General features: G+C 31.8%; 50 protein-coding genes (1 of these 50 running past the window's edge). 12 read left to right on the forward strand and 38 right to left on the reverse strand.

Translation table 11 applies throughout. The features are described 5' to 3' along the window. Positions 1–77 precede the first annotated feature (77 nt). Entirely contained in the window at positions 78–2,264 is a 2,187-nt protein-coding gene (gene recQ / locus K8M07_RS05450) for a DNA helicase RecQ (RefSeq protein WP_223376890.1), read from the reverse strand. Between the two features lie 262 nt (positions 2,265–2,526). Between recQ and K8M07_RS05455 the strand changes: the two genes are divergently transcribed. The 3 genes from K8M07_RS05455 to K8M07_RS05465 all read left to right on the forward strand — a co-directional run bounded on the left by K8M07_RS05455 (position 2,527) and on the right by K8M07_RS05465 (position 8,720). Further along, positions 2,527–5,448 (forward strand): insulinase family protein, encoded by a 2,922-nt coding sequence (locus K8M07_RS05455; protein ID WP_223376891.1) that lies wholly within the window; start codon positions 2,527–2,529, stop codon positions 5,446–5,448. Positions 5,449–5,714: 266 nt separating this feature from the next. Continuing rightward, entirely contained in the window at positions 5,715–7,235 is a 1,521-nt protein-coding gene (locus K8M07_RS05460) for a YfcC family protein (protein ID WP_223376892.1), read from the forward strand. A 36-nt stretch (positions 7,236–7,271) separates the two neighbouring features. Beyond that, positions 7,272–8,720, forward strand: coding sequence for an aminoacyl-histidine dipeptidase (locus tag K8M07_RS05465; protein WP_223376893.1), 1,449 nt, complete (start codon positions 7,272–7,274; stop codon positions 8,718–8,720). Positions 8,721–8,762: 42 nt separating this feature from the next. Here K8M07_RS05465 and K8M07_RS05470 read toward each other — a convergent pair whose 3' ends face one another. Continuing rightward, entirely contained in the window at positions 8,763–9,992 is a 1,230-nt protein-coding gene (locus K8M07_RS05470; RefSeq protein WP_223376894.1) for a S1C family serine protease, read from the reverse strand. Between the two features lie 212 nt (positions 9,993–10,204). On the opposite strand from K8M07_RS05470, the gene K8M07_RS05475 reads away from it, so the two are divergent. After that, complete coding sequence (locus K8M07_RS05475; RefSeq protein WP_223376895.1) at positions 10,205–10,867, forward strand: response regulator transcription factor; 663 nt, start codon at positions 10,205–10,207, stop codon at positions 10,865–10,867. Continuing rightward, positions 10,864–12,231, forward strand: a complete 1,368-nt coding sequence (locus tag K8M07_RS05480) for a sensor histidine kinase (RefSeq protein ID WP_223376896.1) — start codon at positions 10,864–10,866, stop codon at positions 12,229–12,231. Before K8M07_RS05475 ends, K8M07_RS05480 begins: the two co-directional genes overlap by 4 nt. Before the next feature lie 70 nt (positions 12,232–12,301). Here K8M07_RS05480 and K8M07_RS05485 read toward each other — a convergent pair whose 3' ends face one another. The 4 genes from K8M07_RS05485 to trkA form a co-directional block, all read right to left on the reverse strand. After that, positions 12,302–14,488 (reverse strand): DNA topoisomerase III, encoded by a 2,187-nt coding sequence (locus K8M07_RS05485; RefSeq protein ID WP_223376897.1) that lies wholly within the window; start codon positions 14,486–14,488, stop codon positions 12,302–12,304. Between the two features lie 139 nt (positions 14,489–14,627). Then, the gene (locus tag K8M07_RS05490; RefSeq protein ID WP_223376898.1) at positions 14,628–15,380 is read right to left on the reverse strand and encodes an exodeoxyribonuclease III; all 753 of its coding nucleotides are present in this window, start codon (positions 15,378–15,380) and stop codon (positions 14,628–14,630) included. A gap of 30 nt (positions 15,381–15,410) precedes the next feature. Further along, complete coding sequence (locus tag K8M07_RS05495) at positions 15,411–16,874, reverse strand: TrkH family potassium uptake protein (RefSeq protein WP_223376899.1); 1,464 nt, start codon at positions 16,872–16,874, stop codon at positions 15,411–15,413. Beyond that, entirely contained in the window at positions 16,852–18,234 is a 1,383-nt protein-coding gene (gene trkA / locus K8M07_RS05500) for a Trk system potassium transporter TrkA (protein ID WP_223376900.1), read from the reverse strand. Before trkA ends, K8M07_RS05495 begins: the two co-directional genes overlap by 23 nt. A gap of 314 nt (positions 18,235–18,548) precedes the next feature. On the opposite strand from trkA, the gene K8M07_RS05505 reads away from it, so the two are divergent. The 4 genes from K8M07_RS05505 (at position 18,549) to K8M07_RS05520 (ending at position 23,994) form a co-directional block, all read left to right on the forward strand. Continuing rightward, positions 18,549–19,907, forward strand: coding sequence for a metallophosphoesterase (locus K8M07_RS05505; protein WP_223376901.1), 1,359 nt, complete (start codon positions 18,549–18,551; stop codon positions 19,905–19,907). 597 nt (positions 19,908–20,504) lie between these two features. Then, positions 20,505–21,917 (forward strand): APC family permease, encoded by a 1,413-nt coding sequence (locus K8M07_RS05510; protein ID WP_223376902.1) that lies wholly within the window; start codon positions 20,505–20,507, stop codon positions 21,915–21,917. A gap of 216 nt (positions 21,918–22,133) precedes the next feature. Further along, entirely contained in the window at positions 22,134–23,159 is a 1,026-nt protein-coding gene (gene namA, locus K8M07_RS05515) for an NADPH dehydrogenase NamA (protein WP_223376903.1), read from the forward strand. A 91-nt stretch (positions 23,160–23,250) separates the two neighbouring features. Next, positions 23,251–23,994: an endonuclease/exonuclease/phosphatase family protein gene (locus tag K8M07_RS05520; RefSeq protein WP_223376904.1), complete on the forward strand. Its 744-nt coding sequence runs from the start codon at positions 23,251–23,253 to the stop codon at positions 23,992–23,994. Positions 23,995–24,072: 78 nt separating this feature from the next. Here the strand turns inward: K8M07_RS05520 and K8M07_RS05525 are convergent, their stop codons facing one another. From K8M07_RS05525 to K8M07_RS05575, 11 genes are all read right to left on the reverse strand, one after another. Beyond that, positions 24,073–24,975 carry an ABC transporter substrate-binding protein gene (locus K8M07_RS05525; RefSeq protein ID WP_223376905.1) on the reverse strand — a complete coding sequence of 301 codons (903 nt, stop codon included), beginning with the start codon at positions 24,973–24,975 and terminating at the stop codon, positions 24,073–24,075. 1,604 nt (positions 24,976–26,579) lie between these two features. Then, complete coding sequence (locus K8M07_RS05530; RefSeq protein ID WP_223376906.1) at positions 26,580–26,801, reverse strand: hypothetical protein; 222 nt, start codon at positions 26,799–26,801, stop codon at positions 26,580–26,582. Positions 26,802–26,824: 23 nt separating this feature from the next. Next, positions 26,825–27,688, reverse strand: a complete 864-nt coding sequence (locus tag K8M07_RS05535) for a uroporphyrinogen decarboxylase family protein (RefSeq protein WP_223376907.1) — start codon at positions 27,686–27,688, stop codon at positions 26,825–26,827. Positions 27,689–27,700: 12 nt separating this feature from the next. Then, positions 27,701–29,425: an ASKHA domain-containing protein gene (locus K8M07_RS05540; RefSeq protein ID WP_223376908.1), complete on the reverse strand. Its 1,725-nt coding sequence runs from the start codon at positions 29,423–29,425 to the stop codon at positions 27,701–27,703. Between the two features lie 40 nt (positions 29,426–29,465). Beyond that, positions 29,466–30,320 carry a uroporphyrinogen decarboxylase family protein gene (locus tag K8M07_RS05545; RefSeq protein ID WP_223376909.1) on the reverse strand — a complete coding sequence of 285 codons (855 nt, stop codon included), beginning with the start codon at positions 30,318–30,320 and terminating at the stop codon, positions 29,466–29,468. Positions 30,321–30,341: 21 nt separating this feature from the next. After that, positions 30,342–31,280 (reverse strand): CobW family GTP-binding protein, encoded by a 939-nt coding sequence (locus K8M07_RS05550; RefSeq protein WP_223376910.1) that lies wholly within the window; start codon positions 31,278–31,280, stop codon positions 30,342–30,344. A gap of 15 nt (positions 31,281–31,295) precedes the next feature. Continuing rightward, positions 31,296–32,315, reverse strand: coding sequence for an MtaA/CmuA family methyltransferase (locus K8M07_RS05555; protein WP_223376911.1), 1,020 nt, complete (start codon positions 32,313–32,315; stop codon positions 31,296–31,298). A gap of 18 nt (positions 32,316–32,333) precedes the next feature. Further along, positions 32,334–33,002, reverse strand: coding sequence for a corrinoid protein (locus K8M07_RS05560; protein ID WP_223376912.1), 669 nt, complete (start codon positions 33,000–33,002; stop codon positions 32,334–32,336). A 31-nt stretch (positions 33,003–33,033) separates the two neighbouring features. Further along, positions 33,034–34,113, reverse strand: a complete 1,080-nt coding sequence (locus tag K8M07_RS05565; RefSeq protein ID WP_223376913.1) for a uroporphyrinogen decarboxylase family protein — start codon at positions 34,111–34,113, stop codon at positions 33,034–33,036. A gap of 216 nt (positions 34,114–34,329) precedes the next feature. After that, the gene (locus K8M07_RS05570; RefSeq protein WP_223376914.1) at positions 34,330–34,707 is read right to left on the reverse strand and encodes a uroporphyrinogen decarboxylase family protein; all 378 of its coding nucleotides are present in this window, start codon (positions 34,705–34,707) and stop codon (positions 34,330–34,332) included. Positions 34,708–34,741: 34 nt separating this feature from the next. Then, entirely contained in the window at positions 34,742–35,860 is a 1,119-nt protein-coding gene (locus K8M07_RS05575) for a uroporphyrinogen decarboxylase family protein (protein ID WP_223376915.1), read from the reverse strand. A gap of 179 nt (positions 35,861–36,039) precedes the next feature. Here K8M07_RS05575 and K8M07_RS05580 point away from each other — a divergent pair, with 179 nt between their 5' ends. Then, complete coding sequence (locus tag K8M07_RS05580) at positions 36,040–36,786, forward strand: hypothetical protein (RefSeq protein WP_223376916.1); 747 nt, start codon at positions 36,040–36,042, stop codon at positions 36,784–36,786. 30 nt (positions 36,787–36,816) lie between these two features. Continuing rightward, positions 36,817–37,473, forward strand: coding sequence for a transposase (locus K8M07_RS05585; RefSeq protein ID WP_223376917.1), 657 nt, complete (start codon positions 36,817–36,819; stop codon positions 37,471–37,473). Positions 37,474–37,743: 270 nt separating this feature from the next. On the opposite strand, the gene K8M07_RS05590 is transcribed toward K8M07_RS05585, so the two are convergent. The 9 genes from K8M07_RS05590 to K8M07_RS05625 form a co-directional block, all read right to left on the reverse strand. After that, a complete protein-coding gene (locus tag K8M07_RS05590; RefSeq protein ID WP_317845477.1) occupies positions 37,744–38,316 on the reverse strand; it encodes an ABC transporter ATP-binding protein in 573 nt (190 codons plus the stop codon). After that, positions 38,303–38,509, reverse strand: a complete 207-nt coding sequence (locus K8M07_RS12630; protein ID WP_263282463.1) for an ATP-binding cassette domain-containing protein — start codon at positions 38,507–38,509, stop codon at positions 38,303–38,305. The genes K8M07_RS05590 and K8M07_RS12630 overlap by 14 nt, the downstream gene beginning before the upstream one ends. Then, entirely contained in the window at positions 38,509–39,510 is a 1,002-nt protein-coding gene (locus tag K8M07_RS05595; RefSeq protein ID WP_223376918.1) for an ABC transporter permease, read from the reverse strand. The genes K8M07_RS12630 and K8M07_RS05595 overlap by 1 nt, the downstream gene beginning before the upstream one ends. 395 nt (positions 39,511–39,905) lie before the next feature. After that, positions 39,906–41,564, reverse strand: coding sequence for a hydroxylamine reductase (gene hcp / locus K8M07_RS05600; protein WP_223376919.1), 1,659 nt, complete (start codon positions 41,562–41,564; stop codon positions 39,906–39,908). Between the two features lie 165 nt (positions 41,565–41,729). Continuing rightward, the gene (locus K8M07_RS05605; RefSeq protein ID WP_223376920.1) at positions 41,730–41,972 is read right to left on the reverse strand and encodes a hypothetical protein; all 243 of its coding nucleotides are present in this window, start codon (positions 41,970–41,972) and stop codon (positions 41,730–41,732) included. A 36-nt stretch (positions 41,973–42,008) separates the two neighbouring features. Further along, positions 42,009–43,046, reverse strand: a complete 1,038-nt coding sequence (locus tag K8M07_RS05610) for an ATP-binding cassette domain-containing protein (protein ID WP_223376921.1) — start codon at positions 43,044–43,046, stop codon at positions 42,009–42,011. Next, positions 43,039–43,740, reverse strand: a complete 702-nt coding sequence (locus K8M07_RS05615) for a GTP-binding protein (protein ID WP_223376922.1) — start codon at positions 43,738–43,740, stop codon at positions 43,039–43,041. Before K8M07_RS05615 ends, K8M07_RS05610 begins: the two co-directional genes overlap by 8 nt. 12 nt (positions 43,741–43,752) lie before the next feature. Beyond that, on the reverse strand, positions 43,753–44,979 hold the full coding sequence (locus tag K8M07_RS05620; RefSeq protein WP_223376923.1) for an ABC transporter substrate-binding protein: 1,227 nt from the start codon (positions 44,977–44,979) through the stop codon (positions 43,753–43,755). Positions 44,980–45,080: 101 nt separating this feature from the next. Next, positions 45,081–45,893 carry a RimK family alpha-L-glutamate ligase gene (locus tag K8M07_RS05625; RefSeq protein WP_223376924.1) on the reverse strand — a complete coding sequence of 271 codons (813 nt, stop codon included), beginning with the start codon at positions 45,891–45,893 and terminating at the stop codon, positions 45,081–45,083. A 159-nt stretch (positions 45,894–46,052) separates the two neighbouring features. Here K8M07_RS05625 and K8M07_RS05630 point away from each other — a divergent pair, with 159 nt between their 5' ends. Then, positions 46,053–46,895, forward strand: a complete 843-nt coding sequence (locus tag K8M07_RS05630; RefSeq protein ID WP_223376925.1) for a D-alanyl-D-alanine carboxypeptidase family protein — start codon at positions 46,053–46,055, stop codon at positions 46,893–46,895. Positions 46,896–46,907: 12 nt separating this feature from the next. Here K8M07_RS05630 and K8M07_RS05635 read toward each other — a convergent pair whose 3' ends face one another. The 12 genes from K8M07_RS05635 to K8M07_RS05690 form a co-directional block, all read right to left on the reverse strand. Further along, entirely contained in the window at positions 46,908–47,378 is a 471-nt protein-coding gene (locus K8M07_RS05635; protein WP_223376926.1) for an HAD family hydrolase, read from the reverse strand. Between the two features lie 79 nt (positions 47,379–47,457). Then, a complete protein-coding gene (locus K8M07_RS05640; RefSeq protein WP_223376927.1) occupies positions 47,458–47,685 on the reverse strand; it encodes a MoaD/ThiS family protein in 228 nt (75 codons plus the stop codon). Between the two features lie 38 nt (positions 47,686–47,723). Then, complete coding sequence (locus K8M07_RS05645) at positions 47,724–48,173, reverse strand: MOSC domain-containing protein (RefSeq protein ID WP_223376928.1); 450 nt, start codon at positions 48,171–48,173, stop codon at positions 47,724–47,726. 3 nt (positions 48,174–48,176) lie between these two features. Further along, positions 48,177–48,641 (reverse strand): MOSC domain-containing protein, encoded by a 465-nt coding sequence (locus K8M07_RS05650; RefSeq protein WP_411741956.1) that lies wholly within the window; start codon positions 48,639–48,641, stop codon positions 48,177–48,179. After that, positions 48,634–49,107, reverse strand: coding sequence for a cyclic pyranopterin monophosphate synthase MoaC (gene moaC / locus K8M07_RS05655; protein ID WP_263282464.1), 474 nt, complete (start codon positions 49,105–49,107; stop codon positions 48,634–48,636). Before moaC ends, K8M07_RS05650 begins: the two co-directional genes overlap by 8 nt. Before the next feature lie 5 nt (positions 49,108–49,112). Next, positions 49,113–50,069, reverse strand: coding sequence for a GTP 3',8-cyclase MoaA (gene moaA / locus K8M07_RS05660; RefSeq protein WP_223376930.1), 957 nt, complete (start codon positions 50,067–50,069; stop codon positions 49,113–49,115). Positions 50,070–50,245: 176 nt separating this feature from the next. Next, positions 50,246–51,625, reverse strand: coding sequence for a dihydrolipoyl dehydrogenase (lpdA, locus tag K8M07_RS05665; protein WP_223376931.1), 1,380 nt, complete (start codon positions 51,623–51,625; stop codon positions 50,246–50,248). A 20-nt stretch (positions 51,626–51,645) separates the two neighbouring features. Beyond that, the gene (locus K8M07_RS05670) at positions 51,646–52,938 is read right to left on the reverse strand and encodes a dihydrolipoamide acetyltransferase family protein (protein ID WP_223376932.1); all 1,293 of its coding nucleotides are present in this window, start codon (positions 52,936–52,938) and stop codon (positions 51,646–51,648) included. 15 nt (positions 52,939–52,953) lie between these two features. Then, positions 52,954–53,934, reverse strand: coding sequence for an alpha-ketoacid dehydrogenase subunit beta (locus K8M07_RS05675; RefSeq protein WP_223376933.1), 981 nt, complete (start codon positions 53,932–53,934; stop codon positions 52,954–52,956). Between the two features lies 1 nt (position 53,935). Beyond that, on the reverse strand, positions 53,936–55,018 hold the full coding sequence (pdhA, locus tag K8M07_RS05680; protein WP_223376934.1) for a pyruvate dehydrogenase (acetyl-transferring) E1 component subunit alpha: 1,083 nt from the start codon (positions 55,016–55,018) through the stop codon (positions 53,936–53,938). A 349-nt stretch (positions 55,019–55,367) separates the two neighbouring features. Continuing rightward, complete coding sequence (locus K8M07_RS05685) at positions 55,368–55,673, reverse strand: hypothetical protein (protein ID WP_223376935.1); 306 nt, start codon at positions 55,671–55,673, stop codon at positions 55,368–55,370. Between the two features lie 304 nt (positions 55,674–55,977). Further along, a protein-coding gene (locus tag K8M07_RS05690) for a molybdopterin biosynthesis protein (RefSeq protein WP_223376936.1) crosses the window boundary here: on the reverse strand, positions 55,978–57,671 show its 3' portion. It continues 202 nt past the right edge of the window; the window shows 1,694 of its 1,896 coding nt (coding positions 203–1,896); the start codon falls outside the window, past its right edge; it ends in the stop codon at positions 55,978–55,980.

Genomic DNA, 57,671 nt, shown 5'->3' on the forward strand with positions numbered 1-57,671 from the left:
TTCATAGTATTAAATTATACTAAAAAACAGGTCTTAGCGCTAGCGCTCTAAGACCTGTTTTACTTTTTTGGGCTTTTCTATTTTGAAACAGCCCCTTTATTTAATCTATTCTTTATAATTGTTATTCTTATATCTTCATAAGATATATCATCAGGTAACATATCCTTTATTAGCCTAAGTCTTTGTAATCCCACTTCTTCTATGACCTTTAGTATTCTTTCTTCCTTCGTTGAATCATCTATAAAGCTAGACCAATCTATCATCTGCCCTCTTTCTATGCATTTTTCTAAATGTCTAATTATTGTACTTACAGTATACCCTCTTTTATCTGCAATTTCCTGCAACGCTAATCCTTCCAAATAGCATTCATATGTTAATTGATATCTATCTATATCATTATCTTTTATTGGATCTTTCTTCTCTATCACTTCAATATTTGAAGTATCTATTTCCTTTTCCTCACAATAGTTTCTAATAATTTCAATAAATCGTTTCCCATAGCTTTCATACTTTCTTAACCCTATACCTTTTATATTCATAAAGGATTCTTTGTCCTGTGGAAAATATGTTGCCATTTCTTTTAAGGATGAATCATGAAATATCATGAACGGAGCTAAATTCTTTTCTCGAGCCAATTCATATCTTAATTCTCTCAGTTTCTCAAATAAATCACTATTATAATTAATCTCTATATAATCTGCACTTACCTTTCTTGTTTTGGTTTTAGATTTTGATTCCAATAAATCCTTTTTATGATATACTTTTACTTCTCCTTTTAATACTCGGCCAGAAAGCGAAGTCAATTTTAAAACTGGATACTTATCTGCCGTCATATGTATATAGTCCATAGATATTAAAGTCATAATTATTTCCTTCAATACATCCTCCTTATATTCCTTCATAATGCCATAGGTAGAAATCTTGGTCAGATCCGACTGTAGAATCCTTTTATTTCTGGAACCCCTTAATACTTGAACCACTACGGTGACTCCAAATCTCTCTTTAACTCTATATATACAAGATAATATCTTCTGAGCTTCTATTGTAATATCAACCATTTCCGATTCGCTTAAACAATTGCCACAATTATTACATCTATTATCTTGTATTTCTTCACCAAAATAAGATAATATGCTGTTTCTCAGACAATCATTAGTGTTACAATAGTCTATTAAATATTGAAGATTTTCATATAACATTTTTTCTCGCTTGGACGAATAAGTACTTTTTTGAATTAGAAGTTTTTGTTTTACAATATCTCCAGGAGAATAAAAGAGTATACACTCACTGGGTTGTCCATCCCTCCCAGCTCTACCTGCCTCTTGATAATAAGCTTCCATGTTTTGTGGCATATTATAATGTATTACAAATCTAACATCTGGTTTATCTATGCCTAATCCAAAAGCATTAGTTGCAACGATTACTTGAACTCTATTATGTATAAAATTATCCTGATTTTTTTGTCTTGTATCAGCATCCATTCCGCCATGGTATCCTATAGCAGATATTCCTTTCTCTATTAGTCTTTTAGTTAAGGACTCTACTGTCTTACGTGTAGAACAATATATTATTCCTGGCTTTCCCTGAAAGTTATTGTCAAGGTAATCTCTCAAATATTTAAATCTATCATTTACTTTTACAACTTGATAAAATAGATTGGGCCTATCAAAGCCTATGACAGATACAATTGGATCCTTCAATCCTATTAAAGTCTTTATTTCTTCTACTATGACCTTGGTTGCTGTTGCCGTATATGCAGAAACTGCAGGTTCTCTATCTAAAGAATTGATAAACTTTGGAATTTCTAAATAGCTTGGCCTAAAGTCGTGTCCCCATTGGCTTATACAATGAGCTTCATCAATCGCAACCATAGAAATTTTAATATTCCTTGCTAAATTTAAAAATATATATGTATTTAACCTTTCTGGTGCTACATATATTATTTTATATTTATATTTCTTTATATTATCTAATCTAATATTTAGTTCTTTTTGACTAAGTGTACTATTTATATAGGTAGCTGGTATACCCATTTCAATGAGTGAATCTACTTGATCTTTCATAAGAGATATCAAAGGTGAAATAACTATAGTTATACCTTCCATTAAAATTGCAGGTAATTGATAGCAAAGTGACTTTCCCCCACCAGTTGGCATCACCCCTAATACATCCTTTCCATTAAGGGTACCTTTGATTAACCTTTCTTGCCCTTTTTTAAACTGATCATAGCCAAAATATTTCTTCAACGCTTTATGTACTTCCATTTTTATCTCCTTTTAATAATACTACTGCACCTATTATAACATAAATCCAATAATTAAATCATACGCACTTTGATAGACTTAATGCTTCATAACTGTTATAATTTAACTAATGGAAAACGTGATATCTTACTATATAACTAAAATTAACTTAAAGGAGGTTAAATCAATACATAAAAATAATAATTTTTTCACATAATATAATGCATATGTCTTTTTTATTTATGCTATTTTTGATATTACAATATTTTTAGGAGGTAATTTCATGGATTTCGAGATCAATAAAACTTACCATGGGTTTAATCTTGTGGATGAACGTGAAATCAAGGAAATACAATCAACAGCTAGAATTTTTCATCATGAAAAAACTGGTGCGAAACTATTGAGTTTAGAAAATGATGATAATAATAAGGTATTTTCTATAGGTTTTAGAACTCCACCATCGGATAATACAGGGGTACCTCATATAATAGAGCATTGCGTTCTATCTGGTTCTAGAAAGTATACAACTAAAGAACCCTTTATGGACATGGCAAAAGGCTCACTGCAAACATTCTTGAACGCTATGACCTTTAGTGATAAGACTTTGTTTCCCGTAGCAAGCAGAAATGAAAAGGATTTTTTTAATCTAATGGATGTATATTTAGACGCAGTACTTTATCCAAAGATTTATGAAAAACCTGAAATATTTATGCAAGAAGGTTGGCATCATGAAATATTTGATGAAAATGAGAAAATTAGATATAAAGGTGTTGTCTATAATGAAATGCAAGGCGCCTACTCATCTCCAGAAAGAATCTTAAGTGAGAATATAGATAAATCACTTTATCCAGACACCTGTTATAGATATTCTTCTGGAGGTAATCCAGATATAATACCAGAACTTACATATGAAGCATTTTTGAATTTTCACAAAAAACATTATCATCCATCCAATAGCTATATATATCTTTATGGAAACGGAGATATTAAAAAACAGCTTAAACATATAGATGAAAATTACTTGTCAAACTTCGATAAAACAGAAGTAGATTCGAATATCAAAATGCAGAAACCTTTTACATCAAAAAAGGAAGTAGTTGCCTATTATCCTATTTCTGCAGATGAATCTGAACAAAATCGTTCGTATTTAAGCCTTAACTTTGTATTGGGGAAGAACACTGACTCAGAAACTTATCTAATGACAAATATATTAGGCCAACTATTAATAGAATCTGCAGCAGCTCCCCTAAAAAAAGCATTAATAGATAATGAAATAGGTCAGGATATATTTTCAATAACCACAGGTGGATTACAGCCTGGTTTTGGAATAGTTGCAAAAAATGTATCACAAGATAAAAAAGAAGAATTTCAACAAGTAGTATTCGACACATTAAATAAAATAACAAAAGAAGGAATTGATAAGGAATTAATCAAAGCTTGTATTAATATAATTGAATATGATTTAAGAGAAGCATCAGGATTTGCTTCCAAAGGTATTACATATAATATCTTGTCCTTGGATAGCTGGCTTTATGATGGAGACCCTGTAACTCATATTCAATACGAAGACTCAATAAGTAAACTCAAATCAAAGGTTGATACTGATTACTTTGAAAAATTTATACAAGAACATATTATCAACAATCCTCATAGCTCCTTAGTTATAATAAATCCAAAAAAAGGATTAGGGGAAGAAAAAGAAAGACTTGTGGAAGAAAAATTAAATAAATATAAGAAATCTTTATCCGAAGAAGAAATTCATAGTTTAATTGATAATAATAATAAATTAAGAGAAATGCAAGTAACAGATGATTCACCAGAAGATAAATCTACAATACCAAAGCTGTCTATATCAGATGTGAATCCTAAAGCTGAAGTTATTCCTCAGGAAGTAATTAAAGAAAAAACTTTTACATTATTAAATCATGATATCTTTACAAGCAAAATTGCTTATGTAGATTTTTATTTTGACACTAGTATAATAGATAAAGAATTAATCCCATATATCAATCTATTATCAAGAATTCTTGGCGAAATAGACACAAAGAATAAACCATATTCTCAGCTATCTAATGATATCTATGTAAATACTGGCGGCATCAACTTTCAAGCCAATGCTTATGTAGAAAAAGATAATGCTGATATATATTACCCTAAGTTTATAGTTAAAGGTAAAGCCATAAGAGATAATATACCTAAATTGATGGAACTTATCTCTGAACTAATTACAGAATCAAAAATTGAAGATAAAAAAAGAATCAAAGAATTATTTCAGCAAATGAAATCAAGAATCGAAATGTCTATATTTAATAATGGCCATTCTGTAGCTGCAAGAAGGGTAGGATCATATTATACATCTTCTAGTAAATATTCTGAGCAACTACAAGGATTAGATTTCTATTGGTTTTTAAGTGATATAATTAATAACTTTGATAGCAATAGTAAAGAAATTTTATCAAACCTAAATAAGGTATATAACACAATATTTAATGTTAATAATTTGATAGTTAGTTTTACAGGAGATGCGGATGATTTCAAACTCATGAGAGATAATTTACCAGTAGTAATAGATAAACTCAATATCGATAGATTTGAACCTAAAGAATACAGTTTCACGAAAGAAAAATTAAATGAAGGTATTTTATCATCGGCCAACGTCCAATATGTATCTAAAGGATATAATTTTAAAAAGCTAGGATACAGTTATAATGGTAGTTTAGCAGTGTTATCTACTTTATTAAGTAGAGAATACCTTCACAACAAGATAAGAGCTCAAGGAGGAGCGTATGGAGCAGGTATAAATATCGATAGAACAGGTCACGTAACCACTTACTCTTATAGGGATCCTAATCTTAAGGATACTGTTAATGCATACGATAATATGGTAAATTATATAGAAAATCTGAATATGAATGATTCTGAACTTACCACTTTTATAATTGGTACAATAAGCCGTCTAGAACCAGCTATGACTCCTCACGCTAAAGGGCAAACAGCTACAAATAGATATATTTCAAATGTAACCCAAGAGGATATTCAAACGAACAGAGAAGAGGTATTAAATACTCAACTTAAGGATATTAAAAAATTTGCAACACTTCTTAAAGACACTATGGAAAAAAATTATCTATGTGTATTAGGAAATGAAAACAAGTTAAGGCAAAATAAACACTTATTCACCAATCTAGTAAAATTGAAAAAATAATTCAAACAAAAGACACTTGAAAAAAGTTCAAGTGTCTTTTGTTGTCCTAAAAATAGTTAATACATTTGATATATATGGGTAATATATGATTATAGAATTCTTAGATATCAATATTGATACATCAAACTCATAATGTTAAAATGTAAATATTACTTTCAATTTAACAATGGTATTTATCACTTCCAAATCATAGAGTTCTTTTTATATAAGGTACTGGATAAATATTTAAATTATTGCAAAAATTTACAATAAGGAGAGGATAGTATATGAACCAAAAGAAGAAAAAGGGTCTTCAGTTTCCTACAGCATTTACAGTTCTGTTTATTATTTTGATTTTAGCTGCAATATTAACTTATATTGTACCTGCAGGACTTTATACTAAATTAGAATATGATGCAGAACAAAATGCTTTCTTAATTGAAGATGATAATGGAGAAATCAGTACCCTCCCTGCTACCCAAGAAACATTAGACAGCTTAAATATTAGAATGAACGTTGAAAGTTTTTTAGATGGCAGTATTAAAAAACCTATCGCTGTCCCAGATACCTATCAACAAATAGAACAATCACCACAAGGGCTAGTTGATGTTATAATGGCTCCAATACAAGGAGTCATGGACTCAGTAGACATTATGATCTTTGTGCTTATACTTGGAGGAATAATTGGTTTAATAAATAAAACTGGTACTTTTGATGCAGCAATTGCAACTCTATCTAGAAAAACTAAAGGAAAGGAATTTTTACTAATAGTAGCAGTCTATGCATTGATTACACTAGGCGGTACCACATTTGGATTAGCTGAAGAAACTATAGCATTATATCCTGTATTGATGCCGATATTTTTAGCAACTGGATATGATCCAATAGTTTGTATAGCAGCAATATATATGGGTTCGTCTGTTGGTACCATGTTTTCAACTGTGAATCCCTTTTCAGTAGTTATAGCATCTAATGCTGCTGGAATTTCTTTTAGCGAGGGACTTACATTTCGTATTATAGGTTTAGTGTTAGCATCATTAATAACAATTGTTTACATCTATAGATATGCTAAAAAGATTAAAAGTGATTCAAAGAACTCTCTGGTATATGACGATATGAAAAGAATTGAAAATAGGTTCTTAAAAGATTATGATGCTGAAAAAGTAGTACCATTTAATTGGAGAAGAATTCTAATACTATTGGTATTCCTAGGAGCATTCCCAATAATGGTTTGGGGAGTATCTTCAGGAGACTGGTGGTTTGCAGAAATGTCAGCACTATTCTTAGCAGTGGCCTTGATAATTATGTTTTTATCGGGATTTTCAGAGAAAAATTCTGTTAATACATTTATAGAAGGTGCTGCAGATTTAGTAGGAGTAGCTCTTATCATCGGTGTTGCAAGAGGAATTAACATAGTGATGGACAATGGAATGATTTCTGATACATTACTCAACTATACATCATCAGCTGTTGAAGGTATGAGTGGTGGCCTTTTCTCCGCAGTACAAATGTTATTGTTTAGTATATTAGGATTCTTTATACCATCTTCATCAGGGCTAGCTGTATTGTCAATGCCTATAATGGCACCTTTAGCGGATACAGTTGGATTATCCAGAGAAATTGTAGTAACTGCATATAACTGGGGTCAAGGCTGGATGTCATTCATCACTCCAACAGGGTTAATTTTAGCAACTCTGGAACTAGTAGATGTAACCTATGATAAGTGGTTGAAGTTTATACTTCCATTAATGGGAATTATAGGAGCTTTTGCAATTCTAATGCTTGTATTGCAAACAGTAATAATATAAACATTATCAAAATTTAAAAATATGATGGAGGTTACTATGAACATATTAGAAGGATTAGAAGCAAAGAGAGTATTTTACTACTTTGAACAGATATCACAAATTCCTAGATGCTCCAATCACGAGAAAAAAATCAGTAACTATATTAAAAGTGTTGGAGAAAAACTAGGACTTGAAACAATTCAAGATGAATTTCTTAATGTAATAATTAGAAAACCCGCTACTACAGGATATGAAAATTCCGAAGGAATAATTATACAGGGACATATGGATATGGTATGTGAAAAGGAAGACGATATTCAGCATGATTTCACTAAGGATCCGATAGAATTGCAAATAGACGGAGACTATGTCTATGCAAATAGAACAACCTTAGGGGCAGATAACGGAATCGCTATAGCCATGGGTTTAGCCATCCTCGAAGATACTACTTTAGAACATCCTAGTATAGAATTACTAGTCACTACAGCCGAGGAAACTGAAATGGATGGAGCTTTAGGACTATCAGAAAATATATTAAGAGGAACTAAGCTTCTAAATATAGATTCAGAAGAAGAAGGGATCCTTGTAACTGGATCTGCTGGAGGAGAATTAATCGAAATAAAAATTCCTGCAGAATATGAAAAGGTATCCGACTCCATTAAAATCAACATAGAAGTTCGTGGTTTAATAGGCGGACACTCTGGTATGGAAATTGATAAACCAAGAGGTAATTCCAATAAGATTCTAAACGATATATTAAAAGCAATAAAAGACAACATGGATATTAAACTGATATCAATAATAGGAGGAACTAAAGACAATGCAATTCCAAGGCAAACCGTAGCTACAATCGCAGTAAAATCTGAAGACATTTCTAATTTTAATGAAGAATTTCAAAAAATAAAAAAGAAAACTATAGATACTTATAAAACTAAAGAACCAAAAATAGAAATTATCGCGACAAAAGATAGCTCTGCTTCACAGGTTCTAAGTAAAAATATTTTCGACTCCATTATTTTACTCATTAATAATATTCCAACAGGAGTATACACAAAAATACCTCAAAACGAGGTAGTAGTAGAAAGTTCAAGTAATTTGGCTATAATTAAAACAGAAGAAAATAATATAATCATTCAAGTATCAACTAGAAGTTCCTCTAATAGCGTATTGATTAAATTGCGTGAAAATATTTTAAAGGAAATAAATAAGACAAACGCTGAATATAGTATCGGAGGTAAATACCCAGAATGGGAACATAATCCTGAATCAAAATTAAGGGATACAGCATTAACTCTTTACAAAGAAATGTTTGGGAAAGAGATGAAATCCACAGTTATCCATGCAGGGCTTGAGTGTGGTGTATTTGCCAAAAAATATCCTGAACTCGATATCATTTCCTTTGGTCCAAATATGTACGATGTCCATACTCCACAAGAAAAATTGAGTATTTCATCCACAAAGAGAGTATATGACTATTTAATTGAATTGTTAAAGAGATTAAAATAGGTAAAACAAAAGCCTTCTATGCCTAGGCATAGAAGGCTAATTCTATTTCAATTTATTAAACTCTATTTCTACTTTTTCTTCATTGCCATTTCTTATAATTGTCAATTTAGCTTTATCTCCTTTTTTATATTTATAAAGCGATTTCTTTAACTGATTCATATTTTCAATATCTTGATCATCAATCTTTGTTATTACATCTCCATTCTTTAGATTTGCATTACTTGCCGGAGAATCTTGTGCTGTTTCAATAATAACTACTCCCTTATCTGCTGCTAAATCTATTCCCAACTGTCTTTCATATAATTCAACTTCTACACCTGTTATTCCCATAAATACAGTCTTATAATCTCCCTTTTCAATTACCTGTTTTATTATTGGTTTTACAGTATTTATAGGTATAGCAAACCCTAATCCTTCACCTGATTTGATTTTAGCTGTATTTATCCCTATTACTTCTCCTCTACTATTTACTAAAGGTCCTCCACTATTTCCAGGATTAATAGATGCATCTGTCTGGATTAAATCCTCAATAACATTTCCATCTGCATTTATAGATCTATGAAGTCCGCTGATAATTCCAGAAGTTACTGTCTTTTGAAAATCTAGTCCTAAAGGATTACCTATAGCTATAGCAGTTTCACCTACTTCTAGTTTATCTGAATCTCCTAATGTAGCAACTGGTAAATTATTTGCATCAACTTTAACCATAGCTAAATCCAATACTGCATCATGCCATAAAACCTTACCTGATTTTTCATCACCATTTTCAAACAATACCTTTAATTCCTTTGCATTGCCATTAGCAACAACATGAGCATTTGTAAGTATATAACCATTGCTATTTACTATGACCCCAGATCCTACTCCATCTACCTCCTGTTGTAATGGCCCAAATTTTTGAACTTCCACTGCAGTAATACCAACAACGCTGCTCATAGCATTTTGAGCTGCTACAGATACAGCATTTGGGTTATCATTATTTGCATCATTACCTGTTACATAAGGCTGGTTGCCCTGTTCAGAATCTGGTAAATTGCCTTCATGTAAATAATTCATCACTATAAACGAAGATATCAATCCTCCAATTAGTGATGCAATTAAAGCTACAATTAGATAAGATAAGATTCTTTTTCTTTTTGATTTTTTTCTTATGTTATTATGACTATCTTTTGAATATATAGAATTATCTTCTTCATTAACATTTTTATACTCTGTATCAATACCTTCGACTATCTCCATTGTATCTTTAGGATCTCTTCTTTCATCATCCATTTTGAAGCCTCCTTTAATATTTACCTTCATCATCATATTAATAAATGATTGTGAAAATAATATAAATAAAATATGGGTTTTTGTGAAATTATAGTACTATCTTTTTTACAATTTCACATAATTGTTTTATATGGAGTTCATGAAAGATGATATACTTTTTGATATAATTAATTATAAGAATAATATTATTTAATCTCAAGGGGTAGATATATATGAGCTTTAAAATATATTTAGTAGAAGATGACAAAAACTTGAATTTGGTTTTAACTACTTATTTAAAAAAGGAAGGATGGGAAGTATCTTCTGTTTTTACTGGTGAAGATGCACTAAATTTAGTTAATACTCCTCCTGATCTATGGATACTTGATATTATGCTACCCGATATAGATGGATACCAAATTATAAAGAAAATAAAGTCAATATCTCCAAATATTCCTGTAATCTTTATTTCAGCAAGAGATGCAGATATAGACAGAGTTTTGGGTTTGGAATTAGGTAGCGATGACTATCTATCTAAACCTTTCCTCCCAAGAGAATTGATTATTAGATCTAAAAAATTATTGGAACGTGTATACGGATCAAACTCTCAAGTCAAAGATATAGCCCCTTACGTAATAGATAAAAAGAGTAGAAGAGTTAAAATAAACAATAAATCAATTGATCTAACATCTAAAGAATTTGATCTTCTATCTTTTCTTGTAGAAAACCAAGATCAAGCATTATCAAGAGAACAAATACTTGAATATGTATGGGATGACGACTATTTTGGAACAGATAGGGTGGTGGATGATTTGATCAGAAGATTGCGTAAGAAAATGCCAAAATTAAATATTGAAACCATATATGGATATGGTTATAGGATGATTAAATCATGAAAATGAAAAATAAGCCTTTATCCGTTCAGATTTGGATTGTTTTTGCAGCTATTACGTTGTTTATATCGATAATATTGTCAATAATACTTCCAATGACTCTAAGAGATTTCTTTACTGAGGAAATATACGCTACAATTGAATCTGCTCAAAATTTAATGTTCGCTAGATATGATTTACCCTATCTTAGAGATTTTTTGGAATCTGAAGAATCGGAGGATTCAAGACAAACATTAGAAAACATTCGAACCGTTAACCATTTTTTTATTTATAATGAAAACCAAATAATGAGTTCATTACCACTTTCGGTGAAATTTGCAAATGATGTCAGAAATCAAGCACAATTACAGGAAAGTAGTAGCCAACGATATAGCGGAAACATTGGAGATGAGAAAATATTCTATGTAATAACCAAAGGTAAAACATTAAATCAAGATGTATACTTGGTTTCATATATGTGGGATTCATATAGACAGGATATGGTACAAAGTCTATTTAAAAGGTTACTCCTAGTCATGTTTTTAGTCTTTATACTTAGTTGGATACCTGCTATCTTACTTTCCAAACATTTGTCTAGACCATTAGTCAGCTTAGAAAAACGAGTTAAAAAGCTTGCAAACTATGAATGGAATGAGCCTGTAAATGTAGATAGGGAAGATGAAATAGGAAAATTAGGAGAATCAATAGACCAACTTAGAAATCAATTAATCTATCAGCAGGAAATGCAACAAACCTTCTTACAAGATATATCTCACGAATTGAAAACCCCTGTTATGGTTATTCGTAGCTTTTCACAAGCCATTAGAGATGGCATTTACCCAAAAGGAGATTTAGATTGCTCTGTAAAAGTGATTGATGATGAAGCAGAAAGGCTTGAAAAGCGCATTAAAAATCTACTATATATAACAAAATTAGATTATCTAAATACCCAGGATATTACTAATCAAAATTTCCCCTTAGATAAGCTGATTAGGGATACGGTAGAAAGACTATCTTGGAACAGAATTGATATTGATTGGCAATTAAAACTCCCTGCTACAAATATCAATGGAGATATAGAACAGTGGAGAGTAGCAATAGAAAATCTATTGGATAATCAAATGCGATATGCTAAAAATACGATTCTTATATCATTATCTACAAAGGACGACAGTAGCATTATACTTAGATTCTGGAATGATGGCCAAAGTATAGAACCTGAAATAATAGACACACTCTTTACTAAGTTTAATAAGGGAAAAGAAGGAAAATTTGGTTTAGGATTGGCGATTGTCCAAAAGATTATAACTCTTCACGATGCAAAGATCTGGGTTCAGAATGAAGAAAAAGGGGTATCCTTCTATGTGGAAATACCGAGGAACAATTGACAATAAAAATAGGGTATAAGGATAAGTTTAGGCTTGAATTATTTTCTTATTTCAAGCCTAAACTCTTGTCCTATTTCAATTTCAACTTAGAAAGAGCATCTGCTAACTCAGTATTAATTGGTTCATTGCTCATCTTCTTCTGCTTTTTCATATATTTAGCTACATCTTTTTTAGTAGCTTTGTCCTTTTGTTTTTTCTTTCTCTCATTAAATGAAGATAGTTTTTCTCTATAGCCACATTTACAGGTGAATATTCTCCCTTCCCCTTCTCCTCGCAGTTCTAATCTTTTATGGCATTTAGGGCATCTGGCATTGGTTATCTTTGAAATGTTTCTCCTATATCCACATTCTCTGTCCTGGCATACATACATCTTCCCTTTCTTACTCTTCACCTCTAACATATATTTACCACATTCAGGACATTTTGCTCCTGTTAGGTTATCGTGTCTATACTGTTTATCGCTATTTTTAATATCCTTTACAATAGTCTTAGTATAATTTCTCATCTCATTTATAAAAGATTTTCTATTAAGTTCTCCTTTGGCTATGGCTTCTAACTTCTGTTCCCATTCAGCAGTTAAAGCTGGTGATTTTAAATCCTCAGGTACTAAGTCCAATAGTTGCTTACCTTTGGAAGTAATAAATATATCCTTTCCTCTTTTTTCAATTAAAAACGTATTAAATAATTTATCAATAATATCTGCCCTTGTAGCTACAGTACCTATTCCACCTGTTTTCCCTATGGTTTTAATTAGGTCTTTGCTCTCTCCCTGCATATACTTAATAGGGTTCTCCATAGCTGATAATAGTGTACCTTCATTAAATGGTGATGGTGGATTGGTCTTACCTTGTGTCTGTTGAATGGAATTTATATTCAAAGTATCTCCTTTATTTATTACAGGTAATTTCTGCTCAGATATATCATCTTCCTTATCATCTTCATAGTTATTTGAATAGACTTCCTTCCAACCTATGTTTATAGTATTCTTACCTTTTGCAACAAAGGTTTCATCATCTATTTTAGCTTTTATGGTAGTCTGTTCATATTCAAAAAGAGGATATAGTACTGCTAAAAATCTTCTTACTACTAAATCATATATCTTTCTTTCTTTATCACTTAATTCACTTAAAAGTACCCTTTCTTCTGTTGGAATTATGGCATGGTGATCTGATACCTTGCTATTATCTACGAAGGATTTATTCCCTTTTATTGGTCTCTGTAGAACTTTAGATGCTACTTTGCTATATTGGCCAACACTACAAGCTTTAACTCTATCTTTTAATGTATCCACTACATCTGAAGAGATATATCTAGAATCAGTTCTTGGATAGGTCAATGCCTTGTGCCTTTCATATAGTCTTTGCATTATAGAAAGGGTTTCCTTTGCAGAATAGTTAAATATCTTATTTGCATCTCTTTGAAGTTCTGTTAAATCATATAGTTTAGGTGGATAACTCTTTTTATTTGTCTTTTTCACGTCTATTACTTTAGCATCTTTTCCTTTTATCTTCTTTAAAATATTATCAGCCTTAGACTTGTTAAATATTCTTGTACTGTTTGATTTTTTATCCTGCCATATCAATTTTAAATTTTTAGTAGAAGCAATAATTCCATAATAATCCTTTGGCCTGAAATTTTTAATTTCTTCTTCTCTTTTTGCAATCATAGTCAAAGTAGGTGTTTGCACTCTACCACATGATAATTGCGCATTATATTTACAAGTCAAAGCACGAGTAGCATTGATTCCTACTATCCAATCGCCCTCTGCTCTTGCTACTGCTGATTCATAAAGATTCTCATATCTTTTACCATCCTTCAAATTGTTAAAGCCATCTTTTATAGCTTTGTCTGTAACGGAAGATATCCAAAGTCTTTTTATAGGCTTGTGTACTCCTGCTTTTTCTATAACCCATCTTGCTACAAGTTCGCCTTCTCTTCCTGCGTCAGTGGCTATTACAATTTGAGATACATCTTTTCTATGCAACTGTTTTTTAACAGTATAAAATTGTTTGCTGCTTTGTTTTATAACTACGAGTTTTAAATGGGAAGGCAACATTGGCAAATCTTCAATTCTCCAATCTTTATATCTCTTATCATAATCTCCAGGCTCAGCTATAGTCACCAAATGACCTAATGCCCAAGTGACAATGTACTTATTTCCTTCTATATATCCTTTTGTTTTCTTATTACACTTTAAAATCCTTGCTATATCTCTACCTACAGAGGGCTTTTCAGCTAATACCAATGTCTTACTCATCTTAACATCCTTTCACTTATCTATATTAATAATTTATTATCTGTCTTTTACAGTTTCTATATCATATTATAGCATACAAATATATGCCATGAAAAATGCTATAATATCAATTAAAAGAGGTAGGCATAGGGGCCTACCTCTACTGTATTTCTAACACTACTGGACAATGATCGCTACCCATCACTTCTGAATGGATTTGTGAATCCTTAACTCTATTTTTAAATCTTTCTGATACTATAAAATAATCTATTCTCCATCCCACATTTCTATCTCTAGATTTTCTCATATAGGACCACCAACTATAAGCGTCTTCTTTATCTGGATAAAAATACCTAAATGTATCTATAAATCCTTGCTCTAACAAATCAGTCATCTTCTCCCTCTCTTCATCAGAAAATCCTGCATTTTTTCTATTTGAACTTGGATTTTTTAAGTCTATTTCATTATGGGCTACATTAAGATCTCCGCATAAGATTATAGGTTTATGAGAATCCAATTCTTTTAAATAATTTTTGAAATTATCTTGCCATTTCATTCTATAATCAAGCCTTACGAGTCCTCTTTGAGAATTTGGAGTATAGACATTTATTAGATAAAAATCTTGAAACTCTAGAGTTATTATCCTTCCTTCGTGGTCATCTTCCTTTATTCCTAATCCATATTTAACATTTAAAGGCTCGTCCTTAGTAAATACAGCAGTTCCTGAATATCCCTTTTTCTTAGCATAATTCCAGTATTGATAATAGCCGTCTATTTTTAAATCTATTTGTCCTTTTTGCAACTTAGTTTCTTGAACACAAAATATATCCGCATTCATTTCATTAAAGTAATCTAAAAATCCTTTCTTTACACAAGCTCTAAGGCCATTTACATTCCAAGAAATCAACTTCATATTATCCCTCCTAAAATCAACTTGTTCCAATTATCTATTTTTAGGTAAGATTTCATTTTTCCATACTTTAGGAGCAAATAATGCAATTAGAGTAAATAACTCTAATCTTCCTAGCAACATAAATAAGGATAATAAAAGCTTTGATGCATCACTAAATTGGCTATAGGTTGTAGATGGTCCCACAAATCTAAAACCAGGTCCTATATTGCCAAGAGTTGCAGCTACTGCACTTGCAGAACTTTCAAAGTCTATTCCTTCTAATGAAATAATTATTGTTCCCAAAATAAATATGATAATATACAAAACAAAAAAACTAGTTATACCTGCTACCGTTTCATCTGAAATAGATCTACCGTCAACCTTTATAGGTATAACTGCTCTAGGATGAAAAATTTTAGAAATTTCCCTTTTAACTATCTTTAATAATACTAAAATTCTAATATTTTTAATTCCACCAGCTGTAGAGCCAGCACACCCTCCAACAAACATTAATAAAAATAGAATTGCTTTACTAAAAGTAGGCCATCGATCAAAATCAACCGTAGAATAGCCTGTAGTAGTTATAATCGAACTTGTTTGAAAAAAAGAATCCCTTAGTGCTAATCCAAAGCTGTCATACATTATGGTATATATATCCAAAGCAATCAATACAACTGCAATAATTATTATACCTAAGTACTGACGTAATTCTTCGTTTTTTAGAACTTCTCTCCACTTTCCTTTAAAGAACGAATAATATAATGAAAAATTAACTCCTGAAAACATCATAAATATACCAATTACTAAATGAATATAAGTGCTATCATAAGCTCCTAAGCTAGTATTTTTTATGCCAAATCCTCCAGTGCCTACAGTTCCAAAAGTATGGAGTAAAGTATCATAAAGAGACATACCTCCTAATACCAATAATAAAATTTCTAATATAGTTATTGCTATATATGTGGTATATAAAATTTTAGCTGTATCTCTAACTCTAGGTGCAATTTTATCAGCTGTAGGTCCGGGACTCTCTACCTTAAATATTTGAAAACCTCCTATCCCCAGCATAGGTAAAATAGCAACTGTAAAAACAAGTATACCCATTCCACCTATCCAATGGGTAAAGGATCTCCAAAATAAAATTCCCTTAGGCAATATTTCCACATTATCAATTATAGTAGCTCCTGTAGTTGTAAATCCGGATACAGTTTCAAAAAAAGCATCAGTCCAAGAAGGGATAGTACCTGAAAATACAAAAGGCAATGCCCCAAATACAGATACTAAAAACCACCCAGATCCTACTATCGCCAGTCCTTCTTTTGCTTGGATATTTTCTCTATATTTAAAGCTACGACTCATAATAAAGCCCACTACAGCAGTTATAAGTATACTAATTAAAAATGAAGTCCAATCAAATCCTTCATAATGCAGCGCTACTAATAAGGAAGGTACCATTAGTGCAGATTCTATTAAGAGTAAATACCCTAATATCTTAATGACTACCCCATAATTCATTGAATATACCTCCTTTTTTAGCAGGTTGTGTCAATTTATTCAATATAGGTAAATCAGAAACTAATGAAAATATTATTATTCTATCATCTTCATGAATTACACTATTACCATCTGGTATTATAACGTCTTCTTTATGCACAATTGCTCCTATAATAATACCTTTTGGCAATCCTAATTTATATAAAGGCTTTCCAATTATAGGTGAATTCTCACTTGCTATTATTTCTGTTACCTCTCCTTCTCCCCCAAGAAGTAAAGAAACAGATACTACCCTACCACCTCTAATATACTTTAATACATTGCTAACTGTAATATTAACAGGATTTAAGGCTACATCAACATCTAATTTATCCACTACATGAACATAATTATGTCTGCTTATTTTAGCTATAGCTTTATTTATTCCTGAATTCTTTGCTACTAATGCCATTAACAAGTTTTGCTCATCATATCCGGTAGCACCTATAAATGTATCGTAAGATGCTAAATCTTCTTCCTGTAATAGATCAATATCTGTACCATCTCCATGAATAATCAAAGCACAGTTGAGTTTACTTGCTAAATATTCGCATCGATTCTTATCCTTTTCTAGTATAGTCACACTTATTCCTGACCTTTCTAGGTTTTGGGCTAAGTAATATCCAATGTTACCTCCACCTAAAATCATAACCTTTTTTGTCTTCTTTTTATTCATATTAATTCCAAGATTTTGTCCCAACCTATTTATATTTTTACTCTTCCCTATTACATAGATTACATCACCAAATTTTATCTTTGTAGAACCATTTGGAATTATTAATTCTCCTTCTCTAGATATGGCAGTGATAAGAAGTCCCTCTAGCCCTTTTAAGTCCATTATTCTCTTTCCTATAAAACTGCAATCATTTCCTATATGAAAATCAACCATAGAAACCTTACCTTTAGCAAAATCTCCAGAATAAAAATTATAAGTTTTGGATACATATCTCTCTATTTCAATAGCAGTTGTTAAATCTGGGTTGATAATATGATCAATGCCCAATTCGCTTTTTACAAAATCCAATTGTTCAATGAATTCTGGATTCCTTATTCTCGCTATGGCTTTTTTACAATGAAGTTTCTTCGATAAAGTACATATTAGAGTATTGGTCTCATCACTATCTGTAGTAGCAACAATTAAATCATAGGTTTCTATATTAAATTCTTTTAATATCGCAATTTGTATACCATTTGCTTCTACAGTTAAAACATCCAAATGATCATTTATTCTCTCTAATGTATTAGGATTTATATCCATCAAAGTTACATCAATATTTTCATTATTCATTGCTTCAGCTAATCTATATCCTAATTTACCAGCTCCTACAATCATTACCTTCATTATAATCCAATCCTCCTCTAAATTGTTATACATACTAATTATTATATCAGTTCTTAGCATAATAAAAAAGAAGAATTCATTATTATCTATACAGAATTATTATGTGCTCAGGAATAATTTGATATTGACTATTATTTTTCGCTAATAAAGTGTAAATATGCTAAATATTTATAGATAAATTTATTCGAAATTATTAAAATTAGCATTAGATTTTAACTATTTTATCACTTTAAAGCAAAATTGTGCTATAATTATATTACAGAATATTTCATTTCGCTCATACCCTACGTCTCTACAGATTGTGAGGTATTACTATGAATATTAAAATATCATTTCCAATTCTCGTATTATTTATATTTGTACTTTTTATAACTCTTATCAATGGATGTACTAGTGATTTCCCTTGCGACATAATAGATTGTAAGATTAAGTCTGGAAAAGACATTACTTTCTTCATTGCCACTGATCCACACCATTTATCTAAGAATTTATATAATAAAGGTAAAGCATTTGATTGGTTTCTCAATTCAGGTGATGGTAAACTACTTGAATACACTGATGAAATAATAGACGCTTATACTCTAGATATAAAAGTAAGACAACCAGATATACTAATTATTCCTGGTGATTTAACTTGCAATGGTGAAAAAGAAAGTCACTTTGAGATGATAGAAAAGTTAAAAACCATTGAGGCCTTAGGTATCCCTGTATTTGTAATACCAGGTAACCACGATATAAATAATCCTTGGGCAAGAAATTATGTTAATGATGAAATGATAAAAATTGATTCTATTACTGAAGAGGAATTTCTGAAATTATATAAGTCTTTTGGCTATAAAGAAGCTATATTTACGGATGATGATTCTTTAAGCTACTTAGCAGCCCCCGCTGAAGATGTATGGTTATTAATGCTTGATTCTGCTAAATATAAACACAATAATATGAGGACTTCACCAGAAATGGGCAGCTCTATCTCATCCAAAACTTTAAAATGGATAAAAAAGTGCAGTAATTTGGCCAAGGAAAACAATGCTGAAATTATAGCTATTATGCATCACAGTTTGATGAACCATAGTAATATAGTTAATGAAGATTTTACAATTGATAATAGTCAAGAAGTAATAGATACATTCCTTAAATGCAATATACAAATTGTATTGTCAGGTCATATACATCTACAAGATATAAAATGTCATTCTAATAATAATAAAACAATATATGACATTGCAACATCCTGTCTAATAGCATATCCAAATCAATATGGTATATTAGAATTTTCTCCAGATAAAGGTTATAACTATTATACTAACAGAGTTAACATGGATAGATGGGTTGAAAAAAACAACATTTCCGATAAAAATATGCTAAACTTTAAGAATTATACCAGAAATTTTTTCGAAACCCGTTCATATGATAAATACTATGAATCTTTATTAGAGATAAGTAAATTTACAGACGAAGAAATGAAAGCTATCTCACGTACTATAGCTACCCTAAACTTAAAATACTTCGCAGGATTTAGAAATCAATTCATGCATAGTATATTTAATACGAAAGGATTCCAAATCCTACAGGATACAGCTCCTTGCTCTGTTAGAAATTATATTATGAGTATGTTTAATGACCAATTTACCGACAATAACAAAATATTTATTCCTATTCAAAGGAAGTAAAACTATTATCTCAATTTCATCTACTAAATAAATTTTATATATTTTTATATTCATTTGGATAAACATAAAGTGGGTTAATAACTATTTTAAAATTACTAAATCTTATCTAAAAAATCCTTATTTAAATCAATGTAGATGAGTCTTCATCAATTTTCTGTTGAATTCTCATCTACATTATGGTATGATATAAGTGTAACAATAAATAAAGTAAATGTATTAATTAACCCTTTAATACATAAATATTCAGGTAAACGGTTTAAATCTATAGCCTATAATTGGTATAGAATCTAGTTCGTATTTGTAACTTCGAGTTGAACTATCTATTTGGATAATGGAAAGGCAGTAGTGGACAAGCTCCACAAACCTCTTATAAAATACGTCTTTAAAAAAGAAAGTCCCTTAACAATTAAATCTTCTCGAAGATTAATAACTCGATTCCAACTAAAAACTCCATATGGAACTTAATTAAATATGTTATCTATATAATACCTATTGCGATAATGTATTTATAATTATTTAATAATTTTTGAAATTCTGCGTTAGTAAATTTGTAAGGAATAAACTTTTATTGTAATAACGAAAGGAGATAAAATTTTTATGTCGAAAAATGGAAAAAAAGATTTTACAAGAGTCTTAGGTATGAAAGACGTAATGGCTTTGGCAATAGGCGCCATGATAGGATGGGGATGGATAGTATTATCTGGCACATGGATAAATACTGCAGGCTCTTTAGGTGCTATTCTTGCTTTTTTAATAGGTGGAATTATGATATTGTTTGTAGGTTTAACCTATAGCGAATTGACAGCTGCTATGCCTGAATGTGGTGGGGAACATGTTTTTAGTTATAGAGCTTTAGGACGCAATGCATCCTTTATATGTACTTGGGCTATGATATTAGGGTACATTTCAGTAGTAGCTTTTGAAGCAGTTGCTCTTCCTACGGTAGTGGAATATATTATACCTTCTTATGTTAAAGGATATCTGTATACAGTATCAGGATATGATGTACATTTAACTTGGTTATTAGTAGGAATAGTTAGTTCCATTATAATTACAATAGTAAATTACATTGGTGTTAAACCAGCTGCTTTTTTACAGAAGGTTTTAACATTAATAATTGCTAGTATTGGTATAGTATTCGTGACAGGATCCGTCTTTAGAGGAAACGTTGAAAATATACAGCCTTTATTTATTGATGCTGGAAAGGGAGTATTATCTGTAGCCATTATGACCCCATTTATGTTTGTTGGATTCGATGTTATACCTCAAGCAGCTGCAGAAATAGATATTGGTTTCAAAAAACTTGGAAGAATATTAATATTTTCAGTTATATTGGGCATTTTATGGTACATTTTAATAATTTTTGGAGTTTCTTTTGCCTTAAATCAAGCAGAAATAAGTGCTTCCGAACTGGTCTCAGCTGATGCTATGAAAAAAGTATATTTTAATAGTGATATAGCTGCAAATGTTATGATTATTGCCGGAATAGGCGGTATATTAACCAGTTGGAATTCTTTCTATATTGGTGGAAGTAGAGCTATTTATGCGATGGCTGAATCAGGAATGCTTCCAAAATTTTTAGCAAAATTACATCCTAAATATAAAACACCTACAAATGCTATTATTTTAATAGGAATAATATCCACTATATCTCCTTTTTTCGGAAAACATATGTTGAATTGGCTATCTAATGCAGGTGGATTCACCATAGTAATAGCATATTTTATGGTTGCCCTATCATTCTTAGTGCTAAGATATAAGGAACCAGATATGCCAAGGCCTTATAAGATTAAAGCAGGAAAACCTGTAGGTATAATAGCAATTCTTTTAAGTCTGGGAATGGGAGTTTTATATTTACCGGGTTCCCCTTCTGCACTAGCTTGGCCACATGAATGGATAATTTTATTGTTATGGACTTTGCTTGGTATTGTATTTTATGCATGGGCTAAATTATCATACAAAGAGAAAGCATATTCACCTAAAGTAATATTTGAAGAATCAAATAATTGATAAAATAGAATACTAACTTTAAAGGCCTCAACTCTTGAGGCCCTTTTTATTAAAAGCTTCCATAAACATTTCTATGTCATCCTCATTATTTGAAATTATTACAATTCTAAACTCCTTCAATCATAAATACTAATATTAAGTATAAAATTAGGTAGAAATTATTGTTAATAAAATTATTCTTATTTGGGTATCTATAGGTTAGGAAGGAGAAATGATATGGCAAAATTATTTGATAGTATAAAAATAAAAGATATGGAATTAAGAAATCGGGTCGTTATGCCACCTATGTGCATGTATAGTTCTGATGATAAAGGACATGTTAAAAAATTTCATTATATCCACTACGCAACCAGAGCTATGGGTGGAGTTGGACTTATTATAGTAGAAGCCACCGGAGTAGAAAAAAGAGGCAGAATAACTGATAAAGATTTAGGAATTTGGGATGACTCCCATATAGACGGTTTAACTGAAATAGTTAATACCTGCAAGGAATATGGAGCAAAAATTGGCATACAGCTAGGTCATGCTGGTAGAAAATGCGAAATTGAATCCGAAAGGATAATCGCTCCTAGCCCCATAGCATATAATGAGAAATATCAAACTCCTATTGAAATAGATAAGAATGCTATAAAGGGTGTTATAAATTCCTTTAAAAAAGGAGCTGGAAGAGCTAATGAAGCTGGATTTGATACTATAGAAATCCACGCAGCTCATGGATATCTTATAAATGAATTTTTATCCCCACTTTCCAATAAAAGAGAAGATGAATATGGTGGAACTGTGGAAAATAGAGTTAAATTCTTAAGAGAAATTGTAAGAGAAGTGAGAAAAGCATGGCCTGAAAACAAGCCGTTGATTGTAAGGATATCTGCAGAAGATTATGTGGATGAAGGAAACCACCCAGAGAATTTAGTTGAAATTATAAACTCAGTAAAAGATGAAGGCGTAGATATAATCAATGTAAGTTCTGGAGCAGTGGTACCTGCTAAGATAAATGTTTATCCAGGATATCAAGTTAAATTTGCTGAAATAATTAGAGAAAATACTGGCTTGCCTGTTATTGCTGGGGGTCTTATTTCAACACCCGAGCTAGCTGAAGAAATAATAGGAAATGAAAGAGCAGATTTGATATTCCTAGGTAGAGAACTACTTAGAAATCCATATTGGCCTTTAGAGGCTGCTCATGAATTACACCAGGATATCGATTGGCCTCAACAGTATGAAAGAAGCAAACCAAGATAAAGTAATTGGCTTGATTCCTCGGAAGAATTCATTTTTCACCTATTAGTAGCATAAAATAAAGTTAAAAACAGAAACATTTGGGGTGAAAATAATGTGCATAAATGTTCTTACATGGAATATTAAAGTCGGGCAAAATAAAAACGGTAGTTACCCAATTTCTAAAACAAAAAATTTAAATAGAATTGCAGATCTCATTAAGGATTCTAAAACTACAATTGTATGTCTTCAGGAGGTAGATGCACATACCTTGCGATCTGGCATAAAGATTCATCAAGCTGCATATATTGCTGACAGACTTACTTTAACAACAGGAACGGCCTGGAATTATGAATATATTGTTTCTAAACATATGAATCCAGGATATTATGGTAATGCAATTCTAAGTTGCTATCCCATGACAACTGCTTTAAAAGTCCACTTATCTAAGATAAACAGTAAGGAGGACCGTAGTTTCCTCCTTGCAAATATTTGCATAGATAATTTATATATACATATAGGTACATTTCATTTAGGATTACAAGGAGATCAGATTTTTCAGGCACAACAGATAAAGAATGCATTAAACAATAATAACTATTTTAATAAAGGAATGATCATTGGTGGTGATCTAAATGTTCCAGAAGGTTCATATGCTTATAACATAATGGCTAACCACGGATTCCCCATGATTGATGTTGGCCCTGTAGGAGTTTGTACTTTAAACTGCTATAATAATTCTGATAATCCAAAAATTGATTTTTTATTTACAAAAGGGATTCCGATCTATACTTTAAAAAGTGAAGTACTACCCATTGATATCTCAGATCACAGACCAGTAAAGCTATATCAATGCTGAAAAAGCTTCTTGTAGCTCCTTATATAGATACTAATTTTAAAAAAACTTAATTATGAAACAAAAATAAAACTCTTTTAGTTAATTTATTTCTTTATCTTCTTCTCCAAGAAGCGGATTCCATACTCTATCTAATAATTCATCTGTAGTCTCTTCACTTTGTATTATTCCAAATTTCTTGTAGTCGTCTAACACATTTACAAGAGTAGTTTCTGTCGTCTCATCATCTATACCAAAATTACATGCTTCCATCATTCTAACTACTAAATCAAAATCTCTAGATACCCAATCATTGTCAAATAACATTTGTGCTTCTTCCTTATTGTTTTCAATCCATCTTTCAGCTCTTTTAATTGCTCTGGTTGCTTTTTTAGCAGAAATAGGATTTTCTCTTACGAAATCACCATTAAAAGCATGAACACAACAAGCTTCTGTTTGGAAGTCTTCATCATAAGACAGTGATCGTATATGCTTTATTTTCCCTTCTTCAACGAATTTTGCGGCAAATTGATCGGATAAAATAGCTCCTTGTACCTCATCACTTTCCATAGCTAAAATTACAGCACTTGATTCTACAGGTCTAAATTTAACATCATCTACATCAATATTGTCACGATTTAAAAACCTTAACCCTATATTATGATCACTGTCACCTATTCCATTGGGAACTCCTATGGTCTTTCCGGCTAAGCCTTCAGTACTATCTATTCCACTATCAGTTAATACATATAATGATTTACAACCAGTATGAGCCCCTGAGGCAAATACCATATTTACACCATTTACCGTTGGTACTAAAAATGAAGCTATATGTCCTGTAATAATTTGCACTTGATTTGTACCTACAGCATCTTCCAATTTAGCAGCTGAGATCACTTCTATATCTATACCTTCTTCTTCAAAATATCCAAATATACCTGCCATGCTAGGACCTGCTGTACAGAATCCTCCATTAAATCCAACCTTAATAGATTTTCCATACATAGGCTCTTTCTTCCAAAGTTCTTCTTCCGATTCTCCACCTGATGTCTCTACTACTTGTTCACCATCTTTTTGTGGTTTTCTCCAGTATCATTGTTAGCACAGCTCGCTAGTACACTTATCAATAAAATGAATACCAATAATAATGCTAACTTGTTTTTCATATTACTACCTCCATCTATAATTTAAATTTATCTTCAAAATACTCACTTATTCTTAGAATTTCTAATAGTTTTAAAAAGAAGTTAATGGATATTAATATAAAATATTCTAATATATGGATTTTAGGGCTGCATTCAAATAGACATACGGCTATTTTTGCTAAAAACGAATATATTCGCTCTCAAAATCTCCGCAATGACTCATGGCGATTTACCCTCCTATGTCTCACAGGATCTATTTGTCCTTAAATTCCTTCGTTCTATTTATCCATGAGGTGGAGGCTGGAAATGCTCCTTTAAATTTTCTTACCAAGCCACTAATGGTTATGGTAGCGGTAAAGGTTCAGATACTCATGTAGGCTTATTTGTTGCCTACTACAATTTCCTTAGGCCACATTTCGATACTTATTGGAAGCCTCTTAATTCAATTTCAGAACTTGAAGCTGTTCCTAATATGACTGGAAAATGGCAGAAGCTTATTGAGTTGTCACAAAGACACATTTTAACAAATCAAGCTTCTTAAACGCTTTTGTATACTTTTCCTTCAACCTCAAAGAATTTAAAACAATCGGTTTAATGGCTGTCAAATGGCTCGACCCAAAAGTTTTCGACCTCTTGACTGACATTAAATCCGTATTGTTATGCTAAAAAAGAGGTTTGAGGAAAGTGTCTTAAAATTTTTCTTGTTTTTTAGTGAATTTTTCTTTAAACTTCTCTGTTTTTTAACATAATTTACTTATATTTAGATTGAGTTTCTTTATTCTAGTTTTTCATACTCTAGTTAACACTACCCTCTGAAATAATTGATATTTTTGTCCTTATGCAGATTATTATTCAATATTAATATAAATTTTTTTGATTGAGTAAATAACCAAATTTAGAATATATATAGTTTTTATATATTATTAAATATATAAAATTGCATTTTTAGGATAATGTTTTTTCAAGCTTGTCTTGTCAGTAATTTGATTGTTAAGCATATATAGCTAATTTATAGTTGTGTGTATTTAGTTGAATTTAGAAGATGTTATAATTATGAAAAGATATTAGTAAAGTCAAACTTATTTCATCTGTGAATTTCTTTACGAGTAGTTTTTTTATATTAATTTTCATATAAGTAAAAAGCCTAAAAGATTAATGTGCTTAGTATAGATGTATAAATCATTAAATTAATATTTTTTATTTTTAATTTGCGAAACCAGAAATTTAGTAAATGTATTTACTTATTTGCTAAAAAATACCATACATCTTACAAATTGTCAACATCATTTAATTACTGAATTTATTCATATTTAGATTTTTTATTTGAAATAATAAATAATGATATATTGAAATAAGAGAAAGAAGAACCCTATCTTTTTTGATAGGGTTCTGGCAGTCTTAAAAAGACTGAAATATCCAATTTCTTAACTAATAATCATACTTTACTTTTTATCATCAATTTTCTTAGTTTTTAATAACTGCTTGAATACACTGATCTTTATTAAAGTCTTCGTGGGGAGTTGGATCTTCTACATGAATATGAGGAATTATCTTTGTTTTCATATTTATGGTACCGTCTGCATTGATTCCTAGTTCTCTACTATATCTAACCACAAATTTACTATTATACAAATAATAAAGTGGGATTTTTTCATCTAATTCCTTAATATTAGTTAAATTTCTCACTTTACACGGGTCAACAAATCAGGTTAAATCATGAGTTTACAACTGATTATTTCATCTTTCTTCATTTTAGAATTCAAACACCAATGTCCGATAAAATTTATATCTTTTCTTTCCTTTTTAGCATTTTTAATCATTTCAAAATAATTTTGGCCCTCTGCTTTAATCTTTTCAACTTCTAAAAGTCCAGCTGATTCAAGGGACCTAGATGTTTTTATACAAAGATGAATTACCGAGTCCCCTAGTTTGCCTTCAACTCTTTTCAAAATATTATATATAGTTTTACCTGCAAAATCTTTAAAAAACCTTGGTCCAACTATATCTAAAGTACCTGCAGGATCTGCGTAAGAGATTACATCAACTCCATTTTTTATGGCTTCCAAAATATAGTCCACTGTACTATTTTCAATTAATTCCAACAGTTTATTTGCCTTGTTTATATCTTTTCTAGTAGCTCTAAAAAACAGATTGCTATCTATAATAGCAGTTCCAAGAGTAACTGGTCCAGTTATATCAAGAACTACATATTCTCCATCTTTTTTTAATATCTCTATTGTTTTAAAGACTTCAGCAATTCTACCTTTACTCAAATCTAAACTTCCCATATCTTCAATTGAATTTATATCGTCAATTGCGTATCCTTCTATTCTATTTCCAAGTTTATGGTCAAATTCCACTGTAGAACCAAAAGCTTCAGCTTCTACAGTATGGCAGAAAGGTAATTCACAATATGAAGAATTCTTATATGCTTTAAAAGCTTTTGACAATATAGCCATTTTAGAAGCATCATTATTTATTTCTTCATAAGAAAAGTTTAAATCTTCTAAAATGCTATCAGGTATTGATTCTTCTCCTTCACCAACACATTTTAATATATTATTAGCTACCATTTTATCACCTATTCAGAAATTTAGCTGAGCAACAAAAATATCTTGAAAGTTTTCTTTAAGGGATAGCTCTAATACTTTCATATTTTCCTTAATTTTATACACCTTATTATGACAATTATTATTGATTAGCGCAAGTCTTGCACCTTCTAGTGAAGTATTTCCTAAGAATTTTATATCTCCATTAAATCCCTTGGGTATTAATCCTATTTCCATTATATTATCTGGATTAATATGATAACCAAAGGCTCCAGCTATATATACCAATGGTATTTCCTCAATTGTTAATCCTATTTCATCTAACATCATAATTACACCAGAAGCTATAGCTCCCTTAGCTAACTGGATTTGCCTTATATCCTTTTGAGAAATATATATATCATCAGTTATATAGAACTTCTTATCCACTAACCTTGCAGCCAATTTAGGATTTGTATCCTTATTCCATCTACCAGATTTCATTATAATATCTCTTTTTACCAATGCTCCAGCTATATCTATAAGACCACTACCACATATTCCTATTGCTTTGGCATTTCCTATTGTCGAATAAGTAATATTACAGTCCTCATCAATATCAAATTTTTCTATAGCTCCTTCTTCTGCACGACATCCACATTCAATATTCATACCTTCCAATGCTGGCCCTGCTGCTGTAGATGTGCATATTATCTTTCCATCCTTTAAAGCTGCAAGTTCGCCATTTGTACCAATATCTATGAACACAGCCTTTTTATTATTTTGAAATCCTGATGCCATAATACCTGATACTATATCACCACCTACATAGGATGAAGCAGATGGAATTATAGTAAGTAAAGCTTCATTATTAGCCTTAATTGATATATCCTTTGCTTTAATATCTTCACAACTTAAAAACACCGATCTATATGGTGCCTTAGCCAATGATTCAGGATTTATTCCTAATAATAAATGCATCATTGTAGTATTTGCTGCAATAGCAATATGATAAATATCATCTACACTATATACACTATCGACGAGCCTTTTAATTTTATTGTTTATTTCATCTACTATTAACTTCTGAAGTTTAACAGCACCTGATGGATCTTCCATACAATATGTGATCCTTGTTAGGACATCTCCACCATATTGTGTCTGAGGATTTAAAGAAGATAGACTTCTAACTACTTGTCCATTGGATAAATCAACTAAATAATAGGAAACACCTGTAGTTCCAATATCTACAGCTAAGCCTAATACATCCTTTTTATAAGTAGAAATATCCAATAGCCTGTGTTCAAGAACTACACCCCAAATTTCTTTGAAAATACCTTCTTCTATAACTGCAATCTTTCTATGTAAATCTACTGAGCTAATCCTGTATCCTATATAATCAACATATGGAATAGAACTTGATTGATTTATTTCTGGAAGTCTTACTAATTTAACAGGACTATCAATTTCTACATCAATACTAAAGCCCTTATCAATTGTCTTTAATACTTTTTGTTTTTCTATTAATTCTACTTCCACATCGCCTAGAATTTCTGCCATACATGATAATCTTTCGCACTTTTCTTCATCAATAATCTTTTTTTCTCTATCATTTGGTTCAGACAATTGCCCTTTAGCGATTATTTTACATTTACCGCAGAATCCCATACCATTACATGGAGTTTCAATACTTAGTTTAGTTTTTCTAATAGCATCTAATAAAATTGTGTTTTTTCCAACTTCAATACATATATTTTCCTTAACAAAATTTACTTTAGGCATTGTATACTTCCTTCCGTTTATATCTTAATTCTTAAAATTTCTAAATAAGTTTGCAAATTGTTAATTCATTAGTTTTTGCTTCTGTTTTCAAACACCAATGACCTAAAAATTTAATATCTTTTCTCTCATTTTTTATATTTTTTATCATCTCAAAATAATCTTGCCCTTCTGTTTTTACCTTTTCGGTTTCTAAAAGGCCTATTGATTCAAGAGAGGTAGAAGTTTTACCACAAAGATGAACTATTGAATCACCGAGTTTGTCTTCGACCCTCTTCAAAATATTGTAAGTTGATTTTCCAGATAAGTCTTTATAAATCTTTGGACCAACTATATCTAAAGTACCTGCAGGATCAGTAAAAGAAATTATATCTACTCCGGAGTTTACTCCTTCTAAAATAAAGTCTACAACATTATCCTCAATTAATTCCAACAACTCTATAACTTTCTCTTTATCTTTTCTAATAGACTTAAAAAACAATTCACTACGAATAATTGATGTTCCAATAGTGAAAGGCCCAGTTATTTCAAGAAATACATTTTCTCCATCAGCCTTTAATATCATTGTAGCCTTTAAAACTTCAGCAATTCTTCCTTTGCTTAAATCAAATTCTTTTAGGTCTTTTATTGAATTTATATCCTTAATAGCATATTCCCCAATCCTATTACCATATTTATGGTCAAAAACCACTGTAGAGCCAAAGGCTTCAGCTTCTACAGTATGACAAAAGGGTAATCTACAAAATGTGATACCCTTATTCTTCTTTAAAGTTTTTGACAATATAGCTATATTAGAATTATATCTATTTAATTCTTTATATGATAGTCCTAAATCTTCTAAAATACTATCAGGTACTGATTCCACTTCATTTCCTATGCATTTAAATATATTTGCCATCTTATCATCCTTTCTAGAAACTTAATCAAATAAATTTCTGATAGAATCTTTATTTAAATTCTTTCCAATAATTGTGACTTGACCTATGGTCTTTACTCTCTCTTCTTTTGTATCAAAATTATTAGGTGTAAAATCAAAATCAAGCCACTTTTTATCAGTTCTCAAAAGTGAACCTTTAGCTCTCAAAACTTTGCCATACATTGGATCGTTTAGCGAATTTAAAATGGATGTTAGCTCTTCTTCACTATATGTTTTCATAGTTTCAATAGAGCAATAGTCAAAGGTATTGGCTGAATCTTCTTCATGGTCATGTTCATGGTCACAATCATAACCATCATGCACACAAATATCCTTATTTTCTTTATTTGATTTTGCTGCATCTAAAATATCCTTAGCTTCTAAATCATCCCATGATGTTGCAATTATATTGGCATTGGGATTTATATCTCTAATAGAATTTATTACATTATTAACCTTAGATTCGTCAGTTAATTGAGTCTTACTAAGAGCAATAACATTTGCATATTGGATTTGATCTTTAAAGAAATCTCCAAATACTTCAATAAAATCTTCAAATTCTAAAGCATCAACGATTGTCATAGCCAAATCTATATCAATATCTTCAAATTTTTTCGTCATATTAACTGTGGATATTATGTCGGATAATCTTCCTACACCTGTTGGTTCGATTATGATTCTATTAGGACTATGTTCTTTAATAAGCTCCTTAATTGCTATTTGAAAATCTCCTGAAAGTGTACAGCATATACATCCAGAGGAAATTGATTTTATTTCAACACCTGATTCTTCAAGCCTATTAGAATCTATACTAATATCTCCAAATTCATTTTCTATCATGGCAATGCTATCACCTAATACATTTGCATCTAATAACTTTTTAATCATGGTTGTTTTCCCAGCTCCTAAAAAGCCAGAGATAATGTCTATTTTTACAGTCATATTTACTCCTTCTTATTAATCTTCACCTTTAACAGTCTTTAGTATAGCTTGAATATTTTTCATTGGTGATTGTGTCCCAAGTCCACAAGCAGGCGAAACAATATTTATACCACTATTAATTGCATTTTCAGTCATTTTTTTAATCTTCTCTTCATTAGCAGATTCAAGAGCAAATGAACTTATATTACCCATTAAAATTTTATCTCCCATATGCTCTCTTATTTCTTTTATTCCAACAACTGTATCAAAACTAAAGGCGTCTGCTTTTAATTCTTTTATTTCGCAATATACACTACGCATTTGACCACATATATGAACAATTATAGGGAAATTTTCATCAACTTCTCTAATGCCATCTATTAGCATATTAATATATTTAACAGCATATTCCTCAAAATATTTTGGTCCTAATATTTCCCCAGTACCACTTGGATCGGATATAACAATTACATCTGCTCCTGCTTTTACTTGAGCTTGACCAAATTCAATAATTTGATTTGTAACAAACCCCATGAATTCATGTACATCCTCTTTTTTTCTTCTTAATTCTTTATAGAATGTAACTGGTTCCATCAATGATGAAGCTACACTAATAGGACCTGAAAGATTACCTACTATTGGCACTCCATGGCCTTTATTTTTTAAAATCGAAATCGCATCTGTAGTTACCTTAGCTCTTCCGCTATTTACATCTGTTACTTTTAACTTTTTATAATCCGATACAGAATCAATTACATAATCAACAACATGAGGTTCAAACATTTTAGAACCCATATCAATACCTGCACCCATACTTTCTACTTCAATAGTCATACAAAATGGAACTCCATAGTTTTCAAACATCCCATATTCATATACAGCCATTGCAAGGTCTGCCATTTTATTAGCATCCGTATGAGCATCTGGCCACATGATTCCTGTCTTTTCCATTAATTCAGTTATAATCATATTCATCATTCCGCCAGGGCAAATACAAGGAAGTCTATCTACTTTATTTCCCTTCAATGCAGAAAGAAGTCTTTCTCTTGAATTCAATATCAAAACCTCCTTTTATTACGCCGGAATACCCATACCAACTAATAGTTTTGCTAACTTAACAGCTTCAACCGCATTAGGTGAATAACCATTAGCATCAATTTTGTCGCAGTATGTTTGAGAAATAGGTCCTCCACCTATCATTACTTTTGTATTTTCGTACATATTCTCTTCTTTTAGCATTTCAACAACTTTTTTCATCCCAGGCATAGTAGTTGTCATCAATGTTGATAAGCAAACAAGGTCTGCATCTACTTTTTTTACTTTATCTATGAAGTTTCTTAAAGGTACGTCACGTCCTAAATCATACATTTCAAAACCAGCGGTTTCTAACATGATTTTTACTAAGTTCTTACCTATATCGTGAGTGTCACCTTCAACAACTCCAATAACACATTTGTAAGTCTTTTCCCCCTCAAGGTTCTTCTGAGGTAAATGAGGCTTTAATATATCTAATCCATTATACATAGCATCTGAACAAATTAATAAGTCTGTAATGAAATACTCTTCTTCTTCATACATTACTCCAGCCCTATTCATTCCATCAACTAATCCTTCCGTAATACCTTCTAGTGGGTCATATCCAGCATCTAGGTATTCCTGTGCTACACTTATAATCTCTTCATCTTCCATTTCAAAAACACAATCTGATAGTTGTTTTAATAATTCTTCTTTAGATTTACTCATACTCATTCCTCCTTGTTCTAATTCCTCTATATTAGTTTTCTATTCCTAACAACTCTTTGTCTAATGGATATTTCCCATACTTACGAGCTGCTTCCATAAATGCATCTATGTTTTCAATAGGCACATTTTGTGTAATATCACAGCCTGAAGCAAGGATAAACCCTTTTGGATTATCATAGCCTTTACGTATAGTTTTCCTTACAGCTTCATGTACTTCTTTTTTAGTTCCATGTAATAGAACTCCTACAGGGTCTACATTTCCTAGTAAAGGAAGTTGATCTCCTACTTCTTTCTTTGCAAATTCCATATCTACAACATTGTCTATACTTAGCATAGCTCCACCTGTTCCAACTATGTCATGTATAGTGTTTGTAATATTTCCACACATGTGAAGTACATTAACTCCTTCGGCATCATTAATTGTTTCGTTTAATTCAGTAGCATAAGGTTTTACAAATTCTCTATATTGATTTGGGTGAAGCAAAGTACCAGAAGATATAGGATCACATTGTAGAATAAGAACTCCTTCATTTATATAATCAACATATATACCTTTAAGCGCATCTGTAACTTTTCTAAGTAATGCGTGTACCTTTTCAGGGGATCTTCTAGTAGCTCTAAGCATCTTTTCAACAGGATATACACTTGCTGCAGCTGTAAATGGTCCTGAAATCAATACCCCTACTGGTACTTCATCGCCTACTTTTTCTTTACAAATTCTACATGCTTCCAATGTTCTTTGTAATTCTGGGTCATTTTCTTTTGTAGTCAGAGAAAAATCTAACTTGTCCAAATCATCTAAATCCTTAAGTATGTTTTCTTCTACAGCAGGTACACTATCTTCAGGATCGCCCATTTTTGTTCCAAGTGCTCTTCCTATACCATGAAGTCCATATTCAATGATTATTATGTCATTTCCATATTTTTCATAACACCCAATTTGTGCAGCTGCCTCATTTACAGCTGAACTTCTCTTCTCTTTGTGTGTCATTCCTACTACTCTATGTGCAATTGATACTAATATTGGCATGGCTAATATTCTATCCATTTCTTTGCCTGTCATAAAAGCCTGCAACCTCTCATTTGGCGTCATCTGATCTAATTTGTGCATAATTCCCCTCCCTATTAGCTTGATAAAAATATCACATATTCTATTATATATTAGTTATTACAACGCTTCTAATCGTTTTTTTTAATACAAAACTATTGAGTTATAGATATTCTTTATGATATATATTTATCCACTTTCATCACCAAGTTGCTACAATGCTAGGTACACTAAGAAACCAACTGACAAATATTTTATCAGTTGGTTTCTTAGTTTATTCTACATCATGCCCAGAGGCATTTCACCTATCTTTGCACCTTTTCCAAATGTTCTTGATGCGTAAATATATGCTTCTAAGTTTTCCTTTGGTGTTCCTACTGGTATTTGGCATCCGCTAGCCAAAATATATCCTTTGGGTGAAGTAGTACCTTTTTGGATACATTCCTTCACACTTTCTATTACATCATCTATAATACCAGATCTTAAAACATCTACCGGTGGAACATTCCCTGCAATGGTAACAGTGTCCCCTAATACTTCACATACTTTTGTCCTACTTTCTCTGAGTAAAGAGCTAACAGAGTCTCCCAAGTTTACTGTATCATACCAATGTATAGCATGCGATGGTCTACGCTTAACATCCTTATCTTGGCACAATAACAGGCACTAGCTAAGAGATACTTGTTCCAATTTATGCATCTCTCGTTCCCTCTGGCATTTCTCCAATTCTTGCTCCTGCTCCATATTTTCTTACGGCATATACAAAAGCTTCCATGTTTTCAATTGGAGTTCCTATGGGTACCTGACACCCACTTGATAGCATATATCCTTTAGGACTGTCGCCTGCTTTTTTTATACAACTTTTTACAAACTCTATTACGTCATCTATAGTACCATACCTAAATACTTCTATAGGAGGTACATTCCCAACTACGAGCATTTTATCTCCAAGAGCTTCTGCTGTATCTCCTATATCTTCACAGTTGTCTACACTAAAAGATGAAATTTCTAATTTTCCTACATCCTCCCAAATTCCTTTCGTATGTCCACAAATATGAAGAGATGGTTTTTTACCAGTAATTTCTATTAATCCTGATATCAATTTCTCAAGATAAGGAAGTGATAACTTATTAAACTGCTCTTTACTTAAAATATCAGTACATGTCACAGGATCAGAGATAGAAGCAGTTCCAGGACCTATTTCTTTAGTAAAAACTTCAATCCATTTAAGTGAAGCATCTACTGAAAATTGTAGTAGTTTCTCTAAATTTTTTACATCCTTTCTAGTATCTTTTAAGACACTTTCTATCGGTCTTATTGCAACAGCTGTAGAAAAAGGTCCAACAACACCAGTTGTAATTGCCATCTCAGGATATGATTGTTTCAGTACCTTCGCTCTTTCAAGTAATGGAGTAAGTATTTTATTGTCATAAGGATTAGGAATTTCAAGTTTATCAAAGTCATCGTAATCTTTCAGAATATGGTCATCAATATAATCTAAACCATCTTCAGGAAAAACTAAATTTGAACCTACAGCTCCGCCAATTGACCTTAGGGACAATCTTACATTTACACCTTCAATTCCTAACCGCTTAGTCCTTTTTCCAATAATATCTTTAAATACATTTATGTCATTCTCCATTTGATAGGTAGTATAGCCATATATATTTGCTAACGCTGGCTCTGGTAACTGAAGTGTATATAGAAGATGATCAACTTTTTCTCCATTGAAATACTTATAGCTTCTCTCTGCACTTGACATTTCCACTTTATAATTGTCCATTTCTGACTTTAATTCTAAGTAATCCAATTTAACTTTAACCTCCTTTTCGGATTATGTAGTGTTAACCTATTTATTTAATTTATAGATTAAAGCTCTGTTTTATCAAGGGTTTCAATGTCTTTTAAAAATAAAAAACAATGATCCCCCTTTTTCTGGTATAATTGAGTCGGCAAACCAACAAAAATACATAAGAAAGGTTGATCATTGTGAACTCAATTATATCATATTTACTTTTATATAATCAATTTTTAATTTCGACTATTCGTCAATTAATTATGTTTATTGTTAAAACTATTCCTCTAAATGATTTTAAAGATAATCACTTTAGTCCTAAATATCAGAAATTTACTGTTGATGCTTTACCAATTATTAAAAAACCTGAAAAACTTAACTACAAAATTCTTCTATCAGAGTATCAGTCTAAGAACGGCAAAGAGTTAAAACCTGTTAAATCTCGTGGTGGTAAATCCGTGCCTTCTGATGCAATATGCCCTCGATGTGGTGCTCTTCATAATTATCTGTACGATAATAACGGTGGACGAGGTCAGCTCCTCTGCAAGATTTGTAACTTTAGGTTCGACAAGGATAAAGAAAATTTTAGTTCTAATACTCTTATTTGCCCTTATTGTGGTTGTGCTCTTCTTAAAAAGAAAAGTCGTAAGTTTTTTAATATACATAAATGTGTTAACATGAAATGCCCATTTTATCTTGATTCTCTAAAGAAGCTTTCTCCTGAGGAGCTTGAAGAATTTAAGAATAACAAATATAGATTCAAACTTCACTATATCTATCGAGAACTCACTATTGATTTCTTCAAGGTGGATTTATCTTCTATGCCTAAAGGTTCCTTTAGTCTTATTTTTAGAAAATTCCCTCATCATGTAATGGGACTTTGTCTCACTTATCATGTTAATCTTGGTCTATCTACCAGAGCTACTACAAGAGCCCTTTAGGAGGTTCATCAAGTTAAAATTTCTCATGTTATGATTAGTAAATATGCGAAAACTGCTGCTACAATTTTTAAACCTTTTGTTGATGATTTTGATTACAAACCTACCAATTATCTTGCAGCTGATGAGACTTATGTTAAGATTAAAGGCGTTACCCACTACGTTTGGTTTGTCATGGATGCTCTTAAAAAATCTATTTTAGGCTATCAAGTATCAAATACTAGAAGCATTGACCCCTGTATTTTAGCTATGCGTATGGCATTTCAAAAATTTAAAGAGTTTCCAGGATTAAATCTTAAATTTGTTTCTAATGGATACTCTGTATACAATCTTGCAAAGCAACAATTCGCTCTTAATGATAAGGATTTTAACCTAATTCAAGTTATCGGACTTACCAATGATGATCCTATTTCTAAGGAATATCGATGGTTAAAACAGATCATTGAACGCTTAAACAGAACCTTTAAATTTTCTTACCAATTCACTAATGGTTATGGTAGCGGTAAAGGTTCAGATACTCATGTAGGCTTATTTGTTGCCTACTACAATTTCCTTAGGCCACATTTCGATACTTATTGGGAGTCTCTTAATTCAATTTCAGAACTTGAAGCTGTTCCTAATATGACTGGAAAATGGCAGAAGCTTATTGAGTTGTCACAAAGACACATTTTAACAAATCAAGCTTCTTAAACGCTTTTGTATACTTTTCCTTCAACCTCAAAGAATTTAAAACAATCGGTTTAATGGCTGTCAAATGACTCGACCCAAAAGTTTTCGACTTCTTAACTGACATTAAATCCGTATTGTTATGCTAAAAAAGAGGTTTGAGGAAAGTGTCTTAAAATTTTTCTTGTTTTTTAGTGAATTTTTCTTTAAACTTCTCTGTTTTTTAGCAAAATTTACTTATATCTAGATTGAGTTTCTTTATTCTAGTTTTTCATACTCTAGTTAACACTACCATTAAAAGTTTAAATTTTCCATGATTTCTTTTCTATAATCTATAAATTCATCACTCATTCTATTTCTTGGATATGGTAAATCAATTTCTATTTGTTTCTTTATTCTCCCAGATCTTGGTGCTATAGTCACTACTCTCGTACTCATGTATATGGCCTCATCAATATCATGAGTTACCATAATCATTATATGCTTGTTTGAACTCCACATGGATAAAAGTTCATCTTGCATATTCATTCTTGTAAAAGCATCTAAAGCTCCAAGGGGTTCATCTAAGAGAAAAACTTCTGGCTCATTAATCATTGTTCTAATTAATGCGACCCTTTGTGCCATACCACCTGATAATTGATGAGGATATGAATGTCTAAAGTCACTGAGTCCAACAACATCAATAAGTCTATCCACCTGATCCTTTTTTTCCTTATGCTTTCCTAACATCTTCAAACTAAACGATACATTATCCTCCACAGTTAGCCATGGAAAAAGAGTTGGCTCTTTGAAAACCATCCCTCTATTAATACTTGTACCTTTTATAGCCTTGCCATCAAGTTCAATTCTTCCTTTAGTTGGAGAAATTAACCCTGCTAATAAGTCTTAATATAGTGGATTTGCCACACCCTGATGGTCCTACAATACTTATAAATTCTCCATCTCTAATAGATAAGTCGATATCCTCCAAAGCAATGGTGACACCATGACTATCATTTGTTGATAAAAAAGACTTACATATACCTTTTAGTTCTAAAATATAACTGTTTTCTCTATCCACTAAGCCACCTCCTGCCATTTAAGTGCTATTTTTCTTACTTTAGTAAGTAGCCAGTTAACAGTGATGAATGTAAGACAGATAATTATAATAGCTGCATACATCTTTGCAAACTCAGCCCATGATTTCTGCCAAGTTATATACCAACCTAATCCTGATTCTACACCTAACATCTCACCTACAAGTAATGCAGTACATGCAGAACTCATACCTTGAGTTAAGCCTTGAAAAATATTTGGCAGTGCAGCTGGAAGAGCAATTTTTGTAACTAATTGAGTATCTCTTGCACCAAGAGTCTTTGCTGCTGAAAAATAACTCTTATCTACATTATGTATACCTATCATGGTTGCTAAGGTTACTGAAAACCATACTCCCAATGCAATAATGAATACAGCTCCTTTGAATAGACTTGCCGATACAACCATTACCAATGGCAACCAAGTCGTGGAAGGTATTGGACCTAATAACTTCATAAAAGGTGATACCCAATAATTTGCCCTCTTGCTATATCCACATAATATACCTGTTACAAAACCAATTGCTGCTCCAATAAAATATCCTGTAAATAGCAGAATTAGAGAATTCTTTACACAATCCAATAAATAAACCTTATCCACCCATGGAAAATACGGAAGTATTAAAATTCCAGTTTTTAAAGTTAAATAATCATATACCATTAATAAAAAGAATACAAAAGAATAAAATGGAGCTTTATATCTAAGCTTTGCAAAAATCTTTTTATTTAACAATCCTATTATAAAATAAGCAAACACAATAAGGATTAACAATCCAATAAAATATGTATAGACATTAGTAGTCTTATTTGTTCTATAATTTGGTACTAAAAGATATTCCAAGATATATATTGTCCCAAATATTACTGGTGAAAATGCTATTATATAGTCAAGGATTTTTACAACATTTGATTTCGGCTTAGATTCTAGCATTAACACATCTTCTCTTGTTAATTTTTCTACAACATTTAATATATCAACTCTTTTCATTTATAAAGTCACTGTACCATACTCATAAATGTCACTAAAACTGGTATAGAAATATTCTATACATTCCTTTTCCATCGCAATTGCCCTTAACCGCTCATTTAGTGTCATCCTTATGCATAAACTCACTCCTAAAGAGCCATGAAATTTTCACATATTGAATTATATACAAATTGTTATAAAAATACCAATCGATTCTTTCAATAGCAAATTGACTACTGATAAATAATCTATATAGTTAAAGTAACATAACATTGATAAGTATATCACTTACAATGTTCGCAAAAGCATCACTGAGTCTTATACAAATTGCACCTGAAAAGATTAATATGAATTACCTATTTTTATAAAAAAACAAGGTCTCAACTCTTATAGAAGAGCTGAGACCTTGTTTATTATTAAGCTTCCATGAACATTTTTATATCATCTTCAACGTTTGAAATTGTTCCAATTCCAAAGTTTTCTACCAATACTTTAGCTACATTTGGTGATAGGAATGCTGGTAGTGTTGGTCCTAGGTGGATATTCTTTACTCCTAGGTGTAGTAATGCTAGTAACACTATTACAGCTTTTTGTTCATACCATGCGATGTTATATGCAATTGGTAGTTCATTTATGTCGTTAAGTTCAAATATTTCTTTTAGTTTTAATGCTATTAATGCTAATGAGTAGGAATTGTTACATTGTCCTGCATCTAATACTCTTGGAATTCCTCCAATATCTCCTAAGTTTAACTTATTGTATTTATATTTAGCACAACCTGCTGTTAAAATTACTGTATCTTTTGGTAAAGCTTTAGCAAAGTCCGTATAGTAATTTCTTTGTTTCATTCTACCATCACAACCTGCCATTACGAAGAACTTCTTAATTGCTCCTGATTTTACTGCATCTACTACCTTATCTGCTAGTGCAAATACTTGAGCGTGACCAAATCCTCCAATAATCTTCCCTGTTTCTATTTCAGTAGGTGCTGGTAATTTTTTAGCGTGTTCAATGATCTCTGAGAAGTCTTTTGGCTTATCATCTACTCTATCTGGAATATGTTTAAACCCTGGATATCCAGTTGATCCTGTAGTATATACTCTGTCAGCATAGGATGCTTTTGGTGGTACTATACAGTTTGTTGTAAATAAGATTGCTCCATTGAATTTTTCAAATTCTTCTTTTTGTTTCCACCAAGCATTACCATAGTTCCCTACAAAGTGATCATATTTCTTGAATGCTGGATAATAGTGAGCTGGTAACATTTCACCATGAGTATAAATATCTACTCCAGTACCTTCTGTCTGTTTCAATAGCTCTTCTAAGTCTCTTAAGTCATGACCTGACACTAGTATTGCTGGATTATTTCTTACTCCAATATTTACTTCAGTAATTTCTGGGTTTCCGTAAGTTGACGTATTAGCCTTATCAAGTAGTGCCATTACATCTACACCATATTTACCAGTTTCAAGAGTCAATGCAACTAAATCATCTATAGTTAAACTATCATCTAAAGTAGCTGCCAGAGCCTTCCTAATGAACTTTGGAATTTCTGGGTTATCATATCCTAAATTATCTGCATGTTCTGCATAAGCAGCCATACCTTTTAGCCCGTAAGTAATAAGCTCTCTTAGTGAACGAATATCTTCATCTTCTGTAGCTAATACTCCTACTCTATCTTTATCGTTATTTGCTTTATATACTATATCGTCATCTGAGTTAACTGAAAAAGTAGAAGCATCTTTTAAGTCATCTAAATTTATTCCCTTTTCCTCTAAGTTTGCCTTTAATTCATCTCTCAATCTAAGGCCTTTTTTAATCTCTGCTAAGAATCTATCTTTATCAAAGTTTGCATTTGTAATAGTCATGAATAGACCACTCATCATGAATCTATCTAAACCAGGCATTTGATATCCAATTTCATCTGCCTTTACTCCTAATTCTGAAATACCTTTTAAGGTATATATCATTAAATCTTGTAGATTAGCAAGGTCTGCAGTCTTACCACATACTCCAACTTTAGTGCAGCCTTTTCCTCCTACTGTTTCCTGACATTGATAACAAAACATTGACATAACTTTTTAGACCCCCTTATTTATTGTCGATGATTATATTTTAATATTTAATTCCTACTAAATCTGTAACCTATGTTACAATTTCAAAATATTGATAAATTATTTTCAAAGAAGATTATACGGAGCGTCACAAAGATTGTTTCCTAATTCACAATTGATGTAATCCTAATAATTTTTCCCCGCTGCCATTACATTATCTGGATTAAAAGCATGACATGGAGTTACTCCGTATACCATACTACATTTAGGACATTTTCCTTCATGTGTTTCCATTATAAACTCTTCTCCGCACTCTTCACATTTTATATTAAAGGGCATAACCATAGGTTGGTCTGCAAACCCCATCATCCTTATCTTATCCACCACTTGTTTACCATCTTCGAAACTTGCTGAACATCCTTCATGCATATTGATTCATCCTTTCTATTATTTCGTAACTTTGAATTATAAATTTCGTCTCATAGCAACATTTAACTGTCCATTATCAATTGTCAAACCATTTCTTAAATAATTCCTCATATCCTGAATTATGTTATCCATCTGTTCTAATCTAGACAATGCCCTTTTCTCTTCTTCACTTGTTTCAATGATTTTTTCTATTCCTCCATTTTTTATTACAATCCTTTTGTCTGCCATAAGTGCTAAAATCGGATCATGAGTTGCTATTAGAACTATTTTGTCGCTGCTTACCAATAAATTTAATGCTTTCTTTCTATCGATACCTGCATTTTCTATTTCATCTATTAATACTATAGGTGAAGAACTTAAAATTGCAGTATCTGCAATCATCAGTGCTCTAGATTGTCCACCACTTAAATTAGTTATGTGTGAATTTAAATCAAATTTTTCTCCTGACAGATTATTTGCTGCTTCTATTATCTCCTTTATGACTTCTTCCTCATTTTCAACCATTCTGCTTTGGGCATGAAGCTCTAAAAACTCATAAACAGTTAAATCTATTACAAAATTCATGTTTTGAGACAATTGGGCAACTAATTTATTATTGGAAGAAAATCTCCACTTCATATCTGGAATTTCTCCATTTATAAGGATTGTCCTACCTGTAGGAGTATCCTTTTGTGCAGTCCATTCTATATCTGCTAAGAGTCTACTCTTTCCAGAACCTGTAGGCCCTACTATAGATATTATCTCTGATTTATTGATAGTAAGATTATCATAGTTTTCCTTTTGCCCATTTTTATTGGTCCCAGATATTATGGTTAATGATTCTATCCCTTCACCCTCTTCAATGCCTAAAAACCCTAACATTTGGGATATATATTCTAGTAAACCTTCTTCTATATTCTTAATATCCATTCCCCATTCTTCTATTTCTTCTTCAGAAAAATGATTTAGATATTCTTCAAAGGTTTTGTCTTCAAAACCTTTAACATTTAATCTATTTTCTTCAAAATAGTTTATTATAAATGGATACTTTTGTTGCAATTTCATTATTGTAACTGTATTTAATATATTATTCATCTTCATCACCTAATTTTATCTTTCTTACATTTCCCATCTGATAGTCTTCTCCTATTCTAGTTTCTCCTAAACAATATGAACATAATGCAGATGGCATTGGGAACTTTAATTTTTCTCCTTGAACAGTTTCTATATCTTCACTATCATCATATAATAATGTGCTAAGTTCAAATGCCCCTTGGCCAGTTAATCCATTAATATGCATAGTAACTGCTTTTGGATTAACTGAGTTTACCTTTGAGGCAAATACTTCCCTTTCTGCCTGAGATACAATATCTCCTTTTGTAATTACTACCATATCAGCAGATTTAAGCATAGGCCCAATTTTCTTAGGAGTATTTATTCCTGATAGATTATCTATTACACATACTGCTTTTATATTCTTTATATAAGGAGAACATCTATTACATAATCCTGCTGATTCTGTAATAAGTAAATCCAATTTCTGCTTTCTTCCCCATTGGACTACTTCTTCTATATTGCTTATAAAATAGTGATCAGGACAAAGGGATCCTGATAACCCTTTTTTTACAGGAACACCTGCTTTTTTATATAGTATGTCATCATCTGTATAGAGACAGTCAAATTTAACTACTCCTACAGATATATCTCTTTGTTTTAGTGCTTCAATAACTTTCAGTATTATAGAGGTCTTCCCTGATGATGGAGGACCTGAAATTGTTACTAAATTCATGCATATCACCTTCTATATAGATTCATTAAATATCTTCTCACATTCACTAATTAATCTTCCAATATCATTTTTCTTTATATAATCCCATCCAAGCCACATATATTTTTGATCTTTTGGTATTTTGTTATCTACTTTAGGATTAGTGCTTGGGAATCTTCCATTATGTGATAGTATTTCTCCTACCTTTTTTGATGCAAATAAATCAACAAATGACTTTAAATCGTCTTTCTTAGATTTCTTGGTTAGTAAAAATATAGGGCTTATAATAGCACCATCTTCAGGCCAAACTGCCTTCATGGGTCCTCCTTCTTTTGTCATTTTGGTAAAGAAGTAAGGCATTATTGTAACTACTGGTTTTTCTGGTCTAGTATGGGACTTTACCATTTCAGAAGGATGCATACCTTTAAATAAAGACTTCTTCAATCCCTTTATTCCTTGTTTCCCATATTTCTTGTAAATGTTTAATAAAATTGCATTAAATAGATCAAAATCTCCAATTGGTAGACTTACTTGATCTTCAAATTCGGGCTTAAAAATATCTTCCCAGGACTTAGGAATATCTCTCCCATTTAATTCTTCTGTATTTACAAGAAATACTGCCGGTACTACGCCAATTATAGAATATTCTCTATCTGGATCCAATAAACTTATATATTCATTATCAAAATCCTCATTAAACCTATCAAAACCTGTCATATCTTCAAAAGTACCTTTTTTCTTAAATTTACCCATTAGATTAGTATCAAAAAACAAATCAAAACCAGCTGATATAAATAAATCAGATAAAGCGTCTTCAGACTCTGCTTTTTCTATTTTTTCCTTTAGCCAATCTACTCCGCTAGATGCAGCCTTTAATTGATAATCAACAGTTATATCTAATTTATCACTTTCCTCATCCATCCATTCATTAAAAGCTTCCATTAAAGGCATTCTAACTGGACATGGAAGAATACCATCAATCCTTATATTAGCGTTCTCTACCTTTTCCTGATTAACCAAGGATTTATCTTCAGACATCCTATTTTGTTCTATCGAATTTACTAGTTTTTGAACAAATTGTTCTATATTTATCCTTTTACTTTTTAGAGCCATATTTAGCGAAATGGTCTTGCCCATTTTTTCTCTCATCTTTCCATCGGCTAATTGTTTAAAGCCATTTGACACAAATATATCTATAGTTTCAGGATATTTTTCAGTTATATCATATACCTTATCCTGTATATCAAAATATTTACTCATTATAAATCCCTCCTGAATCAAAACTCCTATTATAATTCATATTTATATTAAACATTATATCCCTCAATTTTAAAAAATTCGGTAACATCAGTTACCGAATTTTAAGACGCTCTTGGCCATGTCGGATCGCTAGGAGGAAATTCTGGGTTTGTGGTAATATATTCATATATATACTTCTCCACATCAACTCCAATATTTCTCAAACCTTCATTGCCAAACATTACGTTATATTCTAAAATATAATATCTATTATCAACTACTGCTATATCAAATCCTGCATGATTTATGCCTAATTGTCTTGCCACAGATTCTACTAATTCAATCGCTCCTGTTGGTATGTTGTTATAATCATAAGAGGCTCTTTTTGCAATATTGTTGTGAAAAGCTCCTTGGTTTGCTATTCTCCAATATGAGCCTATTACTCCATATCCAACATAGACTATTCTTAGGTCTCTATCTATAGGGAGCTTTTCTTGAATATATAAAGATTCATTATTATCTATATAGGATTTTAGTTGACTCCTGTCTTCTACAAGAAAAACACCTCTTCCCATTGAGCTCTTTATCTCTTTAGCTACTAATGGATATCCGAATTCTAATTCAATCTCATCTATGTCTATATGGTCTTTATTTAGTATTCTTGTATATGGAATATTTTCTGGAAATGTGGTTTGTAATACTCTAGTGGTTTCAATCTTGTTGTGTCCCAAATGATAAGTGTTAATGCTTGGAAATATCTTTTTCTTCAATCCATATACCAATGTATTCACTTGCCAGTATTCAGGGAACAGTAAAACATCAGCTTTTTTAAGCTTTTCTATTTCATTAAACATATTTTCGGGTTTAATATATGTTACATTTGATATTCCTAAAGTTCTAAATGGGTTAAAAGTAATTAGTTTCATCCATGTCATCGTGCCTTCCTATTTTAATTTATAATAAAATATTTTACTCTCTTACAGGGCTCTTGGCAATACTTTTTTAAATTAATTATAAAACTATGAAGAATCAGTTTGTTTTTTGTCGAATATTATTGTAAGATGTACTTATAAATTATTTTAGGAGTTGTTTTTATGAAAAGAAAAATATTTGTTATTATTATATTTGTCATCATACTTAGCAGTCTTTTTATATTTCGTGGGAAGTCCGAATCTGGCTCTGTAGCTGATGAATATTTGTTTGAGCCCAATTTACCATCAGAAACTCATGAACCTTCTGAAAAAGATAATAATTTTCCAGAACCAACAACAGAAGAAATTATAGAAGAAGACCTGCTAAAAGACACTACCTACATAGATGATGAAGGAAATACAGTAATAAAAAATACAGATGACACCTTAGTATTAGTAAATAAAAATAGAAATCTTCCTCCTGATTACAAACCTGAGGATTTAGTAATTCCAAATGTAAGATTTCCATTTGAAGAAACATTAGAAAAAAAGTATATGAGAAAAGAAGCTGCAAACGCACTGGAGGAATTATTTAATCAAGCTAATGAAGAAGGTATATATCTTTTTGCTATCTCAGGATATAGATCATATAATACACAAAGTTACCTTTTCAATACGAGGGCTGAAAGAGATGGGTTCGAGGAAGCTAACAAGCTGACTGCATATCCTGGACAAAGTGAGCATCAAACTGGTCTTGCTATGGATTTGTCATGTCAATCACTCGGATTTACTTTAGAACAAGATTTTGGACAAACTATAGAAGGAAAATGGCTTAAAGAAAACGCTCACAAATTTGGATTTATAATTCGCTATCCTAAAGAGGCAGTGGACATAACTGGATATAGCTATGAACCTTGGCATATCAGATATGTAGGTAAAGAAGTTGCTAAAGAAATCTACGAAAAAAATATAACGTTAGAAGAATATTTAGTGGATAAAAGTAGTATCCCTGTACTTAATGATTAGTACAGGGATTTTTTAGTTTCTAAGGTCTGCTTTAATCTTATTTTTGTTTAAAATAACCTCAAAGGCTTCTAATATAGACCTAGCCACTATATCAGCATAAGTCAAAAGCTTGCCAGAAGCTCCTTCACCTTCAATGACTGCTATTGATAGTACGGATTCCTTAAACATAGATATGTCGTTATATCCATTTCCTACACAGACAGTTCTACCTCCATTTAGTTTTTCTACTATTTGCTTTTTATACTCACCAGCATTATCCTTAGGAAAGGTTAAAACCTCTGCTTCTATATCGCTACATTCTTCTTTTACTGTTCCATAAGTATCTGCCGTTAATATGTATACATTTACATATTCTTTTAACTCAGAAATTAATTCCTTTATATCTTCCAATATTTTGCCATTTACTGCTATGGTTCCGTTATAGTCTAAAACAACATTTTCTATCTCTATTTTTCCTCTTCCAGGGATTTCATAAGTTAGCATAATATTATTCTCCTTTATCCATTACTATAATCAGATCCTCTTCTTTATAAATTTATAAAATATAATCTACATATCTATTTTATCCTCCACCTATGGGCGGAAATAATGAGATAACATCACCATCTTTAAGCTGTCTATCCCCTGAACCATCTCTTCCATTAAGCAACATAATAGCTACTTCAATTTCATCAATACCCAAAACTTTGACTATATTGGAAATAGTGGTTCCTTCGTCAACCTCCATCATTTGATTTTTCTTTCTTCCTTCTCTAAAGTAAGCAAACAGTCTTACCTCGACTTTAATCATCTCTTCACCTCTCCTAGTTATTATCATATTATATGAATTCATATTACTAATATTTTATCATGTATGTTTACTTGCCCATCTTTTATAACCCTCGTAAAAAAGACCTGCTTCGATAGAGAACAAGTATTGCCTCTTTTTATTATTTCACACTCTGGGAAACATCTCTTCCCTATTTCTGTAACTTCATGTATAGTTTCGCCTATTTTTATCATAACACCAACCTTTAACTTGTCTAAATCTAAATCTTTAACTCTTATATTCTCATGAAACCTTTCAGTACATAGCCCCTTTGTGTCTAGTGATTGAATTTCTTTTTTGCCTTCAACAGTGAATAGTGATACCTGTCTCCTACTATGTCCAAAGTGAATGTCACATACTAATCCCTTATCTTTTTTAAAATACCCTTGTTCTATTAATCTATTAGGCCCTCCCTTTTTATCTTGAAAGTAGATGCCTACTACTTCCCCTATTGGAATATATTTATCCATAAATTATAACACCTCTATAGTATCTCCAGGCTTAACAATTCCACCTTTTATGACTTTAGTAAATATGCCTTCTTTAGGCATTATGCACTTGCCAACCTTTTGTGCTATAGCACATCCTGTATGACATTCCTTACCTATTTGAGTAACTTCCTGAATGGTTTCTCCTATTCTTAACCTAGTCCCTACAAGAAGTTCATATAATATCAACCCTTCTGTTGTAATATTTTCTGCAAAATCACCATGGTTCAGCCCATCTACTCCTAAATCCTTCATCTTTTTAAAACTTTCAATTCCAAGTAAACTTATCTGTCTATGCCATTTACCCACGTGAGCATCTCCTTCTAAACCATAGTCTTTAACGAATATACCTTTTTCTATGGGCTTTTTAACTATCCCTTTTTTTTCAGATCTATTTATATCAACCACTTTTCCAAACCTATTCACATGATCCCCTCTTTCATTAATCATCTTTTCTAATAAATTCTCCTGATTTACCTCCAGATTTTTGCATAAGCTTAATTTCTTCGATTACCATACTTCTATCTATTGATTTGCACATATCATATATGGTTAATGCTGCCATTGATACTGCTGTCAAAGCTTCCATTTCTACCCCTGTTTTGCCAACCGTTTTCACTTCTGATTCTATCTCTATGCTTTCTTCCAATATATTAAATCTAATATTTGAACCTGTTATAAATATATTATGACACATTGGGATAAGTTCACTTGTTTTTTTAGAACCCATTATTCCTCCAACCTGGGCTACTGATAGAACATCTCCCTTTTTAATAAGCCCATCCTTTATCATTTCAATGGTTTCTTTTTTCATTCTTACTTTCCCATAGGCTTTAGCAATTCTTTTAGTATCATTTTTCCTCCCTACCTCTACCATATGAGCTCTACCTTCTTCATTAAAATGAGTAAAATCCATAATCTCTATCCTCCTATTTGATACATTTTTTTTGAAACATACTGTCCATTTTCTAAATGGTGAGACTCCGGCTTTTGACCTACAGCATCTATTATTATTTTCTCTATGTCTTGTCCACTTCTTAAAGCCTCCTTTAGATCTATTTCATTATTAGAATGAAGGCATAGTTTTAATTTGCCTTGAGCCGTCAGCCTTACTCTATTACAGTATTTACAAAACTTACAGGATATTGGATTAATCAATCCAATTCTTCCTTTAGCATTAGGCAGTTTATAGTAAACTGCAGGAGAAGATAAATCTTTACGTTCTACTTCAATTAATTTTGGGTTTTTTTCTAATACTATTTGATTAGATATAAAATATTCTGGTTCATATTTCACACCCTCTCCTATAGGCATTAGTTCAATAAATCGTACATCTATTTCTTCTTTTTGCGTCAATCTTATTATGTCTTCTATTTCATTGTCATTAAATCCCCCTATTAGAACTGTGTTTATCTTGACAGGAGTCAATCCTACTTGTTTTGCAACTTCTATTCCTTCTATCACATCTTCTAATTTTCCAACTCTAGTTATATATTTATATTTTTTCTTATCTAATGTGTCTAAACTTATATTTACTCTTTTTAATCCTCTTAATTTTAACTCCTTAGCATATCTTTTTAGTAGTACTCCATTGGTTGTTATAGCGAAATCTCTAAGCCCTTTTAATTTGCCAATCCTCTCCACTATATCTAGAATTCCATTTCTTAATAAAGGCTCCCCGCCAGTAAGACGTATCTTGTTTACTCCTAAATTTACAAAAACTTTAGCTATCTTTTCTATTTCTTCAATTGATAATACATCTTGGTGAGGAACTTTAGGAATGCCTTCTTCTGGCATGCAGTATTTACATCTTAAATTACATAGATCAGTTACGGATATGCGTAGGTAGTTAATATTTCTTCCAAATGGATCTTTCAAAATACCACCTTCTCCCTAGATTTGTGAAAACTATAATATAAAGTATTAACATAATTATACCATAATAAAAAAAGCTGTTACAAAATAAATTCCAACAGCTTTTCGACTCATATTAATTTGCTAACTTACAAAAGAAAAGTTAGATTTTTTCAATCTAACTTTTCTCATATACCATATTAGATGTGTATAGGTTTATCTATAGCGCCAAAAGCTGCTTCCATAACTGTTTCCGATAGTGTGGGATGAGGATGTATAGCTTTTGCTATATCATATACCGTCCCTTCAATTTGTATTGTCATTATGGCTTCTGAAATCATATCCGTTGCATTGCTAGCCATGATGTGAGTTCCTATGACTTCGCCATATTGATTATCAGATATTATTTTAGCAAAGCCTATAGTTTCTCCTTCTGCTAACGCTTTTCCATTGGCGGCCAATGGAAACTTACTTACCGTAATATCATATCCTCTATTCTTTGCTTCTTCTTCTGTAAGTCCAACAGATGCAAGCTCAGGGAAAGTATATATACAGGATGGGACTATATCATAATTCATAGTGCTATCTTTACCCATAATATTTCCTGCAGCTACTATCCCTTCTGCAGAGGCAACATGTGCTAGCGCAAATTTTCCATTTAAATCACCAATGGCATAAACTCCTTCTATGCTAGTTTCCATTTTTTCATTGGTCTTTACAAATCCTTTAGAATCTAACTCTAGATTTAAATTTTCTATTCCATTTAACTGAGCCTTCAATCCTAAAGATATAAGGTATTTGTCTCCCTTAAATAATTTTTCTTCCCCTTTATGGTCAATTAAAACTCTAGCTTCAGTTATGGACTTTAATCTTGTGTCCGTTAAAATATTAATTCCTTTTCTAATAAGTTGTTTTTGTAGAGTATTGGCCATTTCCTTCTCTGTGGAAGACAATATGCGGCTTGACCTCTGAATTAGAGTTACATTTGAACCTAATGAGTTGAAAATTGTAGCAAATTCTACTGCTATGACTCCACCACCAACTATTACTAAATCCTTAGGAATCTCCTCCAACTGTAAGGCTCCTTTGCTATTAATAATTTTTCCAGATTTTAAAGCATTATCTAATCCTTCAATAGAAGGTATATTATCTTTAGCTCCTGTTGCTAATATAAGATTTTTGCCAGTTATAGTTTCTCCATTAACTTCTACATTATTTTTATCTATGACTTTTCCCATTCCTTCAAAAAGGTCTATTTTATTCCTCTTAAATAAAGTGTATATACCGGATACTAATCTCTTTACTACTTTGTCCTTACGCTTAGTTAATAGATTCCAATCTACTTTTATATCTGCATTGTCAATACCAATTATACCAAATTCTTCGCCTCTTAATATATCCTTATACAGTTTAGCAGTTTTTAATATAGTTTTGGTAGGTATACAGCCCCAGTTCAAACATACTCCACCTAACTTTTCTTTTTCAACTACTGCTACCTTACCCCCAAGTTGGGCTGCCTTTATGGCAGCTACATAGCCTCCAGGTCCTCCTCCTATTATAATAAGGTCATATCTATTCATATAATCACCTTCATTTCTTTCTATGATTTCAACAACAGTATCTCTGGTTCTTTCAATAGTCTCGACAATATATTTAAGAACCGTGCTCCACTAGCACCATCAACTATTCTATGATCATAGGATAAGGATAAAGGCAACATCCTAGCAATAACTATTTGATCATCTTTTACAATAGGTTTTTTAACAATACGTCCTACACCTAAAATTGCGGATTCAGGGTAATTGATGATTGGGATACCAAAATGTCCTCCTATAGAACCATAGTTTGTTATACTAAAGGTACCTCCTTTAAGCTCATGAAGTTCCATTCTATTATTTTTAGCTCTATTGCTTAAGCCTTGTATTGCTTTAGCAATTTCTACTATACTTTTTTTGTCCGCATCTTCTATAACGGGCACCACCAACCCTCGTTCAGTGTCAGTAGCTATGCCAATATTATAGAAATACTTTAATATTAACTCATCTTTTTCCTCATCGAATTCAGAATTGAATTCTGGGAATTCTTTCAGTGCTACTATAACTGCTTTAAGAATAAATGGAAGGAAGGTTAAATTCACTTCTTCTTTTAACTTTTCCTTATATTTTTTCCTAAACTCATATAATTCAGTTACATCTATTTCATTCATTGCAGTTGTATGGGGGATTGTAAACCTAGAAGTTGCCATTTGTTCTGCAATAGTTTTTCTTATTCTAGTAAGTGGAATTCTTTTTATCTTCCCTTTCTCTATCAAAGTGCTTTCTTTATGACCTATTTCAGGAGCCTTTCTTTCTTCCTCTGGTTTAGACTTGGCTTCTTTAGTTTTCCTGATATCTTCCTTCATAACTCTGCCATTTGGTCCTGTACCTTTTACCTTTGTAATATCTACACCTAAATCCTTCGCCAATTTCCGTGCAACAGGTGTAGCAAGCACTTTAACCTTTTTCGATTTCGCTGAAATGTCATCCTCCACTTCAGTACTTGGTGGAATTTCTTCAGAAGAAGCTATTACTTCACCTACTACTCCAGCCGTTTCTTCTTTTACTACTTCCTTCTTTTCAGACAATTCTTCTTTTTCATCTGTTCCATCAGCCTTTCCTACAGTATCTATGACAACAAAGACATCTCCTACATTAACTACATCTCCTTCTTCAGCCTTTAATTCTAGAACTTTTCCTGTTCTCGGGGAGGGTATTTCAGTAGTGACTTTATCTGTCTCTACTTCAGCCAGAGACTGACCTTCCTCTATATCTTCTCCTTCTTTTACCAGCCATTTCATAAGATTCCCTTCTACAATACCTTCGCCGATATCTGGAAATTGAAATTCAAATCTCATCTTATTACCTCCTCTCTAAAATTTCACTACATCTTCTATGGTCTTTGCTATTCTCTCCGGAGATGGAATATAGTGTTTTTCCCCTCTTGGTAATGGGAAAATAGTATCGAAACCAGTTACTCTAGTTGGAGGAGCTTCTAAATACAGAAAGGCCTTTTCATTTATAATGGATACTATCTCTGCACCTACTCCCAAAGTCTTTGGAGCTTCGTGAACTATTATTGCCCTTCCAGTTTTTTTAACGGATTCTATAAAGGTTTCTCTATCCATAGGGGAAATAGTACGTAAATCTATGATCTCAGGATTAATTCCTTTTTTCTTTACAGTCTCGCTGGCTTTTTGCACATCCCTTACCATAGCTCCCCAGGTGATTATGGTAATATCTTCTCCTTTTTCTACTACCTTTGCCTTTCCAATTGGAAGTTCATAAGCCTCTTCAGGAACCTCCTGTCTAAATGCTCTATAGATTCGTTTTGGTTCTAAAAACATAACTGGATCTGGATCCCTAATTGCTGCTATTAATAGTCCTTTGGTATCATAAGGTGTAGAAGGTATTACTACCTTCAATCCTGGAATATGAGAGTATAAAGCTTCTGTACTTTCAGAATGATGTTCTAAAGCCCTTATACCTCCACCATAAGGGGCCCGAATTACCATTGGAACTGTAAAACGTCCTCTAGTACGGTTACGCATTCTTGCAACATGAGATATTATCTGATTGAAAGCAGGATATGAAAATCCCATAAATTGCATCTCAACGATTGGCTTCAAACCATTAATGGCCATGCCTACAGCTGTACCTACAATGGCAGATTCAGCAAGAGGAGTATCGAAAACTCTCTTTTTTCCAAACTTTTTCTGAAGGTCTACAGTAGCCCTAAATACTCCACCTTCAACACCAACATCTTCACCATAAACCACTACAGCTTCATCTTTTTCCATTTCATTTATCATAGCCTGATTTACGGCTTCAACTATGTTTAATTTATTAGCCATATTATTTACCTCCTTCTAAAAAAGATTTATATTGCTCTAATTGTTCCTCTAAATGAGGAGGCATAGTTTCATATTGATAATTGAATATATCTTCAATTGAAGTGTCCGATTTATCCTCTATTTCTTCAAAAGTATATACTACCTCTTTCTCTATTTCTTTCTGCGTATTTTTTTCCCATTCTTCAGTTAATATCTCTTTACTTTGGAGATACTTTTTAAATCTTAATATAGGATCTTTCTTCTCCCATTCTTCCACCTCTTTATCTTCTCTATATTTTGTCGGGTCATCAGAAGTAGTGTGAGCTCCTAATCTATATGTGAAGGCTTCAATTAGTGTTGGCCCTTCTCCTTTTCTTGCCTTATCTATAGCTTCCTTTGTTGCTGAATACATTGCGAATATATCATTTCCATCTACTAGAACTCCAGGCATATTATATGCAATTGCCTTTTGTGCAAGAGTCTCACTAGCAGTTTGTTCCTTTCTAGGAACGGAAATAGCATATTGATTGTTTTGAATAATAAATACTACAGGTGCTTTAAATACAGCTGCGAAGTTTAATGCTTCGTGAAAATCTCCTTGGGAAGTACCACCGTCTCCAACATAGGTCACTACTACATTGTTTTCACCTTTTATATTATTAGCCATGCCAATTCCTGTAGCGTGTTGTAATTGAGATGCAATAGGAACTGAAACAGGCAATACCTTTACTCCTTCTGGCATGTAGCTTCCCCACTCATTGCCATACCAGTAAAGATAGATATTCTTAAGAGGGATTCCTCTAATCAACCATGCACCTAGTTCTCTAAAAGCTGGTACCAACCAATCTTCTTTTTCCATAGCATATGCACTACCTATTTGAGCAGCCTCTTGCCCTATGTTAGGAGCATAGGTAAGCATCCTTCCTTGGCGTTGATAGGATAAAGCTTTTTCGTCTACTATTCTTGTATACAGCATAGTCCTGTAAAGGTATAATAATTCTTCCTCTGAAAATGAAAGAAGATCTTCTTCTGTAATAATTTGACCATTAGAATTTAAAATACTATAGTGTTTCTCTTCTGATGGCTTATAATCTTCAAAACGCATCTTTTTACCTCCTTTATGGATTGGATTTATATAAATGTCTTTACAAGTTTTAATTTGACGTTGATAATCATTATCATTATATATATTGCCAAAATATCTTTCTTTAAACACAATGATATTTTGTGAACAATGATTGTTTTTATACTAAAGTGGATGAGATTAGGACATAAAAAATACTGGTATAATTCAATTTTAAAATTATACCAGTTATCTAAAATTCATTTAACTTCCTTGTCTATTTGATCCACAATCTAAGGAAGAACTCCATATGTCTATAATAACTAATTTTTAATAGATATAATAATTTAAAAGTTATATTTTTTCATAGAATAACCTATAGAGTAAAAAATCAATCATCATAAACAACTGTACAGAATCCAAAGGTTTCCATAGCATTTCCATATCCTACTTTTTTATCTCTAAAAATTGAAAATTGCATAACATCAAAACTGTAAACATCCCAGTAAGGGAATGCAACTACAGTTACTCTTTGATCTGGTTCTAATTCAACTTGTGTAGAGTCTGTCATTGTCCAGCTTCTTTCTACGTTAAATCCTACTGCCGCAGAAATAGAAGCAATTTCAACATCAATACCAGCATCTACACTTAGACTATGACTATTTGAAACAGTACCAGAAAGGGTTATTGTTTTCATTACAGGTTCTTCTGCATAATTAACAGCAGAGTTTTCACATATTCTCTTTGCCCCACAAGAATGTTTTTTTCACAATTAATACCCCCTATAATTTATTAAACTTTATTGTTGCAGTTTTTATGAAAAGCATATCTTTCTATTCAAATTAGTTCATGAAAGCACCTCCTCAAATAAGATTCTCTATTCTCTTTCACCATTAATATACCATATTAAACCTAAATTTTGTTTAATATGGTACGAATGGTAGGAAAAACGGTGCGAATAGCAAAATAAAACCCCTATTCCTAAGAATAGAGGTCTATAATCATTCAATTACAATTATCTCACCTATATTTTCAAATCCATATCCACCTAAAGCTTCTACTCTTTCCTTGAACTCATCGGATTTTAACACTTGGATAAATTTCCTGACTCTTTCATCTTCCAATAATTCATAAGTTACTAAAAAGTCATAGTCTTCATAAGCTATATCTATAAAATCTAGGTCTAAGGCCTTTGCTGCTGAATATATGCCTAGCCCTGTAGAGGCTAATCCTGTTTTCACTGCTGTAGCTACTGCCATGTGGGTGGTCATTTCTCTATCATAGCCTTTTATGCTGGACAAATCTATATTTCTCTCATTTAAATAATAATCTAAAAGTATTCTAGTACCTGCTCCACGTTGTCTATTTACATATACTACATCATCTCTAGTAAGGTCGGTAAAATCTTTTATGCCTTTAGGATTGTCCTTTTCCACTATGAATCCTTGATGTCTTTTAACACCTTTTATAATAGCCATCTTTTGTCCATCAAAATATCTTTTTACGTAGGAGATATTGTACTCACCAGTTTCCATATCTAATAGATGAATAGGCGATATATGGCATTCTCCTCTTTTCATGGAAAGAACACCTCCCATGCTGCCCACATGCCCTGATGTCAATTCCATCATATCTGCTAATATATCCATTATTATGTCATGGCTTCCTATAGAAACTAAGGTTTTCTTTATCTGTCCTAGAGGTTTCAACAGTTTAACATTTGCTTTATTTCCTGCATCCATTCCTTCTAAGGATTGAGGTATAATTGCTATACCGTCAGCTTTTACTAAACTCATAGTAACTCCTGCCCCACTGGATATTGGAGTAGCTATAAGCTTATTATTTACGTATCCTAAATTAACTCTCACTAGTTCTCTATTCTTTAGTGTAGATGTAACCTTCTTTGAAATAATAGCTTCTCTAAAGGTGTTTTCCTGTTCATCAAGGCCTATAAACTTCAATATTAAAGGCGTAACAAAGGTTTCAAATACTAAATATGCCGATACTGGATATCCTGGAATGCCTATAACTGGTTTCCCATTTATCATACCGAGTATAGTAGGTTTGCCTGGCTTCATGGCTACCCCATGAATAACTACTTCTCCTAATTCTCTTATAATATTTACTGTAAAATCCTTGCTTCCAGCAGAGGATCCTGCCCCTATTAGAAGCATATCGTTTTCTTCTACAGCCTTTTTAATAGCCCCTTTAAGTTTTTCATAATCATCTTCTACAGGGTTATATCTATTAGGCAAACCTCCATTTTCTAAAACTAATGATTCAAAGACTCTTGAATTAGAATCAATTATCTTTCCAGTTTCCAATTCGTCAATATTCTCTATTATTTCAGTTCCAGTAGGGATTATTCCAACTTTAGGTTTTTTATATACCTTCACCTTTTTAGTTCCTCCTGATATTAAAGCTCCTATATCTATTGGGCGTATTCTATGCTTAGATGGAACTATCATCTCTGTTGCAACTATATCTTCTCCTATAGGTCTAATATGTTGCCAGGGATGAGCTGCATTTAATATCTGTACTTTTCCTTCTTCTAATTCTATTACATCTTCAATCATAATAACTGCATCATAATCATCTTTAATTGAGTTCCCTGTATTGATATATATAAAATCCTTACTCTCTTCTAAAGTCTTAGGATTAGTATCAGAAGCTCCAATAGTATCAGAAGATTTCA

Origin of the sequence: Schnuerera sp. xch1 (assembly GCF_019931165.1) — a bacterium.
Taxonomy (GTDB): Bacteria; Bacillota; Clostridia; order Tissierellales; family Tepidimicrobiaceae; genus JAIOUP01.

Excerpts from the sequence above, each read along its gene's own strand:
- recQ (WP_223376890.1), bottom strand. The coding sequence starts at position 2,264 with ATGGAAGTACATAAAGCGTTGAAGAAATATTTTGGCTATGATCAGTTT.
- K8M07_RS05455 (WP_223376891.1), top strand. The coding sequence starts at position 2,527 with ATGGATTTCGAGATCAATAAAACTTACCATGGGTTTAATCTTGTGGAT.
- K8M07_RS05460 (WP_223376892.1), top strand. The coding sequence starts at position 5,715 with ATGAACCAAAAGAAGAAAAAGGGTCTTCAGTTTCCTACAGCATTTACA.
- K8M07_RS05465 (WP_223376893.1), top strand. The coding sequence starts at position 7,272 with ATGAACATATTAGAAGGATTAGAAGCAAAGAGAGTATTTTACTACTTT.
- K8M07_RS05470 (WP_223376894.1), bottom strand. The coding sequence starts at position 9,992 with ATGGATGATGAAAGAAGAGATCCTAAAGATACAATGGAGATAGTCGAA.
- K8M07_RS05475 (WP_223376895.1), top strand. The coding sequence starts at position 10,205 with ATGAGCTTTAAAATATATTTAGTAGAAGATGACAAAAACTTGAATTTG.
- K8M07_RS05480 (WP_223376896.1), top strand. The coding sequence starts at position 10,864 with ATGAAAATGAAAAATAAGCCTTTATCCGTTCAGATTTGGATTGTTTTT.
- K8M07_RS05485 (WP_223376897.1), bottom strand. The coding sequence starts at position 14,488 with ATGAGTAAGACATTGGTATTAGCTGAAAAGCCCTCTGTAGGTAGAGAT.
- K8M07_RS05490 (WP_223376898.1), bottom strand. The coding sequence starts at position 15,380 with ATGAAGTTGATTTCTTGGAATGTAAATGGCCTTAGAGCTTGTGTAAAG.
- K8M07_RS05495 (WP_223376899.1), bottom strand. The coding sequence starts at position 16,874 with ATGAATTATGGGGTAGTCATTAAGATATTAGGGTATTTACTCTTAATA.
- trkA (WP_223376900.1), bottom strand. The coding sequence starts at position 18,234 with ATGAAGGTAATGATTGTAGGAGCTGGTAAATTAGGATATAGATTAGCT.
- K8M07_RS05505 (WP_223376901.1), top strand. The coding sequence starts at position 18,549 with ATGAATATTAAAATATCATTTCCAATTCTCGTATTATTTATATTTGTA.
- K8M07_RS05510 (WP_223376902.1), top strand. The coding sequence starts at position 20,505 with ATGTCGAAAAATGGAAAAAAAGATTTTACAAGAGTCTTAGGTATGAAA.
- namA (WP_223376903.1), top strand. The coding sequence starts at position 22,134 with ATGGCAAAATTATTTGATAGTATAAAAATAAAAGATATGGAATTAAGA.
- K8M07_RS05520 (WP_223376904.1), top strand. The coding sequence starts at position 23,251 with ATGTGCATAAATGTTCTTACATGGAATATTAAAGTCGGGCAAAATAAA.
- K8M07_RS05525 (WP_223376905.1), bottom strand. The coding sequence starts at position 24,975 with ATGTATGGAAAATCTATTAAGGTTGGATTTAATGGAGGATTCTGTACA.
- K8M07_RS05535 (WP_223376907.1), bottom strand. The coding sequence starts at position 27,688 with ATGGTAGCTAATAATATATTAAAATGTGTTGGTGAAGGAGAAGAATCA.
- K8M07_RS05540 (WP_223376908.1), bottom strand. The coding sequence starts at position 29,425 with ATGCCTAAAGTAAATTTTGTTAAGGAAAATATATGTATTGAAGTTGGA.
- K8M07_RS05545 (WP_223376909.1), bottom strand. The coding sequence starts at position 30,320 with ATGGCAAATATATTTAAATGCATAGGAAATGAAGTGGAATCAGTACCT.
- K8M07_RS05550 (WP_223376910.1), bottom strand. The coding sequence starts at position 31,280 with ATGACTGTAAAAATAGACATTATCTCTGGCTTTTTAGGAGCTGGGAAA.
- K8M07_RS05560 (WP_223376912.1), bottom strand. The coding sequence starts at position 33,002 with ATGAGTAAATCTAAAGAAGAATTATTAAAACAACTATCAGATTGTGTT.
- K8M07_RS05565 (WP_223376913.1), bottom strand. The coding sequence starts at position 34,113 with ATGCACAAATTAGATCAGATGACGCCAAATGAGAGGTTGCAGGCTTTT.
- K8M07_RS05585 (WP_223376917.1), top strand. The coding sequence starts at position 36,817 with ATGATTAGTAAATATGCGAAAACTGCTGCTACAATTTTTAAACCTTTT.
- K8M07_RS05595 (WP_223376918.1), bottom strand. The coding sequence starts at position 39,510 with ATGAAAAGAGTTGATATATTAAATGTTGTAGAAAAATTAACAAGAGAA.
- hcp (WP_223376919.1), bottom strand. The coding sequence starts at position 41,564 with ATGTCAATGTTTTGTTATCAATGTCAGGAAACAGTAGGAGGAAAAGGC.
- K8M07_RS05605 (WP_223376920.1), bottom strand. The coding sequence starts at position 41,972 with ATGCATGAAGGATGTTCAGCAAGTTTCGAAGATGGTAAACAAGTGGTG.
- K8M07_RS05610 (WP_223376921.1), bottom strand. The coding sequence starts at position 43,046 with ATGAATAATATATTAAATACAGTTACAATAATGAAATTGCAACAAAAG.
- K8M07_RS05615 (WP_223376922.1), bottom strand. The coding sequence starts at position 43,740 with ATGAATTTAGTAACAATTTCAGGTCCTCCATCATCAGGGAAGACCTCT.
- K8M07_RS05620 (WP_223376923.1), bottom strand. The coding sequence starts at position 44,979 with ATGAGTAAATATTTTGATATACAGGATAAGGTATATGATATAACTGAA.
- K8M07_RS05625 (WP_223376924.1), bottom strand. The coding sequence starts at position 45,893 with ATGACATGGATGAAACTAATTACTTTTAACCCATTTAGAACTTTAGGA.
- K8M07_RS05630 (WP_223376925.1), top strand. The coding sequence starts at position 46,053 with ATGAAAAGAAAAATATTTGTTATTATTATATTTGTCATCATACTTAGC.
- K8M07_RS05635 (WP_223376926.1), bottom strand. The coding sequence starts at position 47,378 with ATGCTAACTTATGAAATCCCTGGAAGAGGAAAAATAGAGATAGAAAAT.
- K8M07_RS05640 (WP_223376927.1), bottom strand. The coding sequence starts at position 47,685 with ATGATTAAAGTCGAGGTAAGACTGTTTGCTTACTTTAGAGAAGGAAGA.
- K8M07_RS05645 (WP_223376928.1), bottom strand. The coding sequence starts at position 48,173 with ATGGATAAATATATTCCAATAGGGGAAGTAGTAGGCATCTACTTTCAA.
- K8M07_RS05650 (WP_411741956.1), bottom strand. The coding sequence starts at position 48,641 with ATGATTAATGAAAGAGGGGATCATGTGAATAGGTTTGGAAAAGTGGTT.
- moaC (WP_263282464.1), bottom strand. The coding sequence starts at position 49,107 with ATGGATTTTACTCATTTTAATGAAGAAGGTAGAGCTCATATGGTAGAG.
- lpdA (WP_223376931.1), bottom strand. The coding sequence starts at position 51,625 with ATGAATAGATATGACCTTATTATAATAGGAGGAGGACCTGGAGGCTAT.
- K8M07_RS05670 (WP_223376932.1), bottom strand. The coding sequence starts at position 52,938 with ATGAGATTTGAATTTCAATTTCCAGATATCGGCGAAGGTATTGTAGAA.
- K8M07_RS05675 (WP_223376933.1), bottom strand. The coding sequence starts at position 53,934 with ATGGCTAATAAATTAAACATAGTTGAAGCCGTAAATCAGGCTATGATA.
- pdhA (WP_223376934.1), bottom strand. The coding sequence starts at position 55,018 with ATGCGTTTTGAAGATTATAAGCCATCAGAAGAGAAACACTATAGTATT.
- K8M07_RS05685 (WP_223376935.1), bottom strand. The coding sequence starts at position 55,673 with ATGAAAACAATAACCCTTTCTGGTACTGTTTCAAATAGTCATAGTCTA.